Raw genomic sequence first — 57,671 nt, 5'->3', positions numbered from 1 at the left:
ACATTTACCTTATCCTGAATAGTGGTTAGATCCACATCCTGAACCATAATCAGAACCACTAACCCCACTGCGATAATGGCAATCAGTTTGAATAAGGACTCTGCGCCAATCGCCAACATCATTCCTGAACGATACTCTGTCACTTCCACCTTACGCGTGCCAAACAGCATGGCAAAAATGCCCATTAATAACGTCGCAATCAACACAATTAAGTGCGTTGAGGTTTCACCTTGATTGACGAATAAGGCAAAATTCGAGCCGATGGCTTTCAATTGCAATGCAATATAAGGAATCACTGCCAGCATACAAATCAAGATCACCAAGGGCGCCGTAATAGGTCGTTTACCGTAGCGAGAGGAAATAAAATCAGCGATAGAAGTAATATTCTGCTTATGACTTATGTTGATCATCTTACGCAGTAAAGGAAAAGCAAGCAGATACAAGAGGATTGGACCAAGCAGAATGGGCAGATAGCTCCAACCAGAGCGCGTGGCTTCGCCAATGGCGCCGTAAAAAGTCCAAGCCGTGCAATAAATCGCGAGGGAGAGGCTATAAACCACAGGGTGGCGGGTGAGCTTTTTCGCATACGGGCCTTCTTTATCACCCCATAATGCGATCCAAAACAACCCCATTACATACAAAATGGCCAGCAGAATCCAGAAAACCGTCATGGTCTAAGCACCTGATTATAAAGCAGTGTTTTATTTTTCTTAGGTCAATGTAGCATACTTCTAGGACCATGCCTCTTAGACTTAGGTCGTGTTATGACTCAGCTTTTAAAAAGGCATGCTAAAATGACCTTATGTTGTACAGAGGAAAACATCATGTCACTCGCTTCAAATTATCAGGTGAAAGCCTATCACGCACATCTTTATTATCAGGATGAGGCTGGCCTGCTTATGGCACAAGAGATTGCCAAACAAGCGCAAGGGTTATTTGAGATACGCATTGGCCGCTTTCATCAAAAACCAGTAGGGCCACATCCATTGTGGAGTTGTCAGTTATCCTTTGCTGCTGAGACTTTTGGTGACTTTATTCCTTGGCTAATGTTTCACCGTCAAAGCTTGGATGTGTTTGTGCATCCTTTAACAGGGGATGAGTACATCGATCATACCCAGGGCATCAGTTGGTTGGGGAATTCACATACATTAGATCTTTCCCAATTTACAAAAAATGAGCAATGACATTGTTTAGTGTAGATTTATTGTCGCTTTTTAAAGATATATTTGTCTGACGACCCTTTAAAAACCAATAAGCGTACCAAGATCTAGTTTGTGGTGATTCTTGAATGAGAGGGTGATCGCAAAAAATTCGGGTTCGTGTTGTGGCGGTGTCATCGCAAAATAATTTGCTTGTATCAAGCGCTCGTTCCTAAACTTATTCCAAGCTGGAGAATAGAATGCAAATTTCTGAAAACACCGTTGTGAGCATGCACTACACATTGACCGATGATCAAGGTCAGCAACTGGATACCTCTTCAGGTCAAGAGCCACTTGTTTTCTTAAGTGGTGCGCAAAATATCATTGATGGTCTAGACAAAGCCCTTCAAGGCAAAGCAGCAGGCGATAAAATGACAGTTTCTGTATCACCAGAAGAAGGTTATGGTGAAATACACCAAGAACTGATTCAAAAAGTGCCAGCGGAAAACTTCCAAGGGGTGGATGATATCCAAGTGGGCATGCAATTCATGGCACAAACACCGGGTGGTCAACAACCAGTGACGGTAATTGGTGTAGAAGACGATGGCATCATGTTAGATGGTAACCACCCATTAGCAGGTAAGACATTAAACTTCGACGTGGAAATCGTTGAAGTCCGTGAAGCGTCATCAGAAGAAGTGGAACATGGCCATGTTCATGGCGCGGGTGGTCACCAACATTAACCCCCTAAAAATGAGTTGATAAATGAAAAACGGCTTCCTTGGAAGCCGTTTTTGTTTTCTGCCACTATAGTCCTTAGCTTTATATCATCTGGGGTTATTGGCATAAGAGTAAAGCTTCGGCTTGCCTTGTTTTTACCAACAGTTTTTTGCATTTCAGTGTAGCACTGATTTTCTTCTGGCTTAGGCATGTTTTATTTATTGATAAGGTTCCGCTTTCGTCTGAGCAGTTTGTTTGCTGTAAGCCTAGGAGGTTGTGAAAGTTCTTGTGTGACCAGATTGCAAGACGTTATCTAATATTGCGCCGGCTAGGATCAACTCTTTCATTTTGTCTAATTGATAATGTCTTGCGTTAGCAAGCTGCTTAAAGCGATGGATGATGCTCTAGATTCTGTGGGCAATTTTGATTAGTCTGGAAGTCACGCTGCTTTGTGGCGAGTATCTTCAATAACAAGAATAAATGAGAGGTGCATGATGAAATCTTTAGTAGATCATTTGTCGCAATATGTCTCTTATCATCAAGACAGGCGTAATGTGAACACACATTTTGTTGGTATTCCCATGATAGTGTTTGCCATCGCTGTGCTACTTTCTCGTCCACAATTTACCTTTTTTGATCAAACCTTCACGCCTGCAATTATTTTGGTTGCGGCCAGTGCATTGTTTTATGTGTGTTTACACCGAATTGTGGGACTTGTCATGACCCTATTATTGGTCATCTTTTTGTGGGGGGCACAAAAGGTGGCCAGTCAAAGTACCTTGATTTGGTTGACTTCAGGTATAGGTTTGTTCGTTGTGGTCTGGCTTTTTCAGTTTATTGGCCACTACTTTGAAGGTAAGAAACCGGCTTTTTTGGACGATATAACGGGGGTAGTAATTGGTCCATTATTTGTTGCGGTGGAAGTGATGGTCTTGCTGGGTTGGAAAAGCGATTGGCAAAACAAAATCACAGGTTATTGTGAAGACAAAAATCGCAGCTTGTGAATCCTGCTACTACTTGTGAATCTCTTTACTAATAAAGGCAGTGACGTATTTAGAAAGGAAGTGAAGAAACGGGAAGCGCTGTCAGAAATGCAGCGCCTTTTCCGCTAGGAGTAAGCCATTTGCTCGTTAAGAGAGCACTTACTCTGAGGTCTTTGTGCTGATATTACGCGTGTTGAGCAGAAACAGCAGAACCGCTTTTTACTTTTGCAACAAGAGTTGAGATTGCTTTACCAACTGCCGCGAAAGAGGCAACGATAAATTCAGCACGCTCAGCACGAGCAACTGCGATACGAACGTCTGCGTCAGTTAGGTAAGCAGCGTTAACATTGTTGATTAATTCAGATACAGATTGGTTTTTCATAGTCTCGTCCTCTTTGATTCTCCTACAAGCTTTTGGCTTGCAGATAATGAATTCGTTTCAATATGGAGATGATAAGTAGAGTCAACAGAGAAGACAAACGATAAAAAATACCCACATAAGTGAATTAAATTCATCAATTGATTTTTTTGTCATCAACCATGAAGAAGTACGTCTAGTACGAGCCGCTCCAGCGACAAATTTTATAGCGCGCAAACCCTACGAAATAGGTTTATTTCTGATTTGGCTGTATCTTCTAGTACGACAGGCCCGTTTGCTTCCTATAGTAAGTAACTCATCTACCCAGAAGGGATGCTTTGATGTCTCCAGATAGAAGCAATAAAAGGAAGGAGCGTTTTTTCTCTTCACTTACAAGTCTCTCAATTCATGATGTGTCTGGATGGCCATGCCAGTTTGCATTTTATGATTTCATGTTTCTTTTTTAATAAATAGCCATTTTATTTTTATTCTATCTGCTATCTTTTCTTATGATGTTAGGTTTTATTGTTCGATTTACGTTTGAAACGACCAATTGCTTCTCTTACCTCTACCAGATATAGCGGTTTTTATTTGGATGCCGAATATCAAGGTGAGTTATTAAAGAATGAGATTAAGGATATCATTATGAAATTTTCAAAAGCGCACTGGATCACTGTGCTGATTGCCCTTGTATTGACGCAAACCTCTTATGCTTTTGATGGTGATGATGGCGACTATTATGTTGCTCCGTGGGGGAATGACATGAGTGATGGTTCAATATATTCCCCTTTTGCAACCATCGAAAAGGCACAAATAAACGCTTCCCCAGGAGACTTAATTTATTTGCGAGGTGGTACTTATTGGTTTGACGACAATACGGATGCAGACGGTATTGGCGTGTTATTTCATAAGAGCGGTACGAGCAATGCGTCAATCAAATACCATGCTTATCCCGGTGAAACCCCTGTTTTTGATTTTTCCGAATTCCAACCTTACCAGCGGATTCGAGGTTTTAGTGTTCGGGCTGATTGGTTGCATTTTAAAGGAATCGAAATCAAAAACGTGCAACAGGTGATTACTAACGTCAATGAGTCATGGGGTATTCGTGTCGAAAACGGTGCTGATAATAATATTTTTGAAAACCTTAATCTTCATCACAATGAAGGTCCAGGATTGTTTATTGCGGATGGCGCGAACAATCTTGTTTTAAACGTGGATTCTCATCATAACTATGACCCAGACCGAGGTGGTGAAAATGCTGATGGTTTTGGGTGTCACTCAAATGATGGCGGTAATGTATTCCGCTATTCTCGTGCATGGGCAAACAGTGATGACGGTTTTGACTTTATCCGCGCAGAAGGAACCTGTACGGTAGAATATTCAATGGCTTTTCATAATGGCTATATCCCTGATACGACTATCGGTGCGGGCAATGGCACAGGCATCAAGGCTGGCGGTTGGGGGTTAGACGTCAGTACCTTTCCTGAGAATGTAGTTCGCCATTTAGTGCGATTCAATATCGCTTTTGGTAATCGAATTAACGGCTTTTATGCGAACCATCATCCTGGTGGCCTCGATTTCATAAACAATACTGCTTTTAATAATCCATATAATTTCAATATGTTAGCAGACGTCGGTGAGGCGAATCATTATCTAAGAAATAATGTTGCCTTTGGTTCAGGGATGGCACTCGCTAAGGTGACCACCCATGAGGTTGATTCTGCTTATAATTCTTGGGATTTACCTGTAACGGCCAATTCTGATGACTTTAAAAGTGTTGTTACCTCGTTGGCGTCCGCAGATCGAGATACTGATGGCAATCTCCCTGTAAATGATTTTCTGCGTTTGGTCAGCGGTAGTGATTTGATTGATGCTGGTCAGAACATAGGTTATTCCTATAGCGGTTTAGCGCCAGATTTGGGCGCTTATGAAGACAGGAATTAAATCAAGTTGATGCTGTAAGCAATCATCATGAGGCAAAACAGGGTGGGGGATTCCTTGTTATCGCTAATTGGGCAGTAGGCGACGTTTCTTTTGGGCATACTAAGCAACATGGCTCAAGTATTGTTTAGGATCTTTCATCCGAATCTTTATGTTAACAGTGGCTGAAATCGACGTTTCCGACAGCAAAGCAGAAAATAAAAGGGCCTTCATTCTGGGTGGATCACGCGATTAGAATGAAATGACGCCATAAAGAAGTAAACAAAATCCCTGCTATATGGCGGGGATTTTTGATTGTCTGATGTTGTGATCAGCCCTGTTTGTGCACCGCGCTTGGCATGTTCTTGTCTGTGAATTAAGTTAGCTAATGAGATGAAGTGCTTCTTTAAAACGGTTGTGATGGAACGTTTGTATTGATAACAGATCATTATACTATGCCGTGATTTTGGTGGGCTTCAAATTATGATGACTCTTTAACGTCTGATACTGTGAGAGAGACCGAAGTTTACAAGCTATGTATTAAGCGGCTGGAATTAATTGTATTGAATGACAGTCTTGATTAGACATGGAATAAACCATGATGGATAAGGAAAGGTGAGGAAGCGCTATAGATTATTATTTTAGCGCCTTTTCCGCTAGGAGTAAGCCATTTGCTCGTTTAAGAGAGCGCTTACTCTGAGGTCTTTGCGCTGATATTACGCGTGTTGAGCAGAAACAGCAGAACCGCTTTTTACTTTTGCAACAAGAGTTGAGATTGCTTTACCAACAGTCGTGAAAGAGGCAACGATAAATTCAGCACGCTCAGCACGAGCAACTGCGATACGAACGTCTGCGTCAGTTAGGTAAGCAGCGTTAACATTATTTATTAATTCAGATACAGATTGGTTTTTCATAGTCTCGTCCTCTTTGATTCTCCTACAAGCTTTTGGCTTGCAGATAATGAATTGTTTCAATGTAGAAATGATAAGTAGAGTCAACAGAGAAGACAAACGATAAAAAATACCCTTATAGGTGAATTAAATTCATCAATTAATTTTATCTTCCCAACTCCCCTGATGCAGTACGTTGGATATGTCTTGTCGTTCCAGCCAACCTGCTCTTTGTAGATCTGGTGTGTCATGAAATTGCTCAACATAGCCCAAACAAAGGTAGGCGATGATGTCGATGTGGTCTGGGATGTTTAAGTTTTCTCGCAAAACATCATCGTGCAGAATGCTTACCCAGCCCAAGCCAATGTTTTCCGCACGCGCGGCCAACCATATATTTTGTATCGCGCAGACCGAGCTGAATAAGTCCATTTCAGGTTTCGCAGTGCGTCCAAGTACCACAGAACCAGTGCGATTTCGGTCGCAAGTGACACAAATACCCAATGGGGACTCTTCGATACCTTCCAACTTGAGAGATTGATATTGTTTGCGTCTGTCGCCATGAAAAAGCTCAGCGGCCTCCGCATGAGCTTGTAAAAAGCCTTGTTTGATGTTGGCTTTGCAAACTTTGTCGGTTACAAGAATGAAATCCCAAGGCTGCATAAAACCTACACTGGGGGCATGATGGGCCGCTAGTAAAATACGTTTCAATACGGTTTCAGGAATAGGATCAGGAAGAAATTCTCGACGCACATCGCGACGGGCAAAAATGGTTTTATACACCGCATCACGCTCTGCTTGACTGATTTTCATAACAACAACTTTGCCTATTTAAATGCAAAGCGGCAAGTATGAGCAGTTAAGCATTTTTTGCCAAGACGATATTGTTCAAGTCATGTTGGATTCGGTTCAGTTTAGCCGACTTTATGCATTTAACTGCACACAGCTTGAATCAGAGGATCGTTACTTCCCAATGCATGCCATTTGGTTTGGGAGCCGCTTTCTGCGCTGAAAGAATTGGTGAAATCGGCTCTGGCTGATTGTAAACAATCAATGACTTGTGGAACTCTTTTGGCAGGTGTTCTGCGCTCAAAAAAGTACAGGTCGACCAGAATCAGGTTGGGATCAATTTTGTTTTGCGCAGAATTTGCTACATCAGCAGCGATAAAGCGCATAGTTTGTGGGAAAACATAACTCCATGGACGCCATGGTGCTTCTTCTTGTACCTTTTTCACCACGATTACGCCTTCTGGAAGCAAACTGGCTTGATGATCATACCAGTCATATTCGCCTTGAATTTGGAAGCCTAGCATACAGACACCAGCAAACACGGGTACCAGCCATTTAGGGGCAGTTTGTTTCGACAGTTTACGTATTAAAAACGCGATACCTGCACCACCAAGACCAGCAAAAATCGTTGCAACAAGTTCCCAAATCATCTTATTTTTTTCCTTTAATGAATGTTTTTATTATAAGGAAATCAAGCCCCGCATGAAGCGGGGCTTGATAGGCTATGGCATGGATCGATTAATGATCGACGGCTTTGCCAGCACCTTGAGGGTAGCGCACACTTTCAACCAAGTCTTGGATGTCTTGTGGTGGTTCTTCTGTCATAGAAGACACCGCGAAAGCGACAGCAAAGTTGATAATGGCACCAATTGCTCCGAAGGACAGAGGTGAAATACCAAATAACCAATTATCCGGTGTGTTAGCCAGAGTGGCAGTGCCTGGAATGAAGAACCAACCTAGGAAGGTAAAGATGTAAACCAAGGTGGCAATCAAACCTGCTAGCATACCCGCTACCGCGCCTTTGCTGTTAACACGTTTTGAGAAGATACCCATCATCAATGCAGGGAAAATTGAGGCCGCAGCGATACCGAAGGCCAGCGCCACCACCTGTGCGGCGAACCCGGGTGGGTTCATACCCAAATAGGTTGCAACGATAATGGCGACAAACATGGATATTCGAGCGGCTAATAATTCCCCTTTATCCGTGAGATCGGGGTTGATTGAGCCTTTTATTAAGTCATGACTTACCGCGGACGATATGGCCAGTAATAATCCGGCTGCCGTTGATAATGCGGCGGCGAGACCACCGGCGGCAATTAAACCAATGACCCAACCTGGGAGATTCGCGATCTCAGGGTTCGCTAACACCAGAATGTCACGGTTAACCGTTAACTCGTTACCTTCCCAGCCACGTGCTGTCGCTTCAGCTTCATAGGCAGGCGTATCGTTGTAGAACTGAATACGACCATCATCGTTTTTGTCTTCATACTTGATCAACCCCGTGGTTTCCCAAGTTTGAATCCAATCAGGGCGCTCAGCGTACTCAATTGGTTGTTCGGTAGGGCCAGATGGATAAATGGTTGTCATTAGATTCAAACGCGCCATAGACGCAACAGCAGGTGCTGTTAGGTACAATAAAGCGATGAATACCAATGCCCAACCAGCAGACCAACGTGCGTCAGCCACTTTTGGCACAGTAAAGAAGCGTATGATCACGTGAGGCAGACCCGCAGTACCAATCATCAAAGACAGAGTGAAGAGTACCATGTTGAGTTTGTTGTCCACATCCGCCGTATAGTCTCTAAAGCCCAGCTCTCTGACCACCTCATCTAGTTTCTGTAGCAATGGCATACCAGATTCAGTGTGGGTAGAGAATAATCCTATAGCGGGTAGGAAAGTATCTGTGAGTTGTAAGGAGATGAATACCGCAGGGATGGTATAGGCAATGATGAGAACCACATACTGAGCCACCTGCGTGTAAGTGATGCCTTTCATACCGCCTAATACCGCATAAAAGAATACCACGATAGCGGCAATCGTCAGACCAGTGTTTTTATCGACTTCAAGGAAACGCGAGAAGGCAACACCTGCGCCTGTCATTTGGCCGATAACATAGGTTACCGAGGCTATGATCAAACAAGCCACCGCCACTAAACGTGCAGTACGACTGTAGAAACGATCACCAATGAAGTCTGGCACGGTAAATTTACCAAATTTTCTTAGGTAAGGCGCCAACAACATAGCAAGCAATACGTAACCACCCGTCCAACCCATAAGGAAGGTGGAGTTAGCGTAACCACCGGCAGCGATTAAGCCTGCCATAGAGATGAATGAGGCAGCAGACATCCAATCCGCTGCCGTTGCCATTCCATTTAATACTGGGTGAACACCCCCACCAGCGACATAGAATTCTTTTGTTGATCCTGCACGAGCCCAAATGGCGATACCGAAGTAAAGCGCAAATGATCCGCCCACGAACAATAAGTTGATCATGAATTGACTCATATTGAATTACTCCTGTAGGCCAAATTCTTCGTCAAGTTTGTTCATTCTCCAGGCATAGAAGAAAGTCAAACCGATAAATACAAGAATGGCGCCTTGCTGGGCAAACCAGAAGCCTAAATCCGTTCCACCAATATGAATACCGGAAAGCATGGGACGTAGTAGGATGGCACAACCGTAGGAGGCAAGTGCCCATACCACAAGACATCCGAGGATGAGCCTGAGGTTGGCTTGCCAGTATTTTTCTGCATTAATACTATGATCTGACACGGTAGATCTCCTTATAATTATTTTTATCACGCATCTCTAATCTAACAGGGGCGAACAAAATAAGAAGTCAGACTTTAGTCGCATAGACGGATTTCAATTTAGAAATCGGGTGCATAAAATAGCTAATCAAAAGAAGGGAAGTGAGTAATGAATTTAGCGATTAGGCAGAAGATTCTGTCGGTATGCGAAGAAAAGATACGCCAAAAGGGTGATAAGGTGCAGGTGTCTTTTTATGCCTTTTTTGCCAATAAGAATGATCAGCCTGATGTCTTGATGTCGGTTGCCCGCTGGTGGATTGAAGAACATCAACTCAATCATTTTGAAAAAGCCACTAAGATATATGCCATGGTGGCGTCGATGTCAGACGACAATGTTTTGGAGCAGGCTAGAGATGCCTATAAAGGAATCAACCATTTGACGTTGCAAGTGCGCAATCTAAGCAAATCCTTGGCTTTTTATATTGATCAGCTTGGTTTTAGCGGTGAAGTGCGTTGGGCCACAGGCGCTTATTTGTCTTATGGTGATGCTTGGTTGTGTTTATCATTAGGCGAGCCAAAAGTTGATGCAAAAGACTATACCCATTATGCGTTTGACGTGAGTGAACAGACGCTACAGTCTCTATTAGACAGACAAGTGGAATTTACGATCTGGCAAGCGAATCAAAGTGAGGGCGATTCTATCTATATTGCCGATCCTGATGGTCATAAATTGGAGTTTCACATAGGGTCGTTAGCGTCACGGTTAGCATCCTTGAAACATGCGCCTTATAAGGGGTTAATATGGCTTTAGAGCAAGCGTCATTTTGCATTAGAAAAGTGACCGCAGACGCTACTTTAGCCTTGCGGCAGCAAGTATTATGGCCGGACAAAAGCCAAGACGAATGTCGTGTTGATGGGGATGAGTCAGGTGAGCATTATGGCGTGTATCTTGATGAAAAACTCTTATGTGTCGCCTCGGTATTTATTGAAAGGGAAAGTGCCAGATTAAGAAAATTTGCCACATTGGCTGACTATCAAGGACAAGGAATTGGGCAATCTGTATTGCAGCGTATTATTGCGGATCTGAAACAAAAAGGTGTTAAAGTATTTTGGTGTGATGCAAGAGAGAGTGCCAGTTCCTTGTATCAGCGTTTTGGTCTGACAGCAGCGGGTGAGCGTTTTTATAAAGGTGACATTCCATATCGTAAAATGTCGGTGAATTTAAAATAGGGAAAGCAATATGATCAAAACAATTTTTGTCGCAAAACAATCCAAGCAAGCGCAAATTGAAATAGATGCGGTAAAAGTGGATGCGGGTAAAGGCATAGTAGGGGACAGATACTATGGTAAAAAAGGCAGTGATGGGCCAAATATTACCTTTGTCGAAAGCGAAGCCATTGCGCAATACAATCAGAACTTTGCGCAACAAATCCAACTCGCGGACACTAGGCGTAATGTGGTGACTCATGATATCGCCTTGAACGATCTGGTTGGTAAGCGTTTCCGCATTGGGGAGGCCGAGTTTTATGGTGTTGAGCTGTGTGAACCTTGTGCCTTTTTAGGGAAAACGCTAGCGACTGAAGAGATGAATGCAGCGCAAGTGGTTAAGGCTTGGCTGCACAAAGGGGGGTTACGAGCTGATGTGGTGCGTTCTGGCGTATTGCGTGTCGGTATGCCATTTGAATTATTGGATTAAGCTGACTCGGCACTCCTGTTAAGATCTTCCGCCAAAACAAAATCCCTCAATGGCTCAAACGCTTGGTTAAAAGCTTGTGCTTGCCAGACATAGTCTGTTTGTTGAGGGTTTTGTAACGTCTTTGCTAAGCTGTCTGCCTGTTGCAGATAGGCTTCGTAACCGTGATGAAGCGATTGCGCGGCTCTGGTGTCAGTCTTGTTGGTTAATTGAAGCGAATCCCACTGTAAAAGATCCTCTAAGTTCATCGCGTCACTCTTTTGGCCTTGAAAAAGCCACAAATCCTTATGCTGATCGTAGGCATAAAAAGGCAAAAAAATGAGACCCTGTTGGCTGATGAAATTGATGGCTCGCAGAATAAATTCAGCTTCCTGCTGGCTGATAAAATAATTTAAGTTGAAGCGCACCCAGCCCGGTTTTAGGAGTTTTTCGCCTGCCTTTAGAGCCTGCTGAATTTGTTCAGATTTGTGTTCGTTAATATTCAATAAAGCATGTCCATAAGGCCCTGCGCAGGAACAGCCGCCTCGCACTTGAATACCGAACAAATCGTTCAATAATGCGGTGACAAAACCATGATGCAAATAGCCTTGCGGGGTTTTGATACGAAAGGCCGTAATGGATAAACGCTTGGCGCTAGAATGACCAAGACGTTCAATTGAGGGATTGTTTTGCCAATGTTGATCAATGAGTTTAACGAATTGGTATTCATGCTGTTGGATCACTTCATCGCCCACTAAGGATTTGAGTTTGAAGACCAAACCTGCGCGGATGGATTCTAAAATCGCTGGTGTGCCACCTTCTTCACGACGTTCACCAATGGGTAAAAAGGTATGATCATTTGGTGTCACGAAAGACACAGTGCCCCCACCAATATGACTCGGCTGGACGTTGTTAATAATCTGCTTTTTGACGATTAAAATGCCCGGTGTGCCAGGGCCGCCAATGAACTTATGTGGGGAGAAGAAAATGGCGTCTTTGCGATGTTCAGGCGATTGCTCAGGATTCATATCGATTTTTACGTAGGGCGCTGCCGCCGCGAAATCCCAAAAGGATAGGGCATTATAAGCATGCAATAACTCGGTGATGGCATCTTGATCACAAAGGATACCAGTGACATTCGAAGCGGCACTAAAGCTGCCAATGAGACGCTTGCCTTGATGTTGCTGCAATTGGTTTTCTAAGTCTTGTAAGCATACGCCACCCTGTTTACCTTCTTGAATACGAATCACAGGAATCGCCAATTCACGCCAAGGTAATTCATTGGAATGATGCTCATAAGGGCCAATCAGAATGCGTGTTTGTGCTTTTTCGGTGGCGTCTAAATGTCTCAATCCAAGTTGAGAAATCAAGGTATTGATGGCGCTGGTGGCTCCGCTGCCGCAGAAAATAATTAGATCTTCAGGGTAGGCATTCACGGCATGACGAATTTCCTCTCGAGCTTGTTCACGAAATGCCGTGGTTTGCATACCGGTAGCGTTGGCTTCGGTGTGAGTATTGGCGTAGAAAGGCATGGCCTGTTGTAGCGCCTGTTCGATGAAATCCAAACTGCGGCCAGAGGCCGTGTAATCCGCGTAGGTAAGTTTGCGTTCTCCGAAGGGCGTGAGGATGTTTTGCTCGGCGCCAATAATGCCCTGTCGAATTTTTTCTAACAAAAGCATAGTCGAAGGGGTTGAATGGTCTTTTGCTGTATGGCAAGAGGGAGCAAGATGACTGATATAGGATGAGTCTGTCGTTAACATGTCGAGGTCCTTGGCCCTGATTGACAGACTTGACCTCTTATCCGCTTATTTGGCTTTTTTAAGCTGAGGTAAGGGTAACTCCGTGGTCCATTTGATTTGTTCCATAGCGAAGTTGGAAGTGACGTCTGTTAACGCAGTGGCACTGATTAAGCGTTTATAAAATTGGTCATAGGCTGGAATGTCTTTTACCAAAACACGCAGTAAATAATCGTATTCACCCGCCATGCGATAAAACTCCACAACTTCTGGAAATTGAGAAACCACCTGAGCAAATTCAGTTGCCCAATTGGCATCGTGTTGATTGGTTTTTACCTGAACAAAAACCGACACCCCCAGTTCCAGTTTTTCTGCGTCTAATAAAGCCACGTGGCGTTTGATGTAGCCAGACTTTTCTAAGCGCTGAATGCGTCGCCAGCAAGGGGTTTTGGATAAGCCTACTTGCTGAGCCATTGCTTCTGTGGAAATACTATCATTACTTTGAATTAAGGCAAGAAGTTGCAAATCTATGCTATCTAAGTTCATTTTGTTCTCTTTTTTAGGTTTATGATGGAATTATTTTTCTATAGATTAATGATTTTTTACATCTAAGCAACGGCATTTCATATCTGCTGGCATTTGAGGAATATCAATCCAGTATGAGGCAGGAAAAAAGTTAAAAAATAATCGATTTTTTTGAGTAAATGCTCCTATTCCGAGTCATTACCTCGTTCTCTTTGGTATTCCTCAAACGATTTATTGTGGTTTGCTAAGCAGTCCTCTTGTTGTTGACCGCGATAATCACGACAAGCAGACACATGATTTTGTTGAAAGGCTTCATAAGCCCCTTTTGTCGTACAAGACATTTGTAGGCTAACCAATAATACACAAGCCGCTATGACAATAGGTTTTATCATACTGTTTATTTCCCCTTATAAGCAGAACGGGTAAATACCTTTTTAACTATTGATAGAAAGCGATTGTTTCTTTGTTGTTATTATCAAGCTCACCAAACGACATTCATCCCCCATACTGATTCGGCATTAGGGGATGTATTTTGCTGCCACTGGCTCTGCCTCTTTGGGTAAAAGAGTCACTGGGTTTGTACGTCTGTCGAAGGTGTTAATTTTTGTCTTAGTCGTTTAATAATCGCTTCTACGTCTTCCTTGATCATTAAGAGTATAGGCATTAGGACTAAGGTGATCAAAGTAGCAAACATGATACCGTAGCCAAGAGAGACTGCCGCAGGAATCAAGGCTTGGGCCTGACGTGACGTTTCATACAGGATGGGGGCAAGACCGGCAAAGGTTGTGAAAGAGGTTAATAATACGGCACGCAAGCGGCTTTGGCATGCCATGATGATGGCACGACGAATGTGGATGGTTTCTTGGCGTAAATCATTATAACGAGACACCAGCAACAGGCTGTCATTTACCACCACACCACTTAATGCCAAAATGCCGTTCAAAGAGAAGATACTTAAGGCCAATCCGTTCATCCAATGACCGAGTAAGGAACCTATGATACCAAAAGGGATGGCCATCATGATGATCACAGGCTGACTGTATGACTTCAATGGAATGGCCAGTAGGGCATAGATGATCAAGAGGGCCAACATAAACATCTTAAACAAAGAAGATTGTGTTTCCGCTTGCTCTTCTGCTTCTCCCGAGAAAGTAAAGTCCACTTCAGAGAATTGCTTTTTAATGTTCGGCATTGTCGATTGTTGAAGCAATTTCACCACTTCTGTAGAAGACATGATGTCTTTATCGACTTCGGCTGATAGATAATATGAGCGCTTGCCATCAATGCGTATAATGTCTGTTTGTACCTCAATCTGACCCAATTTTGCTACCGTATCAAGCGGAACACGTGAACCGTTATCCAGTGTAATCTTAGTGTTCATAATGGCCGCTGGAGATTCTTGCTGCGCTTCTGGGTAGCCAATACGTACCTCAATTTCGTCATTATCTCTTTGGTATGTCTGCACTTTAGTGCCATCAAAATTACTGATGATTTGGCTTGCTAACTCTGATGTGGTTAATCCTAATAGACGGCCTTGTTCACTTAAACTGAGCGCTAAGCGTGACTCAGGTGGTGTGTCGAACTTTTCGATACCCGTCACGGCAGGGATTTTATTCAAGGCTTCAAGCAATGCATTTAACGCTTCGTCAAGTGATGTGGCATTTGCGCTGGCGAGTTCCACATTGAGAGCATCGATGGAACCACTTTGACTGTTTCGAATGCGCAAACTTTTCACCCCTTCAGGGGTACCTGCCAAACGTTGCCACTCGGTGGAAAACTGGGTCAAAGAATAGGGCGCTCCGTTGACCAATTCAACGCGGAAACTGCCAGATTGATCGCTGGAACTATAGGTCTCAATGTTTTTTAAATAATGGTTTGGTAAATCATCTTTAGCGCTTAATTCGGCATGGGCCGCTTTCGTTAAATTCTTATCTGCTTGATAGGCGTTTTGTTCAATTTCGATCAAGGCCTTTTCGGTTTGACCATAGCTGGCATCGCTTAGCATGGTCAAAGAGGCTCGTACTGTATCACCCGGAATACGCGGGAAAAAGCTAGTGCGAATGTCTCCCGTCAGCGGCATAGATATCACTAAAGCAAATAGACTAATGAAGACCAAGCTCATGGCGTATCTGTGGTTTAGACAAAATTCGATAGCGGGTTTATAGAGACGCTGACTGAAAAACTGCAAGCCATCGTCTGCGCCTTTTTGCACCATGCCCCAAAGTTTCGCTATGAGATTCTTAGCTGGTGCTTTGTGGGTATTTAAGTGGGATAAATGGGCAGGCAAAATGATTTTGGATTCAATGATGGACAACACCAAACAAATGGCCACTACTTGAGCAAATTGCGAATAAATTTTGCCTAAACGACCATCAATGTTAGAGAGAGCCCAAAAAGCCGCTACTGTGGTGAAGACACCAAACAGAGTCGGCACGGCCACTTCCATGGTGCCCTTGATGGTGTTATTCAGCGTATCACCATCTCGCGCTCGCACAGAATAAATGTTTTCACCCACCACAACGGCATCGTCAACAACAATGCCTAAAGCCAGAATAAAGCCAAAAGTGGTGATCAAATTCAGCGTTAAATCGACTTGACTGGTGCCCATGAGGAAGAGGGTGCCGAAGAAGATAAAGGGTAAGCCTGCGGCCACCCAAAAGGCCACCGTAATGTTGAGAAAAACCGCCAGTAAGACAAAGACCAAAAGGACGCCTGTTAAGGCATTTTTTACCATCAATTCAAGTCGTTGATTAATGGATTCACTGCGGTCATTCCAAGTGGTTAATTCAACCTTATAGGGTAATTTGCCCGTATCTCGCCATGCTGCAACTCGCTTCTTAGTGGCCTCAACCGTATTGATGATGTCATCTTTGCCAATGGTGTTTATGCGCAGGGATAAACTGTTTTGTTGATTAAAGCGCGACAACACGAAGTCATCTTCGTCGTACGCATCTTGGATATTGGCGATGTCACCAAGTTGGAGTTCTGCTCCACTGGCTGTGGTCTTGATTGGGATGCGAGCGAATGCTTGTTTGAAATAGGCTTGTTCAGACGCGCTGACTTTGAGGTACAAGTCTTTGTTGCTCAAGGTGGCAACCGAGGCACTGGCAGACTCGGCATTGATCGCAGTACTGAGGTCCGCTAAGGTTAGGTTGTAAGCTTCTAACTTATTTTTATCAACCTTAATCAACATGCTGGGATCACGCCAACCTGAAATGGAGACGGAATTAATTTCCTTATCCAGTAATAAATCGTTTTTTAAGTCGTAAGCGGCTTTTTGCAAGGTTCTACGGTCAGTGTCGCCAAACAGCTGAATAATAATGGCCAATTCTGAACGCGTGTCTTTGGTGATAATTGCTGGATCTGCGTCGCTGGGAAAAGAAGAGATTTCGTCTACTTTGTCTTTTATGTTACTGAAGACTTCATCTAGGTCATAGTCATCTTTGATTTCAACATTGACCGAGCTACCGCTACTGGTGGACGTTGATATGACATTTTTGATGCCAACTAAGCCTTCTAATTGTTGCTCGATCAAAATGGTGACACTTTCTTCGGTGGCTTTGGCTGAGCCACTGTCGTAACTGACATCGATATCGATACCATTTGGTGGTAACGTCGGGAAACTCTTTTTGCTTAACGAACCTACGTTGATCACCCCTAAGGTAATGATAAAAATCATCAGTAAGTTAGCAGCCACTGGGTTACCAGCAAACCAAGCAATGATGCCTCGTTGTTGATCGTTTGGACTCATTTTTCACCTTGCTCTATGGCGTCAACTAGGGTGCCTTTCTGGTAACTGTTATAAGGCTTAGTTAGTACGGAATAGGTTTGCCCCCGCATCGCTTCCGGCACTAAGATGTAGGTGTATTTTGTGTCGACAAACAATGGCGTTGTGGGAAAATAATCAAGACGATTGTCTTCGTCGAGGAACCAGATATCACCCCGTTGGCTGAGGGCAGAGTTTGGTAACTTCCACAGATTTTTCAGTGTTTTACCTTGTAATTCAATCGTGACAAAAGCGCCAGGCAATAAGGGGATATCTTGATCTAATGGTGCTTCCACTGCCAAAGTAAGGCTGCGCATTCGAGTTGTCGAGTCTATATGTTGCCCAACACTAATGACCTTGCCTGTCCAGTTGGCTTGACTGTCATCAATACTGCGCACGGTAACGGGCCAATCGCCGGCCAATAGCGTGGCAGCATTAGGCAGTTTTGCCCAATCTGAATTGGCCAGTTCTAAGGCAATTTCGACACGATCCGTGCTGTACAAGGTAGCGATTTCGCTGCTGGAACTGAGATAAGAGCCTGGGGCGATATTTCGGTCAGTCACCAAGGCGTTAAAAGGCGCGAGCACTTTGGTGTTTTGTAGATTGTCACGGGCTTCCATAAGGGCAGCTTTGGCAGAGTTGACTTCCGCTTGGGCTTCGGCCAACTGGGGGATACGCCATGTCAGATCGGATTCCGGTTGGCCAGTGAAACCGGCTGCTTGCCATTCGGCTTTGGCTTGATCGCCTTGGCGAATCTCTTCTTTTAAGGCTAATTCCGCACTGGCTAAGGTTTTTTCGGCACTGGCAACTGCACTGTTTAATTCACGATTACGCAAAATCGCTAATACGTCACCTTGTTTGACGCGTTTTCCCGCTTCTAATTGTGGTGATATTTCAATGACTTCACCACTTACTTGACTGGTCAAGGTAAGAGAGTAGCGTGGGGCGGTCACCGCAGAACCTTGGATAATGGGAGCGTACTCGCCGGATTGAACCTTAATGACAGAGACCTTTACTGCCGTTTCGTCATCCTCCTCAGTTTCAAATTGGGAATTGAACTCGCTTGGTACTGGGGCAGGACCAGGGCCTCCCCTTGGTGGTCCTCCGGGGCCACCAGGTCCCGCCTCCATTTGTTCGGCAAAATTATCCGTATTGAATTTGCTGTCTATGTAAAAATAACTGGCAACCGCCACCACAATTGATAATGCTAGTACTATCCAGCGTGAATATTGCTTCATTCTGGTTTTACTCCAAGTCCTAATGCCAGTCCCAAGGTAATTCGATTTGCCAAATGTTCGTAGATGAGTTCATCGAGTTGTGCTTCAAGATCAAACATGGTGGTTTGCGCGGAGATTAAGTCACTGAGTTCCGCTAAACCATTGCGATATTTGGTTTGATACTGGGTCAAATTGTTGCGTGAACTTTGTAATGCATTGCGAATGTGTTTTAAGCGCTGCTGTAACACTTTTTCTTGTCCCAAGGCGTCTTCGACTTCGTTTACTGCTGTCAATAAGGTATCACGATAGGCTTGAAAAGCCTGTGCTGTTTTCAATTTGGCCACTTCTGCTGCCGCTTTTAATTGGCCACCTTGATAAAGAGGTTGAGTCAATTGCGCCGCTAAGCTCCAAATAGGCGAGGTAAATAATGCCATTCTAGGCGATTCTGCGGCATCAGACAGGGCGGCGCTCAAGCTGATAGAAGGCAACATGTCTTTGTAGGCGACTTGAGTGTTTAAATCTGCGGCTTCTATGGTGAGATAGGCGGATTTTAAATCTGGACGGCGTTGCAGTTTTTGTTCAGGCAAGCCAGTTAGGGAATAGCTGACGTCTGGATATTCTTGTTGAGCAGATAGAATCAGCGGCGTATTACGCCCTAATAAAGTTTGCAGTTCGCGTTTCTGAATGGCTAGGTTTTCACGATATTGTGCCAAATTTGCTCTGGATTGAGACGTTGAGGTGCGGGCTTCGTCCAAGGTTTCTAAATTGTCCAAACCGTTCTTGAAACGTTTAACAATAAGTTGTTCGTTGGCTTCCAATAAGCTAAGACGTTTGCTTTCTATTTCGATGGCATGTTGTTTAGCGGTTAAAGACAGCCATGTTTTCATGACATTGGCCACGAGTGTGTCTTGGCTAGATTGATATAAGGCTTCATCGCTGGCCAGACTTTTGGCTGAGGCTGACTCGGCATTGGCAAGCTTCTGCCATAAATCCAATTCCCAGCTGACATTGATTTTGGCCGAATAGCTTGTGTCGCTGTCTTGCTCTTCATTGACACCAAAACTGGCATCCACGGAAGGTAAATTCGCACCATGAGATTTTTTCAGTTCCCACAAACTGGCTTGGAGAGTTAAGGCGGTTTGTTGCAGGCTTGGATTGGCGTCTAAGGCTTCTTTGATCAGTAGATCTAATTCGTCACTTTGAATGAGATCGGTAAGGTAGCTGATTTCACCCGCTTGATCCAAGTTTTGCCATTGGTCTGCTTGTACCTCAGTTTTGTCGAATGCTTGCTGCGCAAGATCCGCGTAATTCACTCTTTCTTGTGAGCTACTACAAGCTACCAAGGCGGTGCTGATGCAAAACAGAGCGGCACAACGGAACGGCTTGTTGATCATTTATCAATCCTGACTTAGTCCAGAAAACAACCCTGCGTGCAATCTCTGGCTTTTAATTGAGCGATATTGCCGGAGATTATTGGATTATCAGTTACACCCATAAAGCATATTTTCATTTATTTACATTTAGATGAATGGTTTTGCAGTTCGCATTTCAATTGACCCATTTTGTGATTAGAAGGTTCCCGAGCTGGATGGATTAATAAGCCTATGGGCGTTTTTTTAAGATGATGACGGAAGATAAACATCACCATTCATTTGCAAAATAGGAGTCGTTATATATTCTTATTGTTGAAAATAACAACAATAACAAGCCTAAATGGCGACAAGGAGATATAATGAAAAGTAATCTCGCATCTAACACTTTGTTAGTAACGCTGGTCTCATCGGTTTTTCTGACCGCTTGCTCAAGCTCCCCATCCTCACTGACTCAATTGAGCTCAGCGATTCCCGAAAAGTTAACTCAACAATGTGAAGCCTTTGCCGGTCAGCTTGCTTATCAAAATACGAGCATTTTCTCGGTAGAATCTGTTGCCAAAGGTGATATGTCGGTAGCAGGCAAAGCTATTGATGAACATTGTTTGGTGAAAGGTGAAATGAATCGACGAGTCAGTCTTGTCGATGGTAAAGAATACGCTATTGGTTTTGAAATTCGTTTGCCTCAAACATGGAATGGTCGACTATTGTATCAAGCCAATGGTGGCATAGATGGAACCGTCAGAGCAGCTGAAGGCGGTTTTGCAGGTGGGCCAATCACCAATGCATTATATCAAGGCTTCGCTGTGATCAGTTCCGATGCTGGACATGACCGTCCTTTGCCAACTTTTGGATATGATCCTCAAGCCCGTTTAGATTACGGTTATCAAGCGGTTGGAAGCTTGACGCCTATGGTGAAATCCGTGGTGTCACAAGTTTATGGCAAAGCGCCAGATCGTAGTTATTTTGCGGGTTGCTCCAATGGAGGACGACATGCCATGGTTGCAGCGACGCGTTATGCCGATGAATACGATGGATTTTTAGTGGGCGCGCCAGGCTATCGTTTGCCTTTAGCCGCAGTGGCTAATATAGCAGGAGCGCAGCTTTATTTATCGGTACCGGGCACAACAAAAAAGGATTTAAGCGCCGCTTTTACCATGCAAGAACGCCAATTGGTCTCCACAGCAGTGTTGCAACAATGTGATGCTTTGGACGGCTTAAACGATGGTTTGGTGCAAGATTACAATGCTTGCCATAGCGCATTTGATTTAGACAGAGACGTTCCTTCTTGCTCCGCTGGGCGTGATGGTACTTGTTTGACCCCAGAGCAAAAAACCGCAGTCGCTACCATTTTTGATGGCCCTCGTGTGCTCAACGGTGAACGGGTTTACGCCTCTTTCCCTTACGATGTGGGCATCAGTAATCAAGACCAAATGAACTGGGAATACAGTGCGCCAATCAAACGTGATTCTGGAGCGGTGAGCATGATTTTTCAAACGCCGCCAGTGGAACTGAAAGATCTGAGCATTCGTAATTTCAATGGCCCAGAATACGTATTCAATGCGGATATCGATGAGCTAGTGAAAAAAGTTTATGCCACAAAAGGGATCTATCAAGAAGCCAGTATGAGCTTCATGACACCGCAAAATCCGCAAGACATGAGCGTGATGCGTGACCGTGGTGGCAAAATCATGGTCTATCACGGTGTCTCCGATCCTATTTTCTCGGTGCAAGATACGCAAGATTGGTATCAAGCGCTCGATCAAGAAAATCAAGGCAAGGCTGGGCAATTCGCGCAATTTTATCCGGTACCTGGCATGGCTCATTGCCGTGGCGGTCAGTCGGTTGATCAATTCGACATGCTAACGCCTCTGGTCAATTGGGTAGAAAAGGGTGTGCAGCCTGAGCAAGTCATTGCTTCTGCGCGCGGTGTCAATAATCCTGGCGGTGTCAACAAAGAGTTACCGACGGATTGGTCTGACGATCGTACTCGCCCTTTGTGCCCTTTCCCAACCGTAGCCACTTATGATGGTAAGGGTGACCCAGAAAGTGCGGCGAGCTTTGCTTGTCAATAAGTGAGCGAATAAGGTCTTTGTGCGGTAAAAAGGAAGCCAATTTGGCTTCCTTTTTACCTTATTAGTGGAGCAGTGATGGCTTATTGAGATTTTTGCTTATCCAAAATATCACGGGTGCGATTACGGAAATGGTGCAAAAATTCCGACATACGCTTGGGCAAACTCCCATAGGGATACAAAAGGTAAACAGGAATCATAGGCAATTGCCATTGTGGTAACACGCGAATCAAATCTCCTGGGTGATGTTTTTCTCGCATGGTGACCATGTAATCTGGGAGGACACCCACACCGGTACCTTTGGCAATCTGTTCTAGCTGCATAGCAATTTGATCAGTCCAAATTTGTGACTTTGGAATTTGAATGCGCTTAGCGCCATCTTGCAAATGATGTAACTCTAAATCGCCAGCCGGTTGATAAAAATGGTGAAAATTAACCCAAGGAATGTTCTCTAACTCTTCCACATCAATCAGGTTAGGGTTGTTTTTTACAAATTTTTGGGAAGCGTATAGACCGCAAGTTAAATAGCCAACCATTTCTTCTTTAAATCGAGAGGGTTCAGGTGAACCTAACCATACACCAATATCCGCTTGTTCTAATTCGGAAAATTTAGAAGTGGTTTTAAGAGAGAAATTGATCTCGGGGTGTTCATCGGCAAAATGAATGATTTCTTTGGGGAGCCAAGAGCGGGCTAGACCAGAATAGGCGGCAATACTCAAGTCGCCAATAACATTATCTTGCAATGAGTCTATGGTTTTTTGAGCTTGTTTTGCCGCTTCAATGATTTTGCAAGCAAAGGGATGAAAAGCTCGTCCAGCGTCATTGGCGACCATTTGATTGGCTTGGCGAAGTAATAAAGCTTGGCCTAATTGGTTTTCAAGGTGAGCGATGCGACGACTAAGAGTAGACTTGGAAACGCCAAGGCGTTTTGCCGCTTGAGTTAAGTTCTCTGTTTCGATCAGCGTAATGAAACTTTGTAAGTCATTTAAATCATACATACAGCAAGCCTGATAATCCTAGATGTGCAGAGTATTGCATATTTCGGAACATACTGTTCCGAACTCTAGGGAGGGATTTGTGTGAGAATGTAAATAGTAACCAATCTTATTTATAAAGTTGAGACTTTTATGTTATTTAGCGGCACTTTTTGTTCACTTAAAAGTGGTTCTTTTAAACAAGTTTTAGCCTTTACCTTGTTTTTTTCCGTTTTCGCTTTTGGTCGTCAAGGGATGGCACAAACCACTTTGTCACCACAAGCGCTAGTCGAGCAAGGTTTAGCAGCGGGTAAAGACTATCCTGGTTTAGCGAATATCTGTGCTATTGATCAACCATTAAGAAACATTACGGCGAGAAAAGCAGGTTCTGGTAATAAGAAACGTACCTTAACGGATGAGCAAAGAGCAGAGCGAGCCAAACGTGCTTATATTGAGCCTCAACAAGTGTTTGATAACCTGTATTTTGTCGGTAATCGTTCTGTGGCCAGCTGGGTAATTAAAACCTCGCAAGGGTTAATCTTGCTTGATGCCATGAACAGTAATCGTCAGGCGGAAGAGATTATTGCAGCGGGTATCAAGAAGCTTGGTATGGACCCAAATGACATACGTTATCTGATTATTGCTCATGCTCATGGTGACCATTATGGCGGTCAAGAATACTTGGTGAAATCCTTCCAGCCAAGAGTGGTCATGAGTGATGCGGATTGGATGGAACTTGAAAGACCGGATCCAGAAATTGTGAACCCTAAATGGGGGAAAGCGCCTACTCGAGACATCACGATTCATGATGGTGAAGTGATTGAATTGGGTGATACGAAAGTAGAATTGTATGTTACACCAGGTCATACTCTGGGTACGATTTCACTCATCTTCCCTGTAAAAGATGGTGGGCAAACCCATATGGCGGCAATGTGGGGAGGCACAGGATTAAACTTTGGGCCCAACATTGAGCGTCTGCAAATGTACACAGATTCTGCGGCGCGCTTCAAAACATTAGCCGATAGGAAAGGGGTGGATGTGTTTCTATCGAATCACCCCACCCGAGACAATAGCGTAGCGCGAATGCAAGCCTTGCAACAGCGTCAAAGTGGTCAGTTACATCCTTTTGTCGATGCTAATGCGACTAACGCCTTTGCTTTGTTACGTGATTGCAGTTTGGCTCGTGTGGTGAAAATTGCACATTATCAAGATAGAGTGCAGCAAAATTCGGCTTCGAAAGCCAATTGATTGGTAAAAAGGTGTTTTATCAATCAATTGCACAGGCATGATAAAACGGCGACTTTATCTCATAAATGATAAAAGTTATTATTCGCATTTTATGCCCTGTTGTTAATAAGCGTTATTTATTCAAAGGCTAATTATTTTAAGGCCATTTTTTAAAGAGAAGAGGTTGATATGTCCTTGTTAGGTGGATTTAGTCGTTCTGCAAGTTTGGCTTTGGGCTTACTCTTTACTTTGCCCGTGTTGGCCGATGATATTAGGGTGGCGACAAAGTATGGTGATGTGATGGTTAGCGATAAGGTTGAACGCATCGTTACTGTACATGAAGGGGCATTAGATGCGGCTTTTGCCTTGGGTTTTGAACCCGTTGGAGCGATTTCTACTCGTGGTGGCGATGGTGTGGCGCGTTATATTCAAGACACGGCGAAAAACGTCAAAATTGTCGGCACCTCACGCGAAACCAATCTTGAAGCTGTCATTGCTCAGCGTCCTGATATCATACTAGCGTCTTATCGTTTGTCTGCTGAACAATACGCATTGTTATCAAAAATTGCGCCGACCATAGTGCCACAAGGTGATGGTATTCGTCCGGACGGTTGGATTCGCGAAATGCGTGTGTACGCGAAAGCATTGAACCGCGAACAAAAAGCCGAACAAATTATTCGCGCGGTTGCTGATCGTGCAGGGCAAATTAAAACGCAATTAGTAGCCAAACTACCTGCGGATCAACGTGGTGCGGCTTTGATTCGTTGGATGCCACAAGGCGCTCTAGTATTAACCACGCAATTTTTCTCCAACGGCTTATTGTCACAAGCGGGCTTTGAGGTGACGGATTCAGGTTTGATCAAGCGTGGTCGTCCCCATTCCAGTCCTTTGAGTTTGGAAAACCTATCAAAAATCGATAATGATTGGATCTTCATGGCCACTCTCGATGAAGAAGGTCAACAAGCCCTTGAAGCTGCACAGCAGTCACCCGCTTTTGCGCGTCTTGATGTGGCTAAGCGTGACCATGTGATTCCAGTGGATGGTCAATTGTGGACCAGCGCTTCTGGCCCGCTTGCCGCGAACGCGATTTTGGATGACATTCAAAACCTGTTGGACAACAAGGTGCAATAAGCCGAATGCAATTGTGGTTTCAAACACCGCCGGCTCAGCGGTCGATTTTGAGCGCGTTAATACCAGTCGCCTTGCTGCTGGTATTTTGCTGTCTGGCCAGTTTGTTTTTTGGCGCGGGTGAGGTTGGTCCCAGCCAAGTCATGGCGGTGTTATCTGGTCATGGATCAGACGATGCGCAATTCATTGTCTATGAGTTACGCTTACCGAGAACATTGGTAGGGCTATTTGCTGGGATGTGCTTAGGCATTGCTGGTGCCTTGATGCAATCGGTAGCACGCAACCCTTTGGCAGAACCTGGCTTGTTGGGCGTCAGCTCTGGCAGTGCTTTTGCTGTCGCCATTGCGTTAACCTTGGGCGCCAGTACGGCGACCTTATCCGTGGGCTTGGCCCAGTTAGGCGCCTTAATTGGTTGCTTCTGTGTCATTGGTGTGGCGCAGATGCAAGGGCAACGAAATGATCCCATTCGGTTGGTATTGGCGGGGGCGGCCTTGTCCAGTTTGCTGATTGCCATGACATCCTTGTTGCTGCTTTATAATGAACGGGCTGCCGATGAAATCCGCTTTTGGGTCACGGGCAGCATTGCAGGACGAAATCTAGATCAGTTGTTGTCTTTGCTGCCATCACTGTTGCTAGCGTTCGCCTGTGTTTTGTATGTGGCAAGGCCGTTGGCCTCGTTGGCGTTAGGGGAGCGGGTTGCCATAGGCTTAGGTTACAAACCTGGTCGCATTCGTTTGATTGTGGTGTTTGCGGTGGCCTTATTGGTTGGCGCGGCGACGGCCATTGCAGGCCCTGTTATGTTTGTTGGTTTAGTGGTGCCGTTTGCGGCACGGGCTTTGATAGGGCCTGATATTCGTAGAACCTTATGGCTGTGTTTGCCGATTGGGCCTTTGGTGATTTTAAGTGCGGATATTTTCTCTCGTTTGGTGGCTCAACCGGCTGAAATGCCACTTGGGGTATTAACAGCTATGGTGGGGGCTCCTGTTTTATTGGCCATTGTCAGGGCCCATAGGTTACCAACATTATGATCCAAAGCCTCTCTTCTTCTCAACATGTGTCGTCTCAGGTGCCGGACGGCTACATAAAAATTGCCTTGGGTCAGTTTGCTTGCTTAATAGATGGTCGGGCTATGCGGCGTAATCTATTGTTATTAAGCTTGGTGATGCTTGCCAGCATTGCTTCCCTGGGCATAGGTACGGTCGCCTTATCACCTTGGCAGGTGATTCAAGCCTTATTTGGTTACGGTGATACACTTAGCCAATTTGTGGTACAGGACTTACGTTTACAGCGTTTGCTGGCGGGTATTTATACTGGCGCGGCCTTTAGCTTGGCGGGTTGTTTGATGCAAACCCTAGCGCGTAACCGCTTAGCCACACCGGGTATCATTGGTATTGATAACGCCGCCATGGCGTTTGCTGTGTCGTCAGTGGTGAGTACTGCTATTTCTATTGCGCCATCGGCGATGGCATTGGCTGGAGCGGCTACCGCGACAGCGCTTGCTTTTGGTTTGGCGGGCAGCAGTGGCACTCGTGGCTATCGTTTTATTGTCGCCGGCATTGGTATTGGGGCTATTGCTGGGGCTGTGACTCAGCTGATGTTAAGTCAGGTCGATATAGATACGGCCAACGCAGCCTATCCTTGGACGGTGGGCAGTTTGAGTGCTCGTCCAGAACTAATGGTCAATATCTTGGGTGCTGGATTGTTATTTTGCCTTGTGGCTTGCCTATTACTAACGCACTTATTTTCGCTACTGCCTTTTTCTGATGCAGTGATTACTGGACTTGGCTCAAGTACTAAGTGGTTACGCCTGTCGTCTTTGAGTTTGTCGATTATTTTAACTGGCTTGGCGGTCGCTGTGGCTGGCCCAGTAGGTTTGGTGGCTTTGATTGGGCCAGAAATGGCGCGTGTTTTTGCGCGCTATCGCGGCATTCCACTTATTGGTTCGGCGTTGGCAGGAGCCTTTATTATGGTGGTGGCAGATTTGGTGGGGCGTACTTTATTGTCTCCAATTGAACTGCCGGTTGGCATAGTGACGTCTGTGGTGGGTGGACCTTATTTGATTTGGATTTTGATTCGTCAAAAATCCAAGCACAACTTATGATGATTTAGGCCCTAATTAGGGCAAAATAAAAGGATAGCTTTTTCGTGACTCAAGCGGATACGGTAACTCTGGCTGGACAAGCATTAGCCTTAAAACACGGCAAAACCAGCATCATTGAGAATTTAGACATTCAGTTGCCCAATGCTCAGGTGACAGCCATCGTTGGGCCGAATGGTTGTGGTAAATCCACTTTACTAAATGGTTTGTCGCGCATACACGCGCCAAGTGGTGGCGCTGTGTTGTTGGATGGTAAAGACATTCATCGCCTGCCTTCAAAAGAAGTGGCACGTCGTTTGGCATTGTTACCACAAGATACCATTGCACCGGATGGCATTAGTGTCAGTGAATTGATTCGTTTTGGTCGCCACCCTCACCAAAGTGCCTTAAAACAATGGGCAATGAGTGATCAAGAAGCCATTGAATACGCTTTGCGAGCAGCGGACTTGAGCGATCTTAAAGAGCGTTTGCTGGATACCTTATCTGGTGGACAAAGACAACGGGCTTGGATTGCCATGTCTATTGCCCAAGAGACGCCTTTATTATTATTGGATGAACCCACTTCTGCACTGGATTTAGGACACCAAATTGAAGTCTTTGAGTTGATCCGCGAATTGTCTGAGCAGGGCAAAACCATTGCAATGGTGGTGCATGATTTGCCCAGTGCTTGTCGTTATGCTGATCACATTGTGGCCATGAAGCAGGGTAAAATTATTACGCAAGGCAGCCCGAAAGAGGTCATGACCAAAGAATTGGTTATGGAGCTCTATGGGGTGGAGTGTGATTTGATTCCCGATCCCATGACAGCGAGTCCCATCCTCATCAATATTAAACGCGTGAAATCATGACAATACGGTCAGTTTACACTGACCGTATTGTCATAAATTGAGGTTGAGCAATTAAAATAGCCTGTTATGGTGAGCTTGGTTGCATGCTCTCAATGATCCGACCAAGTGTTTTGATTGCTGCTTCACGCTGTTCAATGTTCTTCTCACTGTAATTTAAACGAAAGCAATTACGGTATTTTCCGGTTGCGGAAAACAAAGGGCCCGGCGCAAAGCCAACGCCTTGTTGACGGCATTTTTCCACTAACTCCATACTGTCGATGTCTGCAGCTAATTCTACCCACAAGATAAAACTGCCTGCTGGATAACTGACTCGAGTGTCTTTGGGAAGATAGGTTTTGATGGACTTAAGCAACATGTCCCGCTGTTTCTCATAATTTAATCGCATATTGCGAATGTGTTTGGCATAACCACCAAGGCGAATAAATTTTGCTACTGCCAATTGGGGGGGCACAGGACACATAGAGCTGGACACGTATTTTATATGCGTCACCTTGTCGCGGTAACGGCCCGGTGCGATCCACCCGACGCGCATGCCAGGAGCAATGGATTTGGAGAAAGAGGAACAGAGCAAAACACGGCCATCGGTATCAAATGATTTGATGGTTTTTGGTCGTGGAAACTGGAAAGAAATGTCACCATAAATGTCGTCTTCAATAATGGTGATGTCATAACTTTTTGCCAGTCTATAAAGCTGTTCTTTCTTATCTTCTGGCATGGTGTATCCCATTGGGTTATTGCAAGTAGGGGTCACAAAAACCGCCTTGATTGGCCATTGATCTAAGGCTAACTCTAACGCTTCTAAACTGATGCCTGTTTCTGGATGAGTGGGGATTTCCATGGCCTTCAGGTTAGCGGCTTTGATGGCCTGCATAGAGCCATAAAAACTTGGCGATTCAATGGCAATGATGTCACCAGGTTCGGTGACAGCTCGCAAGCACACAGACAGGGCTTCTTGGCAACCTGAGGTAATAACAATGTCATCGGGATGCAGTTGGCAACCAGAAGCCACGGCCAGTCGTGACAGTTGTACTCGCAGCTCTTCCGTACCACGAAGATCGGAATAACTTAGGCCAATTTCAGGGTTTTGTTTGCTCAGGTCTTTTAATAATGGCTTGAGGCTAGTGGCTTTCATATCCGGCATGGCGTGTTGTAATTGTACGCCGTTATTACGACTGCGAATCATCAGCATGTTGAGTACTTCTTCCCATTGCGACACCTCTAAAGGTCGTTGTGGTGGTCGAGAAATGCTGGGCAAACTGTCTTTGTTTTGTACACTGACGAAATAGCCTGACTTAGGTTTGGCTTCGACCAAGAGTGCTTGTTCCAACTGCCGGTAGGCTTCTTGGACAGTGGAGATACTGACACCATGCTCTTTCGCCAGCTGTCTAACAGAAGGCAGTTTGTCACCGGGCTTATAAAAGCCAAGTTCAATATGCTCGCGTAAGCGGATGGCGAGGTTTTCATACAGCGTCATTTATACACCCTCCAAACTGTTTCACTCTAACCGATTGAAATTATTGTAAGCGCTCTAAAGGTAAGAAATAACCATACAGATTGAGAAAAATAGAAGCATACAGAGTTACTGTTGCGAATCTGTATGATGAATTAAAGTTTTTTTTGAATCTGTATTGAAGCTTGTCTCTGCCCTACAGTATAGGAGCATACAAAAAAGGGGTGTTGTTAGGATACACCCTCTACGCAAGGAGATAAGTTATGTTAGTCATCGGTTTATTCGCTCATCTACAAGCCTGTGTTTTACGTTTTCAAACTCGTAAAGCATTAAAGACATTGACAGTGGAACAGTGCATGGACATTGGCTTAAAGCCCGAAGAACAACGTATGGAAGCGAGTAAAGCCAGTGTAAGAGGCTTTTTACAGGATCTGTTTCATTATAAAGAGGGCTAGGGTGATAATATGGATACGTCGTTTTTTATTGCTTTGGCGATGTTCGCTTTTATTACTTCGGTAACGCCTGGTCCCAATAATATTATGTTATTGGCCTCTGGTGCACAATTTGGTTATCGCCGTACCATGCCGCATATTTTGGGCATTATTATTGGGATGTTCAGCTTGCTGTCGGCCACATTGTTGGGCTTGGGGGCCTTGTTCAACTTATATCCGTCCCTATATCCAGGCTTGCAATGGGTGGGCTGTTTGTACTTACTTTGGTTGGCTTGGAAAATTGCCAGTGCGCCAGTAGGACATTTTGATGTTGGCAAGCAAGCAGCCAAACCAATGAGTTGGTGGCAGGCGGTATTATTTCAGTATGTGAACCCAAAAGCTTGGATGATGTCCCTAGGTTGCGTCAGTACCTTTACTTTTACAGGAGATAAATATCTGGCGTCAGGTATATCAATTTTGTTGGCTTTTGCTTGCTTGGGATTTATTGCTATTTCAATTTGGGCGTGGGCAGGGATGAAGATTCGTATTTGGTTAACGAGCGCTAAACGGCAACGTGCCTTTCACTATCTTATGGGGCTGGCCACCGCGATGACATTATTTATGATAATAGGCTAAGTGAGCAAAGGAGCTAAGGTGGACTCAAATCACATTAAGCTGACTGATAAAGCAGATTCCAATTGGAGCCTCTATATTATTAAGACCCGTTTGAATACCCTATATACGGGAATCAGTACGGATGTAGGTAGACGCTTTAAAGAGCATTCTGGAGACAGCAAAAAAGGCGCTCGTTACTTGAGAGGAAAGGGGCCATTGGAATTGGTTTGGCAACATACGGTGGCTTCCAAAAGCCAAGCTCTGATGATTGAAAATCGCATTAAAAAGCTAAATCGTCGACAAAAACAAAGTTTGATAGAGGGTAAGATTGATCCGCTAACTTTGTTATCTGAAGAGCAAACATAAGCATTGTATTTGCGTGAAATCACTCGTAGCATAAGCCTGCTTGTTACCGCATTTTACAGGAGAGTAAGTGTTTATGATCAGTCACATTGATCATCTTGTTTTGACCGTTTCCGATGTCGATAAAGCCGTAGACTTTTATGAAAAAGTGCTACAGATGGAGGCCATTAGCTTTGCTGAGGGGCGACGCGCTGTGCGCTTTGGACAACAGAAAATTAATTTTCAAACCCTTGGTCAAGAACTTCGAAATCATGCAATGGAAGGCTCTGGAGACCTGTGTCTTATTAGCGATTGGGCATTGGACGAGGTGATTGCGCATTTACAGCAACATGAGGTCACTATTATCGAAGGGCCGGTTGCTAAATCGGGTGCAATTGGGCCGATTCAATCGGTTTATTTCAATGACCCAGATAATAACCTGATTGAAATCAGTGTACTTCAGCCTGCTGACGAAGAATTAATAGAGGACTCTCAAAGCGAAACCGTGGCGCAAGATGACACTGAAAAAGAAGCTGAAAACGCAAGCGATACCTCGGACGAAGCGGATCTCAATGAAGATAAGAAGCGTTAAGTAAAACATCTTCAGTATAGGCCAACAGAGCAGGATAGGATTCTTGTTCATAATCACCAAAACCGGCCAACTGACGTGCTTTAATACGATTGAAAACAGGCTGGGTTAAGCCAGTTAGAAAACGCGTTATTAAGGTCGGGGTGATCTTGGTGTCGCTGGACAATTGTTGGACTTGTTGTATAAAACCACGAATATCCTGCTGTAATTTGGCATCCAATTTTGAAAAATCTGCATTTTCTTGCTCAAAGTGCATGATGTGGCCCTGGCAAACGGAACAATGCCCACACTGCTGAGGGGCATCTTGATCGCCAAAATAGCGCGCCAAATTATGATTTAAGCAGCGATCCAACTCGAAAAAACGAATCATGGTGGCAATGCGTTCGATTTCAGAGGCTTCTTTTTGCTGAACATAATTGAGCAAATGCTGAGTTACAGCCTGAGTGTCAACGCCCTGTATTTTGCTGTGGTAAACTTCCGTGAGGCCCTTCATATCTATCATCAGAGCATTTTGTTGCGCAGCGAATTCCAACAACTTTAGGGCTTCTGCTCTTGGCATCCCCATGTTGTCATTGAGCCACTGGAAATCCACATTGCCCCAAATTTTCTTATATTGAATACCCTGTTGAAGCCGCTGAAAAGTCGCTTGCCATTCGTCTGATAAAGTCTGCATGAAGAGGTCGGCATCTTGTAACCATTTCACTTTAACTTCCGCGTAATAAGAATACTTGGCTTCGATCACGCCCATGAGTTCAAGCTGTACTAATAAGGTTTTCAATGCCAAGCTACGAATGTTGGTGTCAAAAGACAGGTGATACAACTGAGTTTGCCATTCACCTTGTTGGCTTTGTTGACTGATGAGTTGAATGAGATGAACAATATTATGTTCTTCTGGGGTGTCACCATAGACGAAGTTCTCAAGTGTGTTTAAGCCGTTTAAATTGCCCAAAAGTACGCACTGACTGGGTTGTTGATCTCGACCTGCGCGGCCAATTTCCTGACTGTAATTCTCGATGGACTTGGGTAAATCATAATGCACCACCAGTCGGATGTCGGACTTGTCTATGCCCATGCCAAAGGCAATGGTGGCCACTATGATGCGAGTTCGACCTTGCATAAAGTCGGTTTGAATTTGACTTCTTGTTTCGCTGTCTAACCCAGCATGATAAGCCTGCACACTATGACCTTGATTACTTAGCTGCTGTGCCAGTAGCTCAGCGGTTTTTTGTAAGGTGACATAAACGATACTTGACCCTTGTTGTTGCGAGATCACTTTTTCAAGCTGGGTGAATTTTTGTGCTTCTGCCACAGGAATTAAATCTAAATGTAAATTTTGGCGATAGAAGCCTGTTTGTACGATTTGTTGTGGAGCAATGGCAAACTTTTGAGCCATGTCTTTTTGCACTCGGCGCGTGGCCGTAGCGGTCAACAATAGCACTTGCGGAATCTTGAGGGACTGTTGATATTGCGGGAGTTTTAAATAATCGGGGCGGAAGTTATGTCCCCATTCGGAAATACAATGAGCTTCGTCCACTACCATGAGGGAAATGGCAACCTCTTGTATAAAACGACGAAAATGTTCGTTTTTAAAGCGCTCTACCGAAATCATCAAAATTTTGATGTGGCCCGCTTTGACGCCTGCCATGACAGACTGGCTTTCTTCTCGAGATTGAGTGGAATCCAAACTGGCTGCAGCAATGCCTTTGCTTTGTAAAAAGCTTAACTGATCTTGCATCAGGGCGATAAGTGGGGAAATCACCAAGGTCAAATGCGGTAACTGGGTAGCAGTGAATTGATAACAGAGAGATTTCCCTGACCCTGTTGGAAAGACGGCCAGTGAAGAACCTCCCGTTAGTAGGTGATCGACCACTTCTGCTTGGCCTTCTCGAAAGCCTTCAAAACCAAAAATACGATAAAGTTCTTGTTCTGTCCCTGTCATCTTTCACTTCATCCTTGTCATAGGGAAAGCTGCCCCCATTCCATTTGGCAAGCTTTAAGCTCGTTAAGATGGTTTAGCCAATATTCCTCACTGGCAAACCAAGGAAAGGCTTTAACAAAAGCTGGATCTTGCCAACGATTGCTCAGCCAAGCGGCATAACAAATTATTCGAGTGGCTTTAAATACATCAATCAACGCCAATTCTCTGACATCAAATGCAGCATAACTTTCATACCCCTCGATCAGCTCACTCAATTGCTGTCGACTTTGCGAGAGGTCAGTAAGATGTAACCATAAATCTTGTATTGCCACGCCATTTTGGCAATCGTCAAAGTCTAATAAGTGAAATTCATTGTCGACCATCAGTAGATTACTGCGGTGACTGTCACCATGAATGGGGCGCAAGGCTTGTGGCCAAAAGCTTTGTATTTGCGTTTCACACAAATTGAGTAATTGAGTAATGCTGGTTTTATAGCGGCTCTCAATCTTGGTTGGTAGATGTCCGTTACTGAGAACCTCTTTTGTGGCTTGTTGAATTTGTTCTAAAGGTGAGACGCATGGACGTTGTTGGAAGCTTTGCTGGCTTAAGGCTTGATGTAACTTTCCAATTAACTCGCCGATTTGAAAAAGTTGATCAAGATTCTCTGCTTCGGGGTGTTGGCCCACTAAACGGGGTGTTAGACAGAAATACCAGCCTTGATGCTGGAACACAGTGTTACCATTAATTTGCATAGGTGCCGCAACGGGTAAGCCAGCTTCCGCCAGCGCCAGAAGAGTGTCGTGTTCTTCTTGGATTTGCCCTTGCTGCCAACGATGAGGTCGATAGAACTTAGCAATCAGTGGTGCACTGTCCTCAATACCAACTTGATAGACGCGGTTTTCATAGCTGTTTAATGGGTAAATTCGGGCGTCTGTCCAGAAGTCTAAGGACTCGACTGCATCGAGAATGACGTCGGGAACCAGGTTAGAAAACTCCTGTTGCGCATTCATAAATAGGGGGTACTCTTCAAATCAAATGGCTGGCGTCCCGACACTATAAGGAAAGCTTGGTTAAAGCAAGCCAAGACGTTTTTTCAACGTGTGTTCTTGGGCTTCGCTAAGGGCCGAAGCTTGGCCTGATTCAATCAGGTGATTCCACTGTTTCCATGATTTTATGGCTTCGCCAATGTGCTCGCGAGCTAAATATTGTTGAATCTCAATGCGGAAGGAATTGGAAATAGCAGCAGGATTGGCCTTACCAAAAGAACGCAGACGGATCAAAGCACGTTTAAATTTATCGGCTAACTTAGAGTTATCTGCGCCGGAATTCATCAAATTGGTCAGACATTTTAGGTATTCGTAATAGTATTCCACCTTTTCATTGATGGTATCTCGAGTCAGTCGAATAATACGAGAATAGGCGTGTTCTGCTGTTTCCCAGTCACTGATTTGCGCACTTAACTCAGCCAAGCGTAGACAACGATCATTGGAACGAGGTGATACTTCTAAAACACGTTTAATGGTTTGTTGGGCGTCGACAATATTCCCCTGATTTTCTTGTGCATCCGCAAGCAAATCATAAGCAGATAAAAAGTGACGACTGAGATTGATGGTTTCTTCTAATTTTTGAATGGCGGCGCCAACGGCACCTAATTGCATTTCACATTGGGCAATGCCGAAGTGTGCCCAAGCAAGATTTTTGTGATTCCTAATCACCAACATATAGTGGCTCTTAGCGTCTTTATAGAGGCCTCGAGCATACAAGGATTCACCAATGATCTTTAAGCATTGATTTGTGTAATGCGGGTATTGCTCCATGACCTCTTTGGCTTGTGCCGCCATGTCTTCATGAAGTCCCTTTTTGCGAGATTCATTAATGCCATCGAAGGTTTTTTTCTGTTTTTGTACCCGATCAAAACGACGGAAAAAAGCGGCGGGAGGAAAAGGTTTCACCAAATAACTGTCTGGTTGGTATTCTAATACACTGACCACGCTTTCATACGCAGTATCGGCAGTGATCATGATAAAGATGGTAGAGTGGTCTTGAGAGTAATTTTTACGAGATGCTTCGAGAATCTGTTGACCATCAATGCTGCCACCTAGATTGTAATCGGACAAAATTACATCGTAGTGTTTTTCAAGAATGCGTTTCATGGCCTGCTGGCCGGAAGGTTCCACATCTATGTTAACGTAACCTAAAGAAGTCATTAGGGATTTTAACATAAGGCGCATTTCGCCTATATCTTCAATAATAAGTACACGCTTTTTCGCGATATCAACTAGCTTTTGTTGAACGCTGTTGTTTTCTTCAATGCCTAACGCGGTTAAATCTGTCAAACGATTACCTAATAATTTATCCTTAATCCTTTCTTTGTTATATCATGCTATTTACATAAAGCCCAAAGTTAGTGAGCATTTGTTATCATTGATTTTGTTGCAATTTGTAACAGAAATGGATTACGACTTTAGTCGTAGGAAGCTGGAATTGCGTTGACCTAGATAAATCTCAGCATAGGATGGATGTAAAGAATAATAAAGGTGTAACTATGTTGTACTTCCATATTAGCTGTGTTCTTGGGATCTTATTGTTACTCGGTTTTGGTAGTTGGCAAGAGCAAATCCCCGTTGTTTATACGGCGCTTGTGGCGCTTCTGTCGGCCTTAATATTGTGGCGTGGATGGTCCGAAAAACGCGGCCAAGTGAAGAGTGATTTCTTGGCCCCTAATGATTCAGGCCATTTAGAAACGGACCTTCATCAAGTTGGACAACGTGTTACCCAAGCCACTTCGCGAATGGCGATTGGTGCTGCTGAGGTATCACATTTTGTTGATACGCTCAGTAAAGACATTCATCATACCTATGAAGACAGTGAGCAAATAACGCAGGCCGTTGATACCTTATCTAATACGGGTTTGACCTTGTCAGATAACCTAGCCCATTTGACCCAGACCATGACGGAAACGGCCCAATCCAGTCATACAGCGCAAACGGCTTTATCGCAAAGTTCCGAGCAAATAAATGAATTGACCAACAAGGTACAAAGTGCCAGTGAGCAGTTGGCACGACTCATGAAAAGTGCGGACGACATAGACTCCATTACCGGTGTTATAAAAGGGGTATCAGAACAAACCAATTTATTGGCGCTGAATGCTGCGATTGAAGCGGCGCGCGCGGGTGAACAGGGGCGTGGCTTTGCTGTGGTGGCCGATGAGGTTCGCTCATTGGCAGGAAAAAGCGCCGATGCTTCTGAGCAAATCTCTAATCTACTGAATGAGGTTCGTCATAATAGCGCGGGTACAAACCATGAAATGCAGGCCCTAAAAACTTTAGCAGAAGAGTTATCAAGCACCTTATTAGGGGAAACGGATCGCTTCATTGGTTTGACGAAAGAAGTACAAAATGCTTCAAAAGTGTTAACGGAAGTGGAAAGCAGCAGTGAAAAGTTGGGCACAGCCAGCTCACAAATCAGTGGCTCAATTAATCGCATTGGTCAATCTTTACAAGACATTTCAGAACGCAGTGATCGTTTGTCAGATGAAGCGGCAAGTTTAAGTAATGGTGCTGAAGTGGTGTTTCGTGAATTGGATAAAGTTGACGATGGCTTATTTTTCTCAACTTTGTTGGGCCGTGCTAAGAATGCTGCCACGCAAATTGGCATCGTGTTAGAAAACGCCATTGATCAAAATATTCTCAGTAAAGAACAGATTTTTTCTCGTGATTACCAGCCTATTCAGGGAACGAATCCGCAAAAGTACCGTACCGCCTATGATGAGTACAGTGATGAGACATTTCCCAAGATACAAGAAGCCATATTGTCACAGCATGATGAAGTTATGTTTGCTGGTGCGGTAGACGTAAACGGTTATTTTCCTACCCATAACAAAAAATTTAGTCAGGCGTTGACCGGGGATTACGACACGGATTTGGTGAATAATCGCACCAAACGTATCTTTAATGATCCCACAGGGAGTCGTTGTGGCGCGCATACCGAGAGCTTTTTATTGCAAACCTATAAACGTGATACCGGAGAGATTCTGCACGATTTATCTGTTCCTATTTTTGTTAAAGGTGAACACTGGGGCGGTTTTCGCATGGGCTTTAAGTCGAATGTGAAAGAGGAATAACGGCCCTTTTGTGTTAAAGCTTAATCAGTGCCACACTGGCGCCTTTTAGGCAAAGTTGTTGTTCTTTTAACTGAGCATTAGGGGATAAAAATAGCGCTTCTACGGGGGCTTGTTGGCCCTGACTCACTGGCACTGGCACCTTAATTGTTGCGGCTTGATTATAAAACACCAGCCACAAACGACAGCTTAAGTTCGCGGTGGTTAACATCATGGCCAAATAGTGGTTATTTGCGTCATGCCAATCTTGCTCTGTCATTTCTTCACTTTTTTGATTTAACCAACTCACTTGATCTGTTCCTAAGTGCTGAAATAAAGCATCGTCTGCTAAATGCACTTCGCTCAGAATAGGGTAACTCTGACGCAACTTAATTAATTTCGCCAAGTTGGTTTGCAAGCTTTGTGAAACTCTGTTTACTTGCCAATTTAGCCAAGTGATTTCATTGTCCTGACAATAGGCATTGTTATTACCTTGCTGTGAGTGGTTGAGTTCGTCTCCACCTAGCAGGTGAGGTGTTCCCTGACTCAGCAGCAATGAAGCCAGCAAACAAATTTGTTGATTTAAGCGTTGTTGTGCAATGATCGGATCATCACTGGGGCCTTCCATTCCAAAGTTCACACTGATGTTGTCCCCGTGCCCATCACGATTGTCTTCCATATTGGCAAGATTGTGTCTTTGTTCGTAAGACACCAAATCTCTCAAGGTAAAGCCATCGTGGTAAGTGATGTAATTTACCGAATTGAGGGCGCTTTTTTGGCCTTTATGGAAACAATCTCGTGAGCCCATGAGGCGGGTGGCAAACTCGGCAACCATGCCTTGATCACCGCGCCAAAAACGGCGAATTGTGTCACGGTATTTATCGTTGCATTCCAAGAAGCCTTTGGGAAACTGCCCAACTTGATAGCCGTTCGGGCCTATATCCCAAGGCTCCATAACTAAGCAGGTTTGACTCAATACTGGGTCTTGTAAAATGGCTTGCAGAAGAGGGGCGTTGGCACTAAAGTCGTGTTCCACTCGGCCCAGGTCAACACCCAGGTCAAAACGAAATCCGTCCACGCCCATTTCATTGACCCAGTAACGCATGCTGTCACAAATCAGTCGAATACTGGCAGGGTTGTGGGTGTTTATGCAGTTGCCACAGCCGGTGTAATTCAAGTATTCACCATGTTGGTGACGATAATAATGCGCATTGTCTAGACCGCGAAAGCTGACACAAGATTGATCTATCTCGCTTTCCGCCGTGTGGTTGTAAACCACGTCCAAAATGACTTCAAAACCGGCTTCCCTTAAGCCATCTATCATACTTTGAAATTCCCCAATGGCATCTTCTTGAGCATATGAAGGTTCTGGCGTAAAGAAATTGACGGGATTATAGCCCCAGTAGTTATTGAGCCCTAGCTTGTGCAAGTGACGTTCTGTGGCAAAGGTGAAGCAGGGCATTAACTGAATTGTGGTGATGTTAAGACGTTGTAAGTGGGCAATGGCAGTATCAGAAATAACGCCGAGATACTTGCCTTTTCGTGCATCTTCAATGGGCAGTTGTTGTGTAAAACCTTTGACATGCAGTTCATAAATCACCCTTTGCTGTGGGTTGATACTATTGCGTGGCGGACGAGATGCATCTGTTGAAGAGGGTAAGACAATGCATTTTGGTACACAATGGGCTGAATCCCTTTTGTCTAAGTGCATTTGTTCATCTACGCCTGCTTGTTCTGGGTGCCACACCAGTTTGCCCGTCAATGCTTTAGCATAAGGATCGATTAATAGTTTGGCTGGGTTAAAAAGCCATTGTTTAGCAGGATCGAAAGGGCCTTCTGCACGCAATCCATATTTTTGTCCTGCCTTTAAACCCAATACCTGCATGTGCCAAATACCACGATGTTTGGCGACAAAAGGTAAGCTTTCGATTAGTTGCTCATGATCATCAAATAAACAAAGATGCAACTGAGTCGCATCTTCAGACACTACCGCAAAGTTTACCCCCTGTTGTGTAACACTGGCGCCAAGTGGAAAAGCTTGTCCCTGACTGACTTGATAGCGACCCACCGTATGTCTCCTATGCTGATGTTAAAGACGTGGTTAATCTAAGCCATGCCAACGCAGAATCAATCCACTTAATGGTGGTACAGACAAGACAATACTTTGCGGTCGACCATGACTGGCTTGTGCCTCTGTTACGTAATGGCTTTGCGTATTATATTGACTGCCTTGAAACTGTGCGTCGTCACTGTTAAGTAATAGCTCATATTGGCCTTTTTGTGGCACACCAATGCGATATTGAGGATGCGGTGTGGGCGTTAAGTTGACGATAGCCAGTAAGTGTTCTGCGGAATTTTTACGGCGACGTACAAAGCACAATATACTGTTTTGATAGTCGTCATAACTGATCCATTCAAAGCCTTCCGGTTCATGATCAAATTGTAGACTAGTGTGCTCTTGATAAAGCCAATTAAGTTGCTTGACCAGCTTTTGTTGTGCTTGGTGATAATCAATGTCCAATAAATGCCAATCTAAGGAACGTTCGTGACTCCATTCTTGGCCTTGCGCGAACTCATTGCCCATGAAATTGAGCTTTTTACCTGGATGCATATACATGTAAACATAAAAGGCGCGTAAATTCGCAAATTTTTGCCAAGCATCACCGGGCATTTTATCCAACATGGACAGCTTACCGTGCACCACTTCATCATGGGAAATGGGTAAAATGAATTGCTCATCAAAGGCATATACCATGCTGAAACTTAATTCTCCTTGATGGTATTGGCGGTAGATAGGGTCGCGTTTCATGTAAGCCAATGTATCGTTCATCCAGCCCATGTTCCACTTAAAACCAAAGCCAAGGCCATTCATAAAAGTGGGTTTGGATACCCCAGGAAAGGCGGTGGATTCTTCTGCCACAGTGAAGCAATTAGGGTGATTGAGATAAATGGTTTCATTGAGTTTGCGTAAAAAAGCGATGGCCTCATAATTATGATTACCGCCATCTTGGTTGGGCACCCATTCGCCTTCTTCACGGGCGTAATCCAGGTACAACATTGAGGCCACGGCATCCACCCTAAGGCCATCAATATGAAATTCTTCTAACCAATAAACGGCATTACTGATCAAATAATTTACCACATGCTCTTTGCCAAAATCATAGATCAAGGAATTCCATTCCGGATGCCAGCCTTTTTTCGGATCTGGGTATTCGTATTGTTTCGAGCCGTCGAAATTTGCCAAGCCGTGACTGTCGGCTGGAAAGTGTGCTGGCACCCAATCCATAATCACACCTATGTTGGCTTGATGGAAGGCGTCGACTAAGGCTTTGAAATCTTCCGGGCTGCCAAAACGAGAAGTGACGGCATACAAGCCAACAGGTTGATAACCCCAAGAGCCATCAAATGGATATTCACTAATCGGCAAGAGCTCTATGTGGGTATAGCCCATGTCTTTGACATAAGGGACTAATTCATCGATGAGCTGTCGGTAACTTAATGTTTGGTTGTCTCCTTGACGTCGCCATGAGCCAAGATGGACTTCATAAATGCTCATTGGGGCTTGATATAAATCTTGTTCAGGACGTGATTGCCACGCCTGATCTTGCCACTCATGTAGTTGATCAAAACAGGTAATGCTGGCAAAAGACGGGTATTGTTCAATGCGTCTAGCATAAGGATCTGTGCGATGTGGTAAGAGATCACCATTATGTGCACGAATTTCAAACTTATAGCGGGCGCCATGATTAACATCCGGAATGAATAAACGCCAAATGCCATCACCATTACTGGACATAGGGTGAACTCGACCATCCCAACCATTAAAATCACCAACCACAGAGACAGAACGTGCTGCAGGAGCGTACACCGCAAAACGGGTACCATTGATAGTGAGATCGGAATTCACTTGGGCACCACGACGGATGGCCCCTTGGCTTTTGTATAGGTTGGCGGTGTGATGCTCAGGATCAACAAAACTGCTGCCAGCGAATTGATAGGCATCGACCAAAGTGTGGCAGTTGCCATCCTGATACTGAACGCGCAAGCGATAATGAAAACCTTCATGTCCCGCAGGCCAGTTGGCTCGAAAGAGACCGGCAGGGTGAATTTTGGTTAATTGTCCGAGCGACATTTCTTCATCAATGGCGATCACCTCAATCTCTTCGGCAAGAGGCTGCCAAGTGGTTAGAGTAAGTTCCTTGGTAACTGGGTCTTGATGTAACCCCAGAAAAGCAAAAGGGTCTGAACAGCGAGCATTGAGTAAATCTTGAAACAGGTCGTGCTTGACTAAATCCATGTATATCTCCAGCAAGAATCATTTTATTTGCTCGTATCACTTTGTCTTAGATGACTGTGGAATTTGCTGACCGCCCAGCGTAAAAACTGATTGGCCTTACTTGGTGTAATTTGTGCGAACTCGTCTAACGCAATCGCTACCTTATCTTCATCTGGGTGTTTGGCGCGATATTGTTTAGCATAGTCCAATGCCGCCTTAGACACTAATAAAGGTAGATTAATTTCTTGTTTAAATAAGCAGTTAGGATGTTGTTGGCAGAATTGAATAAAAGCATAGAGGCACTCAAAAATAAGACTTTTGTACCAACTGGGATGAATGTCTGAGGTCAGGCCTTCAATCAACAAGGCAAAGGTATCTTCTCCTGGCGTCATAGAGTTCAGGGCGCGAGTACAATCTAACGCGGTTTTACTTTGCACATCGCCAAACACTATGGTGTTAACGTGACTGAGACTGTCCCAGAGTTGCAATAACAAAGAATCAGGCAGTTTGGTGATCATGCCTTGTTGGCTGCGCCAATCAAACCAGTCAATGTCTTTCATTGTGCCCTGAATATCAGCGGTGTGATGATATTGTAGGGTGTTGGAAACATGAGCAAACTCATCGTGTTTTTGTTGTAGCACCTGTTCCAGTGTTTGATATAAATCGAAAGGGGAAAGGTTGGCTAGGGTGTCATAGATAGGCACATCACCACTGGGATTAAAATGCCGTGCACACAACATAACCAAATTATGGATGCGAATGGTGCGAACCCCAGAGAAAAACTCTGGATGAGTGCGGATCAAGGTGCCAGTAATTGCAATCAGTTCATGGCTCAATACTAAACTCAGCGGTGAACTTGAGGACTGACGCAGCATGTCCATAATTTTGTCTTGATGCAAAGGTGTGTAGATTTCCATTTCTGTTTGTGGGGATTCACCAATGACCAATAAACGCTGGCGTACTGTAATGTCGGCTATGTAGGTGGCTAAATCTGTGGTGGGCGTGATGAGTAAGGCAAACAGTTGACGAGCGGCACGCCATTCTTCTTTAATCAGAGCCTGAAAATACACGGTATCGAGCACCTTATATGCCGTGGTAGCGGGCTCAGAATTCGGTAAGGTATTCATCAGTGCTTTGCGTTCAGCCAATAAGGTGAGGCAATGAACGGCTTGCGGCAAAGAAGGTTCATTAGCCAGCTGACTGAGTAACTGTTCGGACGATAACTGTTCTTGATCCAAAGCAAAGTAGTCTGTTTGCTCCGTTAAAGGCCAGTTTTTTGCGTGTTGTTTAAGTTGAATACCTAAGCTTAAGTTGTTACTGGTTTTCATGGTAATGGTGCGACGGTTGCCGGATTTAAAGGCATTTTTTGCCGATTGGGGGACCACTCGGTACTTTTCATGTTCACCTTTCTGTAAGAGGCGAATAAATTCGAACAGTTCAGCGCTGTCGCTCATTTCACAAATGGCTTCATCAATTAAAATACTGAAAACGGCGTTGGCTCGGTAATACCAATGTTTGGCGATATTAATGAGTTCGTTGTGAATGTGGACTTGAAAAAGGCTTGGATCAATCTTTCGGTAATCTTTGTCTTCGTTCTGAATCCAAGATAAGCAAAGATAATCAGCATTATTAATGCTAAACGCCTGCGAAGTCGCCAAACTGTTCAACGCTCGATGTGGCCTGCCTGTTAATTTCAAGCTGGTGGATTCACCTAAGTGCTGATAGGTGGACACCAATTGTTCCGCTGTAATGGCTTTAAGCGGAGCAATTTCTGCTAAGGTTTGGCATAAGCACCCCGCATTCATTAAGCGTTGTTTAACCTTATCATTCTGCGCCAGAATCACCATGGAAGTGCTGACCTTATGTTTACGGTGTTGGTTTCTGTGCAGCCCAAGAGGGTCCAAATCGTCAGTGGTGATCAGCTCTTCGTCGAGCATTTTTCCGACCAAATATAAACTTTGCGCCCACACTAAGGGCAAATTATCGTTGGCCTCGCGACGTTGCGAGCCGGGCTTGGCTTTTTCCGCGAGTATGTTTTCTTGAGGCACATAGTAAAGTTCCGGCAACAAAGAGTGTCCGTCTTTTTCCACCATCAAGATCTCTAATTTGTGTCGGTAAAAATTGGCGCTTTCCCAGTCTCTGGCAAACAGACGGTCGATGTACAAATAAGTGAAGAATAAGGGCCACTCTGATTCGATGTGTTCAAAATTAATCAACTCATCGTATTCGTAGTGCATGCGTGTTGGGTCTTCTAATACGGATTGGTGACCGTCCAGTAAGAAACGTTTACAACCGTATTCTCCACCGAGTTTGTTGATAATTTCTTGGCGCGTACGGCGCGTTAGTTGCTCGTCATTTACGGCAAATGCTGGGAAGCCGATGATGCTTAAAATGGCGCTGTCGACTTCTTTAGAACGAGATTCCTTGGGCAGTAAGGATTGCAGTACTGAACCGGCTCGTGCCACGGCATCTGCAAACGAATGAACCACCGCCCATTCCGGTCCTTGATCACCAAGTAGATTGAGTCCATCCATAGCCTCCATCGCGGCTTTGGCCATCCCCACTGAACTGGCATTAATTTCCGCTTTACCATTGTTCACTTTATTACCACGTTCCCAAATGCCGTAATCAGGGGTGCGATAGGTGCGTGAAATGTAGTAAATGAGATTCTGAATGAAATTGAATTCATCACGAGAAAAAATAAGGCTACAACCCGCTTTTGTCATTTGCGCCAGCATGAGTAAATAGAAGCTGGTGGCGTCTATTTGTAAATGTCCCCAAGCATGGTCTGCGACGGCTTCCAGTCCTGTTTTGGTATCGTATTTGGCGTGTAAGGCGTCTTTTGGGTCCAAACTGTGTTTAAAGGCTTCCACTTTATGGGATTGGCGCATCATGGCGAACAGTAAGCCACGCATCATTTTGATACAGGCAAATTCCAATTCATGGGAACGTTTATCAGGATCCGAGGCACGCTTGTAGGCTAAGTGCAAGGCCCAAACGGCTTGAATACTATAGACGTTATCTCGCACCCAGGCATCGGTGTAGTTGCCATGACTGTTAATACTGGTACTGGCGGGAAAGAGACCAGTGACAGGGTGCTGGCGAGATAGGATCACGGCTTGAATGTGTTTGTAAAGAGAGTCGAGCTTATCTTGTGCATCAGATGGCATTACTATTTCAACCCTTTTAATAGCCTAATAAAAATAAGAGCTCTTCATACAGGAAGATGCGATGTCGTCTACATAGATTCTAGGGATTAGCGCATGATGTTAAGTCATGATTTGTTCATACCTTCCATAATTACTAAAAACATATAACAAACTTGTTAAAAAGGAAGCTGCACATAAGCCTTCTGCATGTCAGTTTGTCTGCATGGCCTAAACGCACAGCTAAATGCTTTATTTTTAATGGCGCTTCTTGCCAACAGGTTCAACATTGGACGACGAAGCTTGCCGCTAATAATAGCGAGCCGCTCTCATACTGACCCCTAAAGTATCTAGGGGTAGCAAGGTGGAAGTTGTTGCCATTGTTAGTGGACTTATCTACACCTTCCTTAAGCATAGTCTAAGTCTCAAATAGTGAGTGTATTTTCTTGATAAATTTCGACTTTATAGCAAACCCTGTCTTTTTTCTGGTTGTTCGATCTCAGTTTAGATGCTGAATTGATGTACCAGTTGTCGTAATTGAGTGGCGCAGGCTTGTAGGCTGTTTACCGAGCTTTGAATGTCATTGGAGTTATTGTTGTTTTCCTGACAAATAACAGCGATGTCGCTCAACGCATGATGAACAGTTTGCGACGAATTGTGTTGCTTATTCGCTGTTTGACTAATCTGGCTGTTGAGCTCGGAAATAGTGTTCACGCCATCGGCAATCTCTGAAAAGGCTTGTCCAGCTTGTTGGGTTTGGTTTGCTCCCTGATTGGCGGTACTTTGCGCTGACTCCATAACGCCTACGGCGGTATCGGTTTGTTGTGTTAAACGATTAATCAAGCCGCCAATTTCCGTCGCCGCGAGTTGCGATCTTTGCGCCAAATGGCGAACTTCGTCAGCCACTACGGCAAAGCCTCGTCCTTGCTCTCCTGCGCGAGCGGCTTCAATGGCAGCGTTTAGGGCCAGCAAGTTGGTTTGTTCTGCCACTTCGGAAATGATACCCAAACGTTCATGAATGTGACTGACTTCCTCTCGTAACGTCTGAATTTGTTGTGCGGCTTGTCCTACTTCTTGTGACAACCTTTGAATGTCCTGATTAGCCTTGTTCATTACCCCCAAGCCTTGTTGTGAATGCTGACCTAATTCGGCGGTTTTATGATTGGCTTGTTCGGCGATGCCAAGCGCTTCTTCCACGGATAAGAGAACCCCTTGCATCAATTCGGTGGCTTGATCCGTATTGGATAACTGACGTGCTACTCCCGCTACGGTTTTGGTTGTCGAGTAATTGGTTTGTTCTACGATACCATCTAGGGTTTCACTGGAGTGGCTGACGTTGCGTACTATGCTTTGAAAATCGTTCATCATACTATTAAACGCCGTAGCCATGGCGCCCATTTCGTCTTTACCACTGAATTCTACGCGCTGAGTCAAATCACCAGAGTGTTGGACTGATGTCATGGTGTTGCACAAACTGGTCACCCGAGTGGTTACCAGATGAATGATAAACAAGGCTGTACCACCAACCACTAAGGTTAGAATGCCCACCAAGATCGCATAATCCACCAAAGCTGCCATAAAAAAATTTCTGACTTCATCCATTGAACTTGTGGTCACCACAGTGAGCTGTAGTGGTGTAAATGATAAGGCGCTGGCAATCATGCGATGGGTTTTGCCTTGTTGATCTTGATAGTGAAATGCTAACCCTTGGTAGTGGCCGTTTTTAGTCTGACTGTTTTGCAACGCTTGCAAAAGAGAGCGGGGCGCCTGTTTTGAGCGATAATGGTTTGGGGCATTGAGTAAGGTTTGGCTATCGTCCAACACCCAAACGCTGTGGTCTTTTCCATAGCGGAAATCACTTAACAAGGTTAGGGCGTTCTCTCGCACTTGTTGACTTGAAAGCGCCTGATGATCTTGTTGATGGTAAAAGTTGGATAAAGATGTGTTCACGATATCTAAAATATCGGCAGTACGTTCTTTTCTAGCGTCCACATGGCTATAAAAAAGCGAGGATAGAGAAACCAGAATCAGTGCCGCTGTACCCAGAGACATTAAGGCTATGATGGCCCAGAGTTTATAGCGGATTTTGATATCATTAATTCGGTTCAGCATGGTTTACCTTCCCTAGGACGATTATTATGTTGGTTTTTTGGCGTTTGTTGTCTCTCAACAGGTAAGATTAATTATTTTTATAATGAAAGCCACCTAGGTTTCATGAGCTAGATCATGGTTTTTGCTGATAGTAAGCGATATGACCTCAATGTGAGGTAAACAGGGTAAAAAATCGTTGTGGAATATTGGATTGTATTTGGTGTGTCGTTGCTATCGGCCACATTATTGCCATTGGGTTCAGAAGCCTTGTTACTGTTTTATGCAGCACAAGCGCAAGCCAATCTGGGGGCGCTGTGGTTTTTCGCTACTCTTGGCAATAGCCTTGGTGCCTGTACAAATTGGTTATTGGGAGCGTATTTGTTGCAATTTGCTCACCACAGGTGGTTTCCCGTGGGCGAACAACAGCGTTTATTGGCGCAAAAGTACTTTAATCGTTATGGTGTTTGGAGTTTACTCTTTACTTGGCTACCCATTATAGGCGATGGTATTGCCTTGGTCGCTGGCCTGTTACGGACTTCCATGTGGTATTTTGTTCCCTTGGTGGTGATAGGTAAAGCAGGTCGTTACGCACTTTTGTTGTGGGGCCAGCAGGTGTTGTCGGGACAATAGCTTTTATTCTAGGATATGAGGCTGTACTCAAGAGCATAATAATTTGTTTGGATGGAGAGAAGAGTTATGGGAATCATAAAAAAGTTAATCCTAGTCCAAATGGGATTAGCCTTAGCAGCTTGTTCATCAACGGGTGAATTAAACACCTTTATGACATACGAAGATCTACAGCAAAAGGTAAAAGAGCACGATGAACAATGGCAAGAAGCGCAGGTGAAACTAGACCGTATTGATGCTTTAGAGGCGGAAGTGGCTTCGTTAAAACAGGAAAAATTAGCCATGGAAGCGGCCAATGAAATGCCAATGGCGAGTCAGTCAACTGTGATTGTTGCAGATGACAGCATGGCGGCAACCAATGTCGAACCTATGGTGATGGAGAGCAATGTAGCAGAAGAAACTACGGCGATGGAACCTGCGGCAATGTCGGTAACAGAAACCTCATCAATGGACAGTATGGCGAGTGAATCTTCTGATGCTGCACCTATCATGGCTGCTCCGTTAACCACTGATGCAATGGCAGCCGATAAAACAATGCAAAAGCCTGTCCAACAAAAAATGTCGAACGACAGCTATGGTGTGCAATTAGCCGCGTATTCCAAGCGCGATGAAGCGATGCGCGGCTGGCAACTGCTGTTGGACAGAGACCCAGTCTCTTACCAAGGTTTGCTACCGAGAATTAATCAGAAAGAAGTGAAAGGCCGTACTATGTATCAGTTGAAAGTGGGCCCTTTCCTACAGAAATCTTTCAGCACGGATTTCTGTATGATGCTGAAGGAAAAAGGCAAAGACTGTTTGGTGACTCAATACAATGGTGAGGCTTTTTAAATCAATCTAATGCCTGATAGTCATTATTGTCTAAACGACAAAAAATGGCTGCCTTCTTAATAAGCAGGCAGCCATTTTTGTATTCTCGTTATCACCCATTTGCTTACTTTGCCATTGATGCCAAGAGGTTTTACATGAGTGGGAAAGGGAAGTCGTAGATTTTACCTTGACCGTCAGCGATCGTAATTTCCGTCATCAGCTTGTCTTTATCACGTTTGATAATGCCTTGCTGAACAAAGTTATTCAGCAGCATCTGTACCTGTTGCTTAACTTGAGGCGAATCGGTAGTGGTGCGAATTTGTTGTGCCAAATAGCGTTCGCCCAAGCTAGTGATCAAAGACTCATCGGCTTGCAAAGTACCGGTAGCAATCAAGTTCCATAGCCAGAAATTTTGATCTATCAACTGCTCCATACTAATAGGGTCCTGAATTTCTTTCAGGTGAGTATTAAAGTTTGCATTGAAAGCGCCTTCTGCTAAGCGACCACTTAGATCTGTGATATTCAATTGTGGGTTTTTAGCGAATAGCTCATTCATGTTTTCTGTCATGAAAGCAAACAAAGCTAGGGTCATTTCCTGCGGTGACACATTGTCGTCGGCTAACAAGGTATCTGAAAAGGTTTTGTAGTCTAAGAAGAACTGGTTACTTAAGTTGTTCATTTCAACAACCAAAGATAAATCCTCAGCATTGAACTCGTCACTCTTGAAGGTATCAACAGAATACTGGGTGATGATTTTGCCAAGTTGACTGGTTTGATCGAGTAATGAAGATAACAAAATTTTTGTATCCTGAATATCCAATGCTACAGGGTTCGCTTGATTCCCCAACGTCAGCTGCTCAACATTAAGGCCAATATCACCATCGTATAAGCCGCCAGACGATACAACATCCATACCACTTTGAATATCGATTGTCAGTAAGGCGTTGGTTAAGTTCAGTTTGTTATCGGGCTTATCAAGCTTTACCTGTTCTACTTGGCCTTGGTAGTCCAAGCTGTTTGCTGTGAATTCGCCTTGGCCCTGGTAACCGCTAAAGGTAAAATTACCATTTTCAATGTCGAAGGCAGGGATTTCATCCGCTGAACGAATATTGCCCAGCACATCCATGACCACTGATGCCCTGTAGAAGTCTTGATCAGTAGGCCAATTTAAAGTGTCGCGCAAGGTATCGCCAGCGTAATAGGCATGAAGGTCAAATAAGCCAATCAACCCATTTTCGGACAGCAGTATTGGGCCATAATGGACATCCAGCATCAAATCCACTGTAATTTTTTGGCCATATAAAGAAGGCTCAATGGTGGCTAAATCATAGACAAGATGAATGACCTTTTTCGAGGTGAACCAAGTGTCTTCTAATGATTCCATCGTCACTTGGTAACCTGAGGTATTGTTTAAATTGGTGACCAGTTGTGAGACTTCTTCTTCATATTTTGGGGCAATGAATTTGGGCGCGACAAGGCAAGCTGCCAGTAATGCAAAGACCAACACAGCGAGGATTTTTTCACTGAAAATTCCTTTTACTAAGACATTGATAGGAATGGCAAATCATACCTTGCTAAGCAGGCAAAATAAAACTTAAATGGCTCCTAAAAATTGCCACCAAAGCAGATTTAAGGGCAATAAGATTAAGCAAGTCAGCGTAAAACTGAGCAAACAGACCTTGCTCACTGCGCTGATTGATAATCGACCCAATGCTATGGCGGTAATGAGGGGGGGCGCTTGATAAGGCAATAGAACATTGGAAAAGGCCAATACTTGGCTCATCAGCACAGCGTGAGTGGATAACCCTGTAATCTCGGCTAAATGTTCTGCCATGGGGGTCATGATAGCGGGTACCCCAGTCAGGTTGGTTACCACCGCCACGCAAGTGGATACCAAGGTCAGTAGACTAAGATTCAGAAACGCCGCTCCACTTGCAAAGGGCACAGCACTGGTAAGTTTATTTACCAAAATGTCTCCCAAACCGGAATAGGCGGTAATGGCACTCAAGCCAATGACACCTGCGGCGAAAAATAAAGTGCCATATTGAATGTCTTTATCGACACATTCTCTGCTGGTTAAGCCTGATTTTGGCCATAAGCAGACAATCGCGGCAATCAAACCAATCCAACCTGGAGAAATATGGTGTATCGCATCGGTAAACCAAAACGCAAAACAGATACACAATACCCACAGCAAGCGTTTTTCAAGTTTCGTCATGGCACTTTGTTGATCTATCTTAGTGAGATTTTTATCTGGGTCTTGATCTGGAAACAGCCACAAAATAATGCTGGTAATCAGTACCAGTTTGCCCAATCCGAGTACCGGGAAATGCAGGGTCAAATATTGCCAATAGGACACAGGCGAGCCGTACAAGGCTTCCAGCATACCCGCCAATAACATATTGGGAGCATTAGCAGGCAAAATGGCAAAAGCTGGTGAAAAGGTGCCAAAAGCCGCTGCTAATAACATGCCGGTACGACCATTAGCCTTTTCATCATAACCAAAATGGTCTGCTAAGCTGGCAACAATGGGAATAATTAATACCACCCGTCCCACACCAGATGGAATCAAGAAAGCCAAGGCCATAGCGAACAAGGCAATTTTAATGATGGTGCCGCGATAACTGTTACCCAGAATTTGGGTGAGTAAATAAGTGGTTCTTTGATTCAGTCCCGTGTGTTTAATGGCCGCACCAAAAATCATACCGCTAAACAGTAGCCAGAAAGTCGAAGAGTGAAAACCAGCGAAGGTGACTTGATTCGGAGCCAACTGGGTTGCCGTGGCAAAGGCAAACAGACCCAGTGCGGGTAAGTAGGCTGGAACAAGAGAGGTTGCCCATAACACGATACAAGCAAAGAGAAGTCCTGCGGTGAGACTTTGCTGCCAACTTAAATAGCCATGACTTAAGGTCACCAGTATCAACGTCGCTATGATAATGCCATACAGGGGCCAGGATTGTTTCAGTCTTGTATTAAAGCGGTTTTTAGTAACGGATGACTCTGTATTTTGCGACATAATAGGTGTCCTGAACGTTAATTCTAAAGGCTTGTCTGTTCAAGTTATGGTCTAATGAAAACCCTCATAAAGCACAAATGCTTTGTTGCCTATATCGCCATTTTTATGGTCATCCATTTTTATGGCCATAGGGAGTATTGGCATCGATTGTTCTTTGTTGCCGTTACAACTGACAAACCGCTTGTGCAAACTCATCGACTTTTTGCCAATTGGTAAAATCTTGATCCGTTTTGGGATCGGTAGGGCCTTTGGTTACCCACATGATAAAACGAATCATATTTCGATCCAGAAAACCGTATTGCTGATAATTCAGACGTCCGCCAAATACCCCCTTTAAAGACGGTTGCCAATCCAGTTCATCGAGCAATTTAATAATATAGGGATTGGTCTCAGGGGTGCATTTTTCGGCTTTACGAGCCACCAAATTGACGGTGAAAAAAGCACTGGGTTTCATTTCAATGAGTGTTTTATGTTCTTGGATAAAGCTCACCAAACCAGCTTGGTGCTTGCCATAGCGAATGCTGGCGCCTATCACGATCTTATCATGGCTGCTCAGTAACGCTTTTTCTACCTGATCCACTGGCAACAAGGTAACCTGATGCCCTTGTTGCTGAATGAAGGCTTGCATGCTTTGACTGATTTTCAGCGTGTGACCGTCAGTGGTTGAGTATACAAATAAAATATTCGCCATTTATCGTCAGAAATCTGCCTCTTCTAAGTATGCATTTGCTGCCATGTTATAAACATTCCCACCAACACTGTCAAAATATTGCGTGTCATTTACTTTTCTTGTTCACCTTGCTGCTTGATGTTTTCCATCGCGGCTTGTAAATGGGGATTTTTCTCTTCTAAGTATTCTCGTAGGCGTTGAATAAAGGCCTGATTTTCATGGAAAGGCACGCCAATCTTATGGGCATCGGCGACTTCAACCATGGACACTTTATCGTGTTGAACAAACACATCGATCATTTTTTCAGCCTTATCGCGACTCATACCCAGGGCTTCAAAAGTAGAACGTCCCATGCGCATACTGCTGTCATAGGTCTCACGAATAATATCGCGACAACCATAGGACCAGAGGTCGTAGACATGATTGTTATCAAAGGCTCGCGCTATGATATGAAGGTGCGGATAGTGATGTGTTACATGTTTGACTAACTGAGTGACTTGCTCTGGATTATCGATCGCAATGATGAAAACCTTGGCGTCTTCAATGCCAGCGGCTTCCAATAAATCGGGACGAGTGGCGTCACCAAAATAATTTTTTACGCCAAATTTCTTCAGTGCTTCTAGGCGTTTGGTACTAAAATCAATCACGGTAGAGTGATAATTGGCCAAGCGTAAAATGTTGTCTATGGTGGAACCAACTCGACCTGAACCTGCGATCAAAATCTTATTGTCGTCTGGCATCTCATCGTATTCTTGATCACTGTTATCGGCAGCATAGATGGGGGCAATAATTTTATCATAAAGAATAAACAGCAAAGGCGTCAGCAGCATGGAAAGCGTGACGACGAGCAACAGCAAATTGGCAATGTCCTCGACAATCACGCCATTGCTAACGGTAAAGGATAAGAGGACAAAGCCAAACTCTCCAGCTTGCGCCAACCCCAGCGCAAACAACCAGCGGTTGGAACCGCGAATCTTAAAGGCCCAGCCTAACAGCCAGAGCACGCAAGCTTTGAGTAGGATTAAACCAAGTGTCAGCGCGCAAATGAGTAAAAATTTATCAGTCAATAGGCCAAAATCGATACCAGCACCTACCGTCATAAAGAAGAGTCCCAGCAACAATCCTTTAAAGGGCGCAATGTCACTTTCCAGTTCATGTCGATAAGGTGAATTGGCTAAGACGACACCAGCCAAAAAGGTTCCCAAAGCAGGTGATAAGCCAACCAAAGACATTAATAAGGTGGTACCAACCACAAACATCAAGGCCGTTGCAGTAAATAACTCGCGCAGTTGCGCCACAGCGATAAAACGAAAGATGGGGGTGACCAAATAACTGCCGCCTATGATGATGCTTGCAATGGCGGCAATGATGACCAGCGGCACTTGCCAAGAAGCCAAGCCTTCTAATAAGGCGGCGCCGTGACTGGTTGTCTCTGCGTCGCCAGAATCTGTTAAGTGCAGTAATTCAGGTAGGGCCAATAAAGGGATGATGGCCAGCATAGGAATGACGAGAATGTCTTGCGCAAGTAAGACGATAAAAGAGGATTGGCCACCATCAGACTTCATTAGACCTTTTTCGCTCAGAGATTGAATCACAATGGCGGTCGAGGACAAAGCCAATACCATACCAATGGCAACACTGCTTTGCCAAGGTAAATCAAACATCATGGCCACAGCGCTAATAAGGACGGCACAGAATAAGACTTGCCCACCGCCTAAGCCAAACAGGCGTGCTTTCATCGACCATAACTTTTTCGGATGCAGCTCCAATCCAACCAGAAACAACATCAGCACTACGCCTAACTCAGCAAAGTGTTGCAGTGACACTATGTCAACATGAAATAAAGACAACAAAGGGCTAATCAAGATGCCGGCTAATAAATAGCCCAGTACCGAACCTAGGCCCAAGCGCGCGGCAACAGGCACCGAAATCACACCGGCAATAAGAAAGATAAAAGTCAGTAATAAGGCATCAGTCATGGAGAATCCTAATTTTTGAACATTTAAGGCGGCTGGTCACAACCGAACTGTGCCACATTTTTTGCGTCTTTACATTTATTAGGCGCCATTGTTTATCAGCCAAGCGCTCAGAATAACCGAAGAATGTATAAAATAAGCAATGTAAAACAAGATATGATGGAGTGAATTCAGGAAGGCGTGAATTAAGCTGTCACCGCTGCTTGAAAATGGTATGCAATCGGCATTTGATCGCTGTGTTATCGCCACATATTTTCACCAACATGGTAATGGCTGACATGATGATCGGGTTTTAACTGATACTTCGCGTCTTCAGGGTATAACTTAGCAATGCTAATGTCTTCACCAGCAAAGGCTTTGATACAATTGAGGTCTTTCCAATAGGTCAATAAGGTAATTTCAGCCTGATCTTCTACATCCCGATGTAGAATTTGCGCGCCAATAAAGCCTTTGGTTGCTGATGTGTCTTTTATGCCTGTTTCGTATAAGTAAGCAATGAAGCCTTCTTCATGCTCTTTTGGGCAAGTGGCCCTCCATTCTCTGGCAATCATGCGTACTCCTTTTATGCTTTACGTCAAATAAAGCTTAACCAGGTAAGATGAATTAATTATTGACCAAACGATAATCCAGTTTGCCCATCAATGAACCGTCTAAATCTTGTGTTGGCACTTGGAACTGAGCGGTATTTTTCTCTCTTTGTGGTGAAACCGTCATCACCACTTCACCATTAATCAGAATTTGATAACGCTCTGAAAAAGTAATGGTGACGTCTTCTGAATGGGAACCGTCAAACAAAAAGTTATCTTTTAAACGAATAACACGCGATTCGCCACGTACCCATTGACCAATAAGGGGCTGCGCTTTGAAGCGCCCTTTGCTGTCATTCACCAAGATATCGGACAGAAAAAACCGCACTAGATTACCCTTAGTGGGCCTTTGTTGACGTTCACGAACGCGGGCATCAAGCGCCGCTAAGTCCGTATTGGTTTGGCTAATATAGCTGCGTAACTCTTGAATGCTGGCTTGCAGAGCCTCACGAGACAACAAATTGGCCTCAATAATTCTTGGTGGCTTAGCTGCGCTGCCAAGGCGAGTATTTAACCTCTGATAATATTGCTGCGCATTTTCTTGGTACTGACTTAACTCTGCTAAATCTTCAGCGAAGCCCGGGGCTTTTGTTGGCTCTTCTATCACCCCTTGCATATTGGGGGTGAGCAAATCATCTGAGGTTTCTTCAACTTGGTCAGGGGTGTTTTGTTGAGGGGATAGTATGGGCATAGAGCAAGCGCTCAAAAAGAGCGTTACCAGTAACAGGCCACTGCGGAATATAGACATCTAACCGTCCTGACAATTAGCAAAAAATAAAGACCTCAAGTATGCGGTATGCGGTACTTGATGTCGAGATGGCCTGTGTCGACCTAGCAGTCGGATTTGACTAAATAAAGTGTAAAGCTTATTGCTGCAAGGGAGACAAGTCACTATGTTTGGGATTGATTCCACAAAATGCATTCGTCCAGCGTCACACCCTTACCACCAAAAATATCCAATGCACTGCCAATGGTTAAATCCACTTTACCCGCAGACAACTCGTGCACACGCTTTAAATCGTCCAGTGAGCGCGCGCCGCCAGCGTAGGTAACCGCAACAGGACAGGCCTTCCCAAGGAGGCTAACCAAGTCTTCATCAATGCCGGCTTGCAAGCCTTCCACATCGGCGGCGTGAACTAAAAACTCATCGCAATGATTGGCCAGTTCCACCAAGTTATCGTGATTCACCTGAGTTGAAGTGACGGTTTGCCAGCGATCCGTAGCAATGAACCAACCATTTGCTGCGCGGCGGCAACTTAAATCCAGCACCAAACGGTCGGTTCCTGTTTCGCGTTTGATTTTATCAAGGCGATCCCAAGAGAACTCACCATTTTCAAATAAATAAGAGGTCACAATCACGTGGGAAGCACCGGCGTCAAGATAACTGGCTGCGTTGGAATCTTTCACGCCACCGCCGTATTGTAAGCCATTAGGGTAGGCGCGTAAGGCGCTCATGGCCTCATCTTTATTGCCTTTGCCTAACGCAATCACATGACCTCCCGTTAACCCATGCTGATGATACAAGCGAGCATAATGCTCGGCATTGTATTCACTGATGAAGTTTTCCGTTGCGCCTGCATCGTTAAGGCTGCCGCCAACAATTTGCTTGACCTTACCTTGATGTAAGTCGATACAAGGGCGGAACTGGGTCACATGACACTCCTAAATTTAGCTGAAATAAAACACCCAGTATAACGGATAAACACGTGCGAAACGATGCCGCAAAGTCACAAATTACAAATCCTGATATACTCTTTCTTCTCAATTAAATCGAAATCAAATAGCCAAAGAAACACCGACCATGTTGCCCATATCCCTCGCAGTTACCATTCCTGATGACGAAATCGAATTAACCGCTATTCGAGCACAAGGCGCGGGCGGACAAAACGTCAACAAAGTGTCTTCCGCGATTCATCTGCGTTTTAATGTGCCCAACTCTTCACTGCCCGAGTTTTACAAACAAAGACTGCTGCAACTGAACGACTCGCGTCTGACCAAAGAAGGCGACATCATCATCAAAGCGCAACAGCACCGTACCCAAGAAATGAATCGTGAAGATGCTTTGGCGCGACTCAAAGAACTCATTCTCAACGCCATAAAAGTTCAAAAGGTGAGACGCCCGACCAAACCCAGCCGTGCGGCTAAGAAAAAACGCGTGGATGATAAAAAAAGAAAGGGGCAGATTAAGAGCCTAAGAAGAAATGATTGGGGGTAGGTTTGGCAATAAACTGCTATTTAATCATCTATTCGGCTTGGTTTGTAAACAACTTAACGTTGAACCACGATAAAGCGGAAAGCCATTCCAAGAGGGGACTTCTTAACAATCTTAGTTCTCTTAAAAAATGTGATTCTTTTAACAAATGTGACCTTCTTAAAGAGAGTTGTCCCTTTAGGATTATCAATTCCATTTTAGAGTAATCGCTAATGATTATCTTATCTTCGAGTCAATCTGTGTTGAAAAATTGCACAAAATCCTTTTTTTCGCTGGAAATACCTTTCTAGTTATTGTAAATTGGCGTCAATTTAATGTAATTTTTTTTGTGAAGTGTCTTTTGCTTTGATGTGTGTTTGCTTTGGAATTCGTAACAGCAATCTGTCCATCTCAGCTTTTTGTTAAATAAAATGAAGTACTTAGGGAAGAGGCTGATGTTTGCATTATTAGATGTGGTTCGTTTTGTTGCCAAACGCTTTGGTTGGCGTCGTGGTCATTCAGTCATAAGGTTAACCTCGCCTTTGGCGTATTCTCCCTCTTCTTCTCATTTTTCTCTTTTGGCCCCTTGTCGTCGCCATCAAAAATACATAGCGCAGATTATGTTGTCGGCCTATTTGTCCGCGCCGGGGGTGTTGTTGGC

General features: G+C 44.4%; 51 protein-coding genes and 1 pseudogene (1 of these 52 running past the window's edge). 23 read left to right on the top strand and 29 right to left on the bottom strand.

The window, feature by feature from the left end:
• Positions 1 to 671, bottom strand: partial view of a PAS domain-containing hybrid sensor histidine kinase/response regulator gene (locus ACXAH2_RS09445; protein WP_475078117.1) — the 5' end (the start) only. The gene continues 2,800 nt to the left of window position 1, outside the view; only the first 671 of its 3,471 coding nucleotides appear in the window; the start codon lies at positions 669 to 671; its stop codon lies off the left edge, out of view.
• Between the two features lie 153 nt (positions 672 to 824).
• Here ACXAH2_RS09445 and ACXAH2_RS09440 point away from each other — a divergent pair, with 153 nt between their 5' ends.
• The 3 genes from ACXAH2_RS09440 (at position 825) to ACXAH2_RS09430 (ending at position 2,863) form a co-directional block, all read left to right on the top strand.
• Entirely contained in the window at positions 825 to 1,184 is a 360-nt protein-coding gene (locus ACXAH2_RS09440; protein WP_475078116.1) for a DOPA 4,5-dioxygenase family protein, read from the top strand.
• Positions 1,185 to 1,399: 215 nt separating this feature from the next.
• On the top strand, positions 1,400 to 1,882 hold the full coding sequence (locus tag ACXAH2_RS09435; protein ID WP_475078115.1) for an FKBP-type peptidyl-prolyl cis-trans isomerase: 483 nt from the start codon (positions 1,400 to 1,402) through the stop codon (positions 1,880 to 1,882).
• 468 nt (positions 1,883 to 2,350) lie between these two features.
• Positions 2,351 to 2,863: an Mpo1 family 2-hydroxy fatty acid dioxygenase gene (locus ACXAH2_RS09430; protein ID WP_475078114.1), complete on the top strand. Its 513-nt coding sequence runs from the start codon at positions 2,351 to 2,353 to the stop codon at positions 2,861 to 2,863.
• Positions 2,864 to 3,026: 163 nt separating this feature from the next.
• On the opposite strand, the gene ACXAH2_RS09425 is transcribed toward ACXAH2_RS09430, so the two are convergent.
• A complete protein-coding gene (locus ACXAH2_RS09425; protein WP_475078113.1) occupies positions 3,027 to 3,224 on the bottom strand; it encodes an RSP_7527 family protein in 198 nt (65 codons plus the stop codon).
• A gap of 621 nt (positions 3,225 to 3,845) precedes the next feature.
• Here ACXAH2_RS09425 and ACXAH2_RS09420 point away from each other — a divergent pair.
• Positions 3,846 to 5,144, top strand: a complete 1,299-nt coding sequence (locus ACXAH2_RS09420) for a right-handed parallel beta-helix repeat-containing protein (RefSeq protein WP_475078112.1) — start codon at positions 3,846 to 3,848, stop codon at positions 5,142 to 5,144.
• 692 nt (positions 5,145 to 5,836) lie between these two features.
• On the opposite strand, the gene ACXAH2_RS09415 is transcribed toward ACXAH2_RS09420, so the two are convergent.
• The 5 genes from ACXAH2_RS09415 to ACXAH2_RS09395 all read right to left on the bottom strand — a co-directional run bounded on the left by ACXAH2_RS09415 (position 5,837) and on the right by ACXAH2_RS09395 (position 9,568).
• Positions 5,837 to 6,034, bottom strand: a complete 198-nt coding sequence (locus ACXAH2_RS09415) for an RSP_7527 family protein (protein ID WP_475078111.1) — start codon at positions 6,032 to 6,034, stop codon at positions 5,837 to 5,839.
• A 132-nt stretch (positions 6,035 to 6,166) separates the two neighbouring features.
• Positions 6,167 to 6,820, bottom strand: coding sequence for a 5,6-dimethylbenzimidazole synthase (gene bluB / locus ACXAH2_RS09410; RefSeq protein WP_475078109.1), 654 nt, complete (start codon positions 6,818 to 6,820; stop codon positions 6,167 to 6,169).
• A 119-nt stretch (positions 6,821 to 6,939) separates the two neighbouring features.
• Complete coding sequence (locus ACXAH2_RS09405) at positions 6,940 to 7,446, bottom strand: hypothetical protein (RefSeq protein WP_475078108.1); 507 nt, start codon at positions 7,444 to 7,446, stop codon at positions 6,940 to 6,942.
• 88 nt (positions 7,447 to 7,534) lie between these two features.
• Positions 7,535 to 9,301 carry a sodium:solute symporter family protein gene (locus ACXAH2_RS09400; RefSeq protein WP_475078107.1) on the bottom strand — a complete coding sequence of 589 codons (1,767 nt, stop codon included), beginning with the start codon at positions 9,299 to 9,301 and terminating at the stop codon, positions 7,535 to 7,537.
• A gap of 6 nt (positions 9,302 to 9,307) precedes the next feature.
• Positions 9,308 to 9,568 carry a DUF4212 domain-containing protein gene (locus ACXAH2_RS09395; RefSeq protein WP_475078106.1) on the bottom strand — a complete coding sequence of 87 codons (261 nt, stop codon included), beginning with the start codon at positions 9,566 to 9,568 and terminating at the stop codon, positions 9,308 to 9,310.
• Positions 9,569 to 9,715: 147 nt separating this feature from the next.
• Here ACXAH2_RS09395 and ACXAH2_RS09390 point away from each other — a divergent pair.
• From ACXAH2_RS09390 to ACXAH2_RS09375, 4 genes and pseudogenes are all read left to right on the top strand, one after another.
• A pseudogene (locus ACXAH2_RS09390) lies at positions 9,716 to 9,907 on the top strand (DUF6500 family protein); the annotation flags it as partial.
• A gap of 18 nt (positions 9,908 to 9,925) precedes the next feature.
• Entirely contained in the window at positions 9,926 to 10,357 is a 432-nt protein-coding gene (locus ACXAH2_RS09385; RefSeq protein WP_475078268.1) for a VOC family protein, read from the top strand.
• Positions 10,348 to 10,776 carry a GNAT family N-acetyltransferase gene (locus ACXAH2_RS09380; RefSeq protein ID WP_475078105.1) on the top strand — a complete coding sequence of 143 codons (429 nt, stop codon included), beginning with the start codon at positions 10,348 to 10,350 and terminating at the stop codon, positions 10,774 to 10,776. Before ACXAH2_RS09385 ends, ACXAH2_RS09380 begins: the two co-directional genes overlap by 10 nt.
• Positions 10,777 to 10,786: 10 nt before the next feature.
• Positions 10,787 to 11,242 (top strand): MOSC domain-containing protein, encoded by a 456-nt coding sequence (locus ACXAH2_RS09375; RefSeq protein ID WP_475078104.1) that lies wholly within the window; start codon positions 10,787 to 10,789, stop codon positions 11,240 to 11,242.
• On the opposite strand, the gene ACXAH2_RS09370 is transcribed toward ACXAH2_RS09375, so the two are convergent.
• The 6 genes from ACXAH2_RS09370 to ACXAH2_RS09345 all read right to left on the bottom strand — a co-directional run bounded on the left by ACXAH2_RS09370 (position 11,239) and on the right by ACXAH2_RS09345 (position 19,856).
• On the bottom strand, positions 11,239 to 12,978 hold the full coding sequence (locus ACXAH2_RS09370) for an aminotransferase class V-fold PLP-dependent enzyme (protein ID WP_475078103.1): 1,740 nt from the start codon (positions 12,976 to 12,978) through the stop codon (positions 11,239 to 11,241). The two genes, ACXAH2_RS09375 and ACXAH2_RS09370, sit on opposite strands and share 4 nt — an antisense overlap.
• Before the next feature lie 45 nt (positions 12,979 to 13,023).
• Complete coding sequence (locus ACXAH2_RS09365; protein WP_475078101.1) at positions 13,024 to 13,500, bottom strand: Lrp/AsnC family transcriptional regulator; 477 nt, start codon at positions 13,498 to 13,500, stop codon at positions 13,024 to 13,026.
• 164 nt (positions 13,501 to 13,664) lie between these two features.
• On the bottom strand, positions 13,665 to 13,871 hold the full coding sequence (locus tag ACXAH2_RS09360) for a hypothetical protein (protein ID WP_475078099.1): 207 nt from the start codon (positions 13,869 to 13,871) through the stop codon (positions 13,665 to 13,667).
• A 176-nt stretch (positions 13,872 to 14,047) separates the two neighbouring features.
• A complete protein-coding gene (locus tag ACXAH2_RS09355) occupies positions 14,048 to 17,230 on the bottom strand; it encodes an efflux RND transporter permease subunit (protein WP_475078098.1) in 3,183 nt (1,060 codons plus the stop codon).
• A complete protein-coding gene (locus ACXAH2_RS09350) occupies positions 17,227 to 18,483 on the bottom strand; it encodes an efflux RND transporter periplasmic adaptor subunit (RefSeq protein ID WP_475078097.1) in 1,257 nt (418 codons plus the stop codon). The genes ACXAH2_RS09355 and ACXAH2_RS09350 overlap by 4 nt, the downstream gene beginning before the upstream one ends.
• Positions 18,480 to 19,856 carry a TolC family protein gene (locus ACXAH2_RS09345; RefSeq protein WP_475078095.1) on the bottom strand — a complete coding sequence of 459 codons (1,377 nt, stop codon included), beginning with the start codon at positions 19,854 to 19,856 and terminating at the stop codon, positions 18,480 to 18,482. The genes ACXAH2_RS09350 and ACXAH2_RS09345 overlap by 4 nt, the downstream gene beginning before the upstream one ends.
• A 338-nt stretch (positions 19,857 to 20,194) precedes the next feature.
• Between ACXAH2_RS09345 and ACXAH2_RS09340 the strand changes: the two genes are divergently transcribed.
• Entirely contained in the window at positions 20,195 to 21,907 is a 1,713-nt protein-coding gene (locus ACXAH2_RS09340; protein ID WP_475078093.1) for a tannase/feruloyl esterase family alpha/beta hydrolase, read from the top strand.
• Positions 21,908 to 21,987: 80 nt separating this feature from the next.
• On the opposite strand, the gene ACXAH2_RS09335 is transcribed toward ACXAH2_RS09340, so the two are convergent.
• A complete protein-coding gene (locus ACXAH2_RS09335; protein ID WP_475078091.1) occupies positions 21,988 to 22,902 on the bottom strand; it encodes a LysR family transcriptional regulator in 915 nt (304 codons plus the stop codon).
• Positions 22,903 to 23,031: 129 nt separating this feature from the next.
• Between ACXAH2_RS09335 and ACXAH2_RS09330 the strand changes: the two genes are divergently transcribed.
• From ACXAH2_RS09330 to ACXAH2_RS09310, 5 genes are all read left to right on the top strand, one after another.
• A complete protein-coding gene (locus tag ACXAH2_RS09330; RefSeq protein WP_475078089.1) occupies positions 23,032 to 24,126 on the top strand; it encodes an MBL fold metallo-hydrolase in 1,095 nt (364 codons plus the stop codon).
• Between the two features lie 168 nt (positions 24,127 to 24,294).
• Positions 24,295 to 25,236, top strand: a complete 942-nt coding sequence (locus ACXAH2_RS09325; RefSeq protein WP_475078088.1) for an ABC transporter substrate-binding protein — start codon at positions 24,295 to 24,297, stop codon at positions 25,234 to 25,236.
• A 5-nt stretch (positions 25,237 to 25,241) separates the two neighbouring features.
• Positions 25,242 to 26,261 carry a FecCD family ABC transporter permease gene (locus ACXAH2_RS09320; protein ID WP_475078087.1) on the top strand — a complete coding sequence of 340 codons (1,020 nt, stop codon included), beginning with the start codon at positions 25,242 to 25,244 and terminating at the stop codon, positions 26,259 to 26,261.
• On the top strand, positions 26,258 to 27,334 hold the full coding sequence (locus ACXAH2_RS09315; protein ID WP_475078085.1) for a FecCD family ABC transporter permease: 1,077 nt from the start codon (positions 26,258 to 26,260) through the stop codon (positions 27,332 to 27,334). Before ACXAH2_RS09320 ends, ACXAH2_RS09315 begins: the two co-directional genes overlap by 4 nt.
• Positions 27,335 to 27,378: 44 nt before the next feature.
• Positions 27,379 to 28,179 carry an ABC transporter ATP-binding protein gene (locus ACXAH2_RS09310; protein WP_475078083.1) on the top strand — a complete coding sequence of 267 codons (801 nt, stop codon included), beginning with the start codon at positions 27,379 to 27,381 and terminating at the stop codon, positions 28,177 to 28,179.
• 64 nt (positions 28,180 to 28,243) lie between these two features.
• On the opposite strand, the gene ACXAH2_RS09305 is transcribed toward ACXAH2_RS09310, so the two are convergent.
• Positions 28,244 to 29,653 carry an aminotransferase-like domain-containing protein gene (locus tag ACXAH2_RS09305; protein WP_475078081.1) on the bottom strand — a complete coding sequence of 470 codons (1,410 nt, stop codon included), beginning with the start codon at positions 29,651 to 29,653 and terminating at the stop codon, positions 28,244 to 28,246.
• A 239-nt stretch (positions 29,654 to 29,892) separates the two neighbouring features.
• On the opposite strand from ACXAH2_RS09305, the gene ACXAH2_RS09300 reads away from it, so the two are divergent.
• The 4 genes from ACXAH2_RS09300 to ACXAH2_RS09285 all read left to right on the top strand — a co-directional run bounded on the left by ACXAH2_RS09300 (position 29,893) and on the right by ACXAH2_RS09285 (position 31,609).
• A complete protein-coding gene (locus ACXAH2_RS09300; protein ID WP_475078079.1) occupies positions 29,893 to 30,084 on the top strand; it encodes a DUF1127 domain-containing protein in 192 nt (63 codons plus the stop codon).
• Positions 30,085 to 30,093: 9 nt separating this feature from the next.
• Complete coding sequence (locus tag ACXAH2_RS09295) at positions 30,094 to 30,696, top strand: LysE family translocator (RefSeq protein WP_475078077.1); 603 nt, start codon at positions 30,094 to 30,096, stop codon at positions 30,694 to 30,696.
• Positions 30,697 to 30,714: 18 nt separating this feature from the next.
• Positions 30,715 to 31,041, top strand: coding sequence for a GIY-YIG nuclease family protein (locus ACXAH2_RS09290; protein ID WP_475078076.1), 327 nt, complete (start codon positions 30,715 to 30,717; stop codon positions 31,039 to 31,041).
• A 73-nt stretch (positions 31,042 to 31,114) separates the two neighbouring features.
• Positions 31,115 to 31,609, top strand: a complete 495-nt coding sequence (locus ACXAH2_RS09285) for a VOC family protein (RefSeq protein ID WP_475078075.1) — start codon at positions 31,115 to 31,117, stop codon at positions 31,607 to 31,609.
• Here the strand turns inward: ACXAH2_RS09285 and ACXAH2_RS09280 are convergent.
• The 3 genes from ACXAH2_RS09280 to ACXAH2_RS09270 are packed head-to-tail and all read right to left on the bottom strand — an operon-like array spanning position 31,587 to position 35,860.
• A complete protein-coding gene (locus ACXAH2_RS09280) occupies positions 31,587 to 33,545 on the bottom strand; it encodes a RecQ family ATP-dependent DNA helicase (RefSeq protein ID WP_475078074.1) in 1,959 nt (652 codons plus the stop codon). The two genes, ACXAH2_RS09285 and ACXAH2_RS09280, sit on opposite strands and share 23 nt — an antisense overlap.
• Positions 33,546 to 33,562: 17 nt before the next feature.
• Positions 33,563 to 34,534: a serine/threonine protein kinase gene (locus ACXAH2_RS09275; RefSeq protein WP_475078073.1), complete on the bottom strand. Its 972-nt coding sequence runs from the start codon at positions 34,532 to 34,534 to the stop codon at positions 33,563 to 33,565.
• A 60-nt stretch (positions 34,535 to 34,594) separates the two neighbouring features.
• Complete coding sequence (locus ACXAH2_RS09270) at positions 34,595 to 35,860, bottom strand: response regulator (protein ID WP_475078071.1); 1,266 nt, start codon at positions 35,858 to 35,860, stop codon at positions 34,595 to 34,597.
• 209 nt (positions 35,861 to 36,069) lie between these two features.
• Between ACXAH2_RS09270 and ACXAH2_RS09265 the strand changes: the two genes are divergently transcribed.
• A complete protein-coding gene (locus ACXAH2_RS09265) occupies positions 36,070 to 37,647 on the top strand; it encodes a methyl-accepting chemotaxis protein (RefSeq protein WP_475078070.1) in 1,578 nt (525 codons plus the stop codon).
• Between the two features lie 13 nt (positions 37,648 to 37,660).
• Here ACXAH2_RS09265 and glgX read toward each other — a convergent pair whose 3' ends face one another.
• The 4 genes from glgX to ACXAH2_RS09245 form a co-directional block, all read right to left on the bottom strand.
• Positions 37,661 to 39,691: a glycogen debranching protein GlgX gene (gene glgX / locus ACXAH2_RS09260; RefSeq protein ID WP_475078069.1), complete on the bottom strand. Its 2,031-nt coding sequence runs from the start codon at positions 39,689 to 39,691 to the stop codon at positions 37,661 to 37,663.
• Positions 39,692 to 39,724: 33 nt separating this feature from the next.
• Complete coding sequence (gene glgB / locus ACXAH2_RS09255) at positions 39,725 to 41,920, bottom strand: 1,4-alpha-glucan branching protein GlgB (RefSeq protein ID WP_475078068.1); 2,196 nt, start codon at positions 41,918 to 41,920, stop codon at positions 39,725 to 39,727.
• Between the two features lie 23 nt (positions 41,921 to 41,943).
• Complete coding sequence (locus tag ACXAH2_RS09250) at positions 41,944 to 45,069, bottom strand: phosphorylase b kinase regulatory subunit alpha/beta (RefSeq protein ID WP_475078067.1); 3,126 nt, start codon at positions 45,067 to 45,069, stop codon at positions 41,944 to 41,946.
• Positions 45,070 to 45,549: 480 nt separating this feature from the next.
• The gene (locus tag ACXAH2_RS09245; protein ID WP_475078066.1) at positions 45,550 to 47,157 is read right to left on the bottom strand and encodes a methyl-accepting chemotaxis protein; all 1,608 of its coding nucleotides are present in this window, start codon (positions 47,155 to 47,157) and stop codon (positions 45,550 to 45,552) included.
• A gap of 177 nt (positions 47,158 to 47,334) precedes the next feature.
• On the opposite strand from ACXAH2_RS09245, the gene ACXAH2_RS09240 reads away from it, so the two are divergent.
• Positions 47,335 to 47,766 (top strand): YqaA family protein, encoded by a 432-nt coding sequence (locus ACXAH2_RS09240; RefSeq protein ID WP_475078065.1) that lies wholly within the window; start codon positions 47,335 to 47,337, stop codon positions 47,764 to 47,766.
• Between the two features lie 66 nt (positions 47,767 to 47,832).
• A complete protein-coding gene (locus ACXAH2_RS09235) occupies positions 47,833 to 48,591 on the top strand; it encodes an SPOR domain-containing protein (RefSeq protein ID WP_475078064.1) in 759 nt (252 codons plus the stop codon).
• A gap of 130 nt (positions 48,592 to 48,721) precedes the next feature.
• On the opposite strand, the gene ACXAH2_RS09230 is transcribed toward ACXAH2_RS09235, so the two are convergent.
• From ACXAH2_RS09230 to hisA, 7 genes are all read right to left on the bottom strand, one after another.
• A complete protein-coding gene (locus tag ACXAH2_RS09230; protein WP_475078062.1) occupies positions 48,722 to 50,077 on the bottom strand; it encodes a YdgA family protein in 1,356 nt (451 codons plus the stop codon).
• 87 nt (positions 50,078 to 50,164) lie between these two features.
• Positions 50,165 to 51,586 (bottom strand): SLC13 family permease, encoded by a 1,422-nt coding sequence (locus tag ACXAH2_RS09225; RefSeq protein ID WP_475078061.1) that lies wholly within the window; start codon positions 51,584 to 51,586, stop codon positions 50,165 to 50,167.
• A 163-nt stretch (positions 51,587 to 51,749) separates the two neighbouring features.
• Positions 51,750 to 52,277, bottom strand: coding sequence for a menaquinone-dependent protoporphyrinogen IX dehydrogenase (gene hemG, locus ACXAH2_RS09220; protein WP_475078060.1), 528 nt, complete (start codon positions 52,275 to 52,277; stop codon positions 51,750 to 51,752).
• Between the two features lie 89 nt (positions 52,278 to 52,366).
• Positions 52,367 to 54,235 (bottom strand): cation:proton antiporter domain-containing protein, encoded by a 1,869-nt coding sequence (locus ACXAH2_RS09215; protein WP_475078058.1) that lies wholly within the window; start codon positions 54,233 to 54,235, stop codon positions 52,367 to 52,369.
• A gap of 236 nt (positions 54,236 to 54,471) precedes the next feature.
• Positions 54,472 to 54,783 (bottom strand): antibiotic biosynthesis monooxygenase family protein, encoded by a 312-nt coding sequence (locus tag ACXAH2_RS09210; RefSeq protein WP_475078057.1) that lies wholly within the window; start codon positions 54,781 to 54,783, stop codon positions 54,472 to 54,474.
• A gap of 52 nt (positions 54,784 to 54,835) precedes the next feature.
• On the bottom strand, positions 54,836 to 55,567 hold the full coding sequence (locus ACXAH2_RS09205; protein ID WP_475078056.1) for a hypothetical protein: 732 nt from the start codon (positions 55,565 to 55,567) through the stop codon (positions 54,836 to 54,838).
• A 143-nt stretch (positions 55,568 to 55,710) separates the two neighbouring features.
• Positions 55,711 to 56,472: a phosphoribosylformimino-5-aminoimidazole carboxamide ribotide isomerase gene (gene hisA, locus ACXAH2_RS09200; RefSeq protein ID WP_475078055.1), complete on the bottom strand. Its 762-nt coding sequence runs from the start codon at positions 56,470 to 56,472 to the stop codon at positions 55,711 to 55,713.
• A gap of 148 nt (positions 56,473 to 56,620) precedes the next feature.
• Here hisA and arfB point away from each other — a divergent pair, with 148 nt between their 5' ends.
• Positions 56,621 to 57,034 carry an alternative ribosome rescue aminoacyl-tRNA hydrolase ArfB gene (gene arfB, locus ACXAH2_RS09195; protein WP_475078054.1) on the top strand — a complete coding sequence of 138 codons (414 nt, stop codon included), beginning with the start codon at positions 56,621 to 56,623 and terminating at the stop codon, positions 57,032 to 57,034.
• A gap of 431 nt (positions 57,035 to 57,465) precedes the next feature.
• A partial coding sequence (locus ACXAH2_RS09190; RefSeq protein WP_475078053.1) for a hypothetical protein occupies positions 57,466 to 57,671 on the top strand: 206 nt, incomplete at its 3' end.

This window comes from Marinomonas sp. ABL3_031, from assembly GCF_056161265.1.
This window is presented reverse-complemented; position numbering and strand designations above follow the sequence as displayed.

What these genes read in the sequence shown, in the direction of transcription:
- ACXAH2_RS09440 (WP_475078116.1), top strand. Translation starts at nt 825, where the DNA reads ATGTCACTCGCTTCAAATTATCAGGTGAAAGCCTATCACGCACATCTT.
- ACXAH2_RS09435 (WP_475078115.1), top strand. Translation starts at nt 1,400, where the DNA reads ATGCAAATTTCTGAAAACACCGTTGTGAGCATGCACTACACATTGACC.
- ACXAH2_RS09430 (WP_475078114.1), top strand. Translation starts at nt 2,351, where the DNA reads ATGATGAAATCTTTAGTAGATCATTTGTCGCAATATGTCTCTTATCAT.
- ACXAH2_RS09425 (WP_475078113.1), bottom strand. Translation starts at nt 3,224, where the DNA reads ATGAAAAACCAATCTGTATCTGAATTAATCAACAATGTTAACGCTGCT.
- ACXAH2_RS09420 (WP_475078112.1), top strand. Translation starts at nt 3,846, where the DNA reads ATGAAATTTTCAAAAGCGCACTGGATCACTGTGCTGATTGCCCTTGTA.
- ACXAH2_RS09415 (WP_475078111.1), bottom strand. Translation starts at nt 6,034, where the DNA reads ATGAAAAACCAATCTGTATCTGAATTAATAAATAATGTTAACGCTGCT.
- bluB (WP_475078109.1), bottom strand. Translation starts at nt 6,820, where the DNA reads ATGAAAATCAGTCAAGCAGAGCGTGATGCGGTGTATAAAACCATTTTT.
- ACXAH2_RS09405 (WP_475078108.1), bottom strand. Translation starts at nt 7,446, where the DNA reads ATGATTTGGGAACTTGTTGCAACGATTTTTGCTGGTCTTGGTGGTGCA.
- ACXAH2_RS09400 (WP_475078107.1), bottom strand. Translation starts at nt 9,301, where the DNA reads ATGAGTCAATTCATGATCAACTTATTGTTCGTGGGCGGATCATTTGCG.
- ACXAH2_RS09385 (WP_475078268.1), top strand. Translation starts at nt 9,926, where the DNA reads ATGTCAGACGACAATGTTTTGGAGCAGGCTAGAGATGCCTATAAAGGA.
- ACXAH2_RS09380 (WP_475078105.1), top strand. Translation starts at nt 10,348, where the DNA reads ATGGCTTTAGAGCAAGCGTCATTTTGCATTAGAAAAGTGACCGCAGAC.
- ACXAH2_RS09375 (WP_475078104.1), top strand. Translation starts at nt 10,787, where the DNA reads ATGATCAAAACAATTTTTGTCGCAAAACAATCCAAGCAAGCGCAAATT.
- ACXAH2_RS09370 (WP_475078103.1), bottom strand. Translation starts at nt 12,978, where the DNA reads ATGTTAACGACAGACTCATCCTATATCAGTCATCTTGCTCCCTCTTGC.
- ACXAH2_RS09365 (WP_475078101.1), bottom strand. Translation starts at nt 13,500, where the DNA reads ATGAACTTAGATAGCATAGATTTGCAACTTCTTGCCTTAATTCAAAGT.
- ACXAH2_RS09360 (WP_475078099.1), bottom strand. Translation starts at nt 13,871, where the DNA reads ATGATAAAACCTATTGTCATAGCGGCTTGTGTATTATTGGTTAGCCTA.
- ACXAH2_RS09355 (WP_475078098.1), bottom strand. Translation starts at nt 17,230, where the DNA reads ATGAGTCCAAACGATCAACAACGAGGCATCATTGCTTGGTTTGCTGGT.
- ACXAH2_RS09350 (WP_475078097.1), bottom strand. Translation starts at nt 18,483, where the DNA reads ATGAAGCAATATTCACGCTGGATAGTACTAGCATTATCAATTGTGGTG.
- ACXAH2_RS09345 (WP_475078095.1), bottom strand. Translation starts at nt 19,856, where the DNA reads ATGATCAACAAGCCGTTCCGTTGTGCCGCTCTGTTTTGCATCAGCACC.
- ACXAH2_RS09340 (WP_475078093.1), top strand. Translation starts at nt 20,195, where the DNA reads ATGAAAAGTAATCTCGCATCTAACACTTTGTTAGTAACGCTGGTCTCA.
- ACXAH2_RS09335 (WP_475078091.1), bottom strand. Translation starts at nt 22,902, where the DNA reads ATGTATGATTTAAATGACTTACAAAGTTTCATTACGCTGATCGAAACA.
- ACXAH2_RS09330 (WP_475078089.1), top strand. Translation starts at nt 23,032, where the DNA reads ATGTTATTTAGCGGCACTTTTTGTTCACTTAAAAGTGGTTCTTTTAAA.
- ACXAH2_RS09325 (WP_475078088.1), top strand. Translation starts at nt 24,295, where the DNA reads ATGTCCTTGTTAGGTGGATTTAGTCGTTCTGCAAGTTTGGCTTTGGGC.
- ACXAH2_RS09320 (WP_475078087.1), top strand. Translation starts at nt 25,242, where the DNA reads ATGCAATTGTGGTTTCAAACACCGCCGGCTCAGCGGTCGATTTTGAGC.
- ACXAH2_RS09315 (WP_475078085.1), top strand. Translation starts at nt 26,258, where the DNA reads ATGATCCAAAGCCTCTCTTCTTCTCAACATGTGTCGTCTCAGGTGCCG.
- ACXAH2_RS09305 (WP_475078081.1), bottom strand. Translation starts at nt 29,653, where the DNA reads ATGACGCTGTATGAAAACCTCGCCATCCGCTTACGCGAGCATATTGAA.
- ACXAH2_RS09300 (WP_475078079.1), top strand. Translation starts at nt 29,893, where the DNA reads ATGTTAGTCATCGGTTTATTCGCTCATCTACAAGCCTGTGTTTTACGT.
- ACXAH2_RS09295 (WP_475078077.1), top strand. Translation starts at nt 30,094, where the DNA reads ATGGATACGTCGTTTTTTATTGCTTTGGCGATGTTCGCTTTTATTACT.
- ACXAH2_RS09285 (WP_475078075.1), top strand. Translation starts at nt 31,115, where the DNA reads ATGATCAGTCACATTGATCATCTTGTTTTGACCGTTTCCGATGTCGAT.
- ACXAH2_RS09280 (WP_475078074.1), bottom strand. Translation starts at nt 33,545, where the DNA reads ATGACAGGGACAGAACAAGAACTTTATCGTATTTTTGGTTTTGAAGGC.
- ACXAH2_RS09275 (WP_475078073.1), bottom strand. Translation starts at nt 34,534, where the DNA reads ATGAATGCGCAACAGGAGTTTTCTAACCTGGTTCCCGACGTCATTCTC.
- ACXAH2_RS09265 (WP_475078070.1), top strand. Translation starts at nt 36,070, where the DNA reads ATGTTGTACTTCCATATTAGCTGTGTTCTTGGGATCTTATTGTTACTC.
- glgB (WP_475078068.1), bottom strand. Translation starts at nt 41,920, where the DNA reads ATGGATTTAGTCAAGCACGACCTGTTTCAAGATTTACTCAATGCTCGC.
- ACXAH2_RS09250 (WP_475078067.1), bottom strand. Translation starts at nt 45,069, where the DNA reads ATGCCATCTGATGCACAAGATAAGCTCGACTCTCTTTACAAACACATT.
- ACXAH2_RS09245 (WP_475078066.1), bottom strand. Translation starts at nt 47,157, where the DNA reads ATGCTGAACCGAATTAATGATATCAAAATCCGCTATAAACTCTGGGCC.
- ACXAH2_RS09235 (WP_475078064.1), top strand. Translation starts at nt 47,833, where the DNA reads ATGGGAATCATAAAAAAGTTAATCCTAGTCCAAATGGGATTAGCCTTA.
- ACXAH2_RS09225 (WP_475078061.1), bottom strand. Translation starts at nt 51,586, where the DNA reads ATGTCGCAAAATACAGAGTCATCCGTTACTAAAAACCGCTTTAATACA.
- hemG (WP_475078060.1), bottom strand. Translation starts at nt 52,277, where the DNA reads ATGGCGAATATTTTATTTGTATACTCAACCACTGACGGTCACACGCTG.
- ACXAH2_RS09215 (WP_475078058.1), bottom strand. Translation starts at nt 54,235, where the DNA reads ATGACTGATGCCTTATTACTGACTTTTATCTTTCTTATTGCCGGTGTG.
- ACXAH2_RS09210 (WP_475078057.1), bottom strand. Translation starts at nt 54,783, where the DNA reads ATGATTGCCAGAGAATGGAGGGCCACTTGCCCAAAAGAGCATGAAGAA.
- ACXAH2_RS09205 (WP_475078056.1), bottom strand. Translation starts at nt 55,567, where the DNA reads ATGTCTATATTCCGCAGTGGCCTGTTACTGGTAACGCTCTTTTTGAGC.
- arfB (WP_475078054.1), top strand. Translation starts at nt 56,621, where the DNA reads ATGTTGCCCATATCCCTCGCAGTTACCATTCCTGATGACGAAATCGAA.